Genomic DNA, 57,671 nt, shown 5'->3' with positions numbered 1-57,671 from the left:
CGAATTGGGTAGTCAACCAGGCGAAGTCGTTGATTCAGTTGTGCGCAGCGTGACGCGACTCCGGCACACCGTCATATCACTGCTGGTTAGGATAGCGCCGTGCAAGCTATAGCCGGCGTCGCCCTCGRTCACCAGGGAAAGATCGGTTCCCCGAACCTGCGGATTGACCACGAAAGGGATAACACTCACTCCCGCGCCGRCAGCCGACGATGGCGCATCGTGGCACTTTCTTGACACCGGGATGGCGGGAGGCTRCACTCAGTCCTCCTCGGCGACTTTCAGCATCTGCTCYGGAAACCCGGTGCGTTCCGCCACATGCTCGACGGAGTATCCCTGTCGTAGCAGGTCACGAGCCTGTTCCAGGGTCCAGCCCCGACCGGGGTCGACCCGACGGACAACTACCTCACTCGCCTGGCGCCGTTCCTGGGGCCAGCTGAGTCGTGCACGGCGTGCCAAGGGTCGACCTCCGAGATTTGAGAGGACTTTGGTGTTACGCCACCAAGGATAGGCCATATTGACGTCGGCCTGCCCGTTGAACTCCACGATAGCGGGTGCCGACCAGTTAATGCAGACCCGCGCCGGAAGACAGCGCATCACGCGAAGACTCTGGCCCGAACAGGCGGCACGCCAAGAGGTACGAGAGTCCTTGATCCTCGGCTGGCCGGATCCATCGGTGACCGGGAAGACCTTCCGCGAGAGCGGTTCAGCCGAGAACGGCACCGACGCATCTCACCGGGTGACTTCCCGCAAGGCATGGCTATGGATGGCCAACCGGGTCGTGGATGCATAGCGGCTCCGCTCCGATGCGACGGGTCACCTCGGTGAACGTATAACGGCGGATCCCGGCCCCGCGGTGGCCGGYAGCCGTGCCCGTTTATCGGCTCCGGGTGAGGCCACGACCCGCGGCTTCCGCCGGGGCCGAACGCGCGCCCGACGGCTGGACGGCGGGCGCGGACACTTCCGTGGTCCTGGTCGAGCGGCCGTGCTCACGCAGCATCGTCCGCCACTGCTGCGGGGAGTGACTCGCCGGCCGGGTGGTCGCCAGAAAATCCTCGAGAACCGCCCGGAAGCGTTCGGGGTCAGTGTGATGGGGGAAATGCCCGGCACCGGAAAAGATCTCCAGGCGGCTCCCCGGCATCGCCTCGTGCGCCATCCACGCGTGCTCAACCGGGATGACGGCATCCCGGTCACCCCAGACGATCAGCGAGGGCATCCCGGCGGCGAGGTAGCACCGGTCCAGCATCGTGATGGACTGCCCACGCCCGTCCACCGCCGACCGTAGCGTGCGCAGGAACGCCGCCCGCGCGGTGGGTACGCCCAGCGAGTCGAAGACGTTCAGGAGATCGTCGGCGTCCCGCCCGAGATCGGTGTGCAGCAGGCGCAGCGCGTGCATTCCGGCCCAGYCGGCGACCCGCACCGGCGGCATGCCGATCAGGGAAAGCACCGCCCCGGCTCCGGGCACGGCCGCCGCCCGCAGCGCGGGATGCAGGTGCGGCCCGACCCCGCCGGTGGCGACCAGCACCAACCGCTCGCAGCGCTCCGGGAACTGGTAGGCGAACTGCATGGCCACCCCGCCGCCCAGCGAGTGTCCGACGACCGTGGCGCGCTCGACTCCGAGGATGGTGAGCAGGTCACGCATGCCGCACGCGTAGCCGGCCACCGAGTAGTCACCGCGCGGTTTGTCCGACTCGCCGTGTCCCAGCAGGTCGGGAGCGATGACGGTGTGCCGGCGGGCCAACTTCGGGATGATCGAGGCCCAGGTGCGCGCGTTGTCCCCGATGCCGTGGATGAGCAGTAGAACCGGCCCGCGCCCGGCCCGCAGATAGCACCGCCGGTACCCGTGGACCGTGACGAAGCGGGAGGTCAGCGGGCCCACCCGGGGCACGCCATGGGCACGGCCGCCCCCGGTGCTCGTCGTCCCGTCTGCCGATGCCACGACCGAGGCTGGATTCTTCCTCACTCGCCACCACCCACCCGCGACTCGCCGCCACCCACCTGCCCCCGCTCGAAGCACACCATCCTACTTCCACGGCCTACCCCGGGAGCCGGCCCGGGACTCGTACCCGCCTCCCCGCGCCCGACCGCTTCTGACCTGGTGGTCAGAACCTGATGGTCAGAATTCGATGTTGCTCATCACATGCTTGATCCTGGTGTAGTCCTCCAGGCCGTAGACCGACAGATCCTTGCCGTACCCGCTCTTCTTGAACCCACCGTGCGGCATCTCCGCCACGAGCCGGATGTGCGTGTTGATCCATACGCAGCCGAAGTCCAGCCGGCGGGCGACCCGCAGGGCCCGGCCGTGATCGCGGGTCCAGACGCTGGAGGCCAGGCCGTATTCGACCCCGTTGGCCCAGGCAACCGCGGTGTCCTCCGAGTCAAACCGCTGCACCGTGATGATCGGGCCGAACACCTCGGACTGGATGARCTCGTCGTCCTGGCGCAGACCCGAGACGACCGTGGCCGGGTAGAAGTAGCCCGCCCGGTCCAGCGGAGCACCRCCGGCGAGCACCTCGGCATGTTCAGGTGCCCGCTCCACGAAACCGCTCACCCGGGCCAGTTGGCCCGCGTTGTTGAGGGGCCCGTAGTCGACGTCGGGCTCCTCCGGCGATCCAGTCGCGGTCTTCCCGGCCGCCTCGGCCAGGGCGGCTGCGAGCTCGTCGTGGACGCCCGGCGCGGCCAGCACCCTGGTCGCCGCCGTGCAGTCCTGGCCGGCGTTGAAGTACGCGGCCTCGGCRATCTGCCGCGCCACCACCGCCGGATCCACGTCGTCGAAGACGATGACCKGCGCCTTGCCCCCGAGTTCGAGGTGCACCCTCTTCAAGGAGTCCGCCGCGGCCCGGGCGATCTCCATCCCGGCCCGCACGCTGCCGGTCACCGAGACCATCGCCGGGCCCGGATGGGCCACCAGCGCGCGTCCGGTGTCACGATCACCACACACCACGTTGAGCACGCCGGGCGGGAGGAACTCCGCGGCGATCTCGGCAAGCAGCAGGCTGGACGCCGGGGTGGTGTCGGAGGGCTTGAGCACGACGGTGTTGCCCGCCGCGATCGCCGGCGCGACCTTCCAGACCGCCATCATCAGCGGGTAGTTCCAGGGCGTGACCTGGGCACAGACCCCGATGGGCTCGCGGCGGACATAACTGGTGTACCCCGCCAGGTACTCGCCGGCCGACCGGCCCTCGAGCAGCCGCGCGGCCCCGGCGAAGAACCGGATCTGGTCGGCGGACGGCCCGACCTCCTCGTCCACGGTGAGCCGCAGCGGTTTGCCGGTGTTCGCGCTCTCCACCGCCGCGACCTCGTCGGCCCGGTCCTCCAGCGCGTCGGCCACCCGCAGCAGTGCCCGGGACCGCTGCGCGGGCGTGGTGTCCCGCCAGCCCTCGAACGCCGCGCTCGCGGCCGCCACGGCCGCGTCGACGTCGGCCGGCCCCGACCGGGGTGCCTGCGCCAGCAGGTCCGCCGTCGACGGGTTCAGGATGGACATTGTCTCGCCATCGACGGCCGGGGTGGAGACGCCACCGATGAGATTGGCGAAGATCGCATCCATGTCTCTGTCCCTCCTGGGGGATCGGGCCGGCTCAGCCGACGAGGTCCCGGGCCATCTGGTCGAGGCTGTCGAGGTAGCGGTCGACATCGGCGTCGGTGTGCTGCACCGACAACGTCCACTCCTCCTCGCGCCCGGGCGCCATGAGGACGTTGCGGTTGGCGTTGTAGAGCCAGGCCAGTTCGGGCAACTCGGCGTTCTGGTGCGCCATGAACGAGGTGTAGTCACGGATCGGGGCGTCGGTGAAGTGCACGCATCCCTTCGAGCTGATGCCGACGGTGTAGCCGGGAATKCCGTGCCGGGTCAGGATCTCGTCGCAGCCGGYGGTCAACCGGCCACCCAGCCGATCGAGGTGGGTGTAGGCGTCGGGAGTGAGCACCTCGAACAGGCTCGCCCGGGCGGCGGCCATGGTCAGCGGGTTGCCGTTGTACGTGCCGACCTGTTTCACCCGGTCCGAGGCCACGGCCTCCATCAGTTCCGCCGTCGCRCCGATCGCCCCGGACGGCAGCCCGCCACCGAGCGCCTTGGYCAGGGTCACCAGGTCCGGGCGCACGCCGAACCTCTCGGTGGCCCCACCGGCCGCCACGCACAGCCCCGTCTTGACCTCGTCGAAGATCAGGATAACCCCGTACCGGGAGGTGATCTCCCGGACCGCCGCCAGGTAACCGGGCTCCGGCAGGACGACGCCGAGGTTCATCATCGCCGGCTCCATGATCACACAGGCGGGCAGGCGTCCCTCGGCGGCGAGCGCGGCGATCCRCCGCTCCATCGCCGGAGCGTCGTTGAAGGGGACCGGCACCGTGAGGTCGACGACCACCCGGGGGATCCCGGCACCGTAACCCAACGAGTTCATGTTCTCGGCCGGACCGATGTCGTCGTACGGGGTCCCGATCGACACCATCACGTAGTCGTGGTGCCCGTGGTACGAACCGAAGATCTTGACGATCGTGTCGCGGCCGGTGACGCCGCGGGCGATGCGGATCGCGTCCATCGTCGCCTCGGAGCCGGAGTTGACATAGCGCCACTGCGGCAGGCCGAAGCGGCGGGCCAACTCCTCGCTGACCACCACGCAGTCCTCGGTGGGCATCGCGAAGTGCGTACCGAGCGCCAYCCGCTCGGTCACGGCCCGCACGATCGCCGGGTGGGCGTGCCCCTGCACCATCGAACCGAACCCGTTGTGGAAGTCGGAGTACTCGTTGCCGTCGACGTCCCAGACCTTCGACCCGAGACCGCGGGTGAGGTAGATCGGCCAGGGATCACGCACCTGGTAGGACGACGGCACCCCGGAGGTCATCGACCGCACCGCCCGCGCATGCAGCGCCTCCGAGCCCCGGGTGCGGACGTCGAGGCGGGCGGACTCGCGCGCGGCCAGCTCCGCGACCCTGGCCCGCGCAACGACCCGGGTCACACCGCTCCCGGAGGCAGTCATATTCGACACTAGCCACGCATCCTTTCCACCGATCAGCCACTGAAAGCGTAGCCTGATCGGCAGCTTGACGATGGAATCCGTCGAAGATTGCGTGGATAAGGATCGCTTCCCAGTTCACTCATCGACGGCCATACGATGGCAGCAGGGGCAGGCCAGCGTGAACGGGCGTGGGGAACCGCCACGGAGGACCGAGGAGGACGCCGGGTGCAGTCGCGACGGTCGCCCGGCCAGCGACTTAGCTCCGATACCCTGCTGGACGATGTCAACAAGGCCATCATCGAGCAGCTGCAGCAGGACGGCCGGCGGTCCTACGCGGCCATGGCGGCGGCGGTCGGGCTCTCCGAGGCGGCCGTGCGCCAACGGGTGCAGCGTCTACTCGACGCCGGCATCATGCAGATCGTCGCCGTCACCGACCCGCTCCGGGTGGGCTTCCACCGGGAGGCGATGATCGGGGTGCGGGTCACCGGGGACACCCGCGTCGTCGCCGACACGATTGCCGCGCTGCCCGAGGTCGATTACGTCGTCCTGACGGCCGGATCCTTCGATCTCATCGTGGAGATCGTCGCCGAGAACGACGAGCACCTGCTCGAACTGATCAACGAGCAGATCCGCGCCCTGCCACAGGTCCTCGCCACCGAGACGTTCGTCTACCTGCGGCTGGTCAAGCAGACCTACACGTGGGGAGCACGCTGAAACGTCCGGACGCCGACAGCGCGGGCCGCCGGGCGCGGAGGGGAAGCCGGGCCGGGTCGAACATCGATAGGGCGCAGAACCTGCCGACGGGCCGACGGGCGCGGCGACGCGGGCGGGCATGCGGTTCGGGGGTGTCACCGTTTGTACCGCCGACGGGAACAACCAAGCGGCCACAACAAGAGTCCAACATATGCAACGAACGTCAAATATCTCGGCCCGGACACACGATGGGGTGAACATGGCGCTGGTCCACCATGACCCGCAGGACGGCATTATGGTTACCCGGATCGGGCAGGCGGAGATAACGGTACGTCCCGAGCCACCGGCGAGCGCCGGGAAGGCTCCGGTCATCCTGCTCCGGTTGGATGCGCCCATGCTCGACACCCTTGCCGCGGCCTACCTGGATCCGGACGAGGCCCGCCGGCTGGCCCAAGCGCTGATGCGGGCGGCCGAGGCGGTGCGTCCGGCAAGCCCGTGGCGAACCCCGGGAACCACCCCCCGCTGATCCCGGAACGGGCCCCGCCGCGGGAGAACCCGCCGCCGACGGCCGCCATGCCGGGGCGGCTCCCGGGCCACCACTGTGCGTCCCGGGCTCGGACGACCGCCAATCCGGGCCCCGCGCCGCCGGGCGTCGGCGCGCATCCCGGCCGGGCGCCCGGGTCGCCAACCGGCGGAAGGAGCGGACGGATTCCGATGAAAACGGCCCGTGATACGGCCCGTGATAATGATGCATGCCTGCCTAAATGCGAAAGTACCCTCGGAAAAACTTTCCGAGGGTACTTTCGACTGGTAGCGGGGACAGGATTTGAACCTGTGACCTCTGGGTTATGAGCCCAGCGAGCTACCGAGCTGCTCCACCCCGCGTCGGTGTGTCTTCACTATACAGGGCCGCCATCGGCGGCTGTCAAATCGATGGCGGCCCCAATTTCGGAACTTTCGGGACTAGCCGGGCGCCGGGGCGGCCCGGGCCCCCGGTGGACCGGGAGTGTCGCCGCCGGCCACGGTCGCCGAAGGAGACGGAGCCGGTGGTTTGGCTGCCGGTGACGCGGGGACCGGTGACGCGGGCACCGACGCACCGGCCCGTGTCGCCGTGGCAGCGGGCGGTGTCGCCGCCGGACTCGACAGAGTACGCAGGCGACCCAGCGCATCAGCCAGCTCGCTCTGGGCCTTCCCGTAGGCGGTGAAGTCCGGCGGGCTCTTGCGCAGAGCGTCCTGCCCCGCCTGGTAGGCGCGGTCGGCGTCGCCCACGGCGTCCTGCAGCGCGGTCTGCCCCGGCGGCGGGACGCYGGCCCCGCCCTGCCCGGATCTGGGAGCCGGCGTGCCGTCCTGACCGGCGTCCGTGGTCGTGGCCCCGATGCCGGCCCCGGCCGCCGCGGCACCGGCACCGGCACCGAAGACCTTGTCCAGGGCCTCACCCAGCGAGGCACCGAAACCGATGCGGTCGCCGAAGGCCGTGGCGACCCCCTGCAGGGTCGGGTAGCCGGTGCTCCCTCTGGCCTGGACGTAGTAGGGCTCGACGTAGAGCAGGCCGCCGGCCAGGGGCAGGGTCAGCAGGTTGCCCTCGATCGTGGTCGCTCCCCCGCTGCGCCATAGCGACAGCTGTTTGGCCACGTCGCCGTTGCCCTCGATGGCGTTCTGCACCTGGACCGGACCGTTGATCGTGTTCCCCGCCGGYAGTTTGAGCAGGGTGAACCGGCCGTAGTTGGCGGGGTCACTGGACACCGCCATGTACGCCGCGAGCTTCGAGGACCGGGCGGAGATCAACGGTGAGGTGAGGTTGTAGGACGGGTCTTTGCGCCCGGGAAGCTGGCTGTAGACGTAGAACGGCGGCTGGGGTTGCCCGCTTCCATCCGGCGAGTCGGACACATCCCAGAAGTCCTCCTGGGAGTAGAAGTCCCGCGGGTTGGAGATGTGGTACTGCCCGATCAGATCGCGCTGGACCTTGAACAGGTCCTCCGGATAACGCAAGTGTGCTCGGAGGGACGGCGGGATGTCACTCTTCGGCTTCACCGTGTCCGGGAACGCCTTCATCCAGGTCCGTAGCACCGGGTCGGACTCGTCCCAGGCGTAGAGGGTGACGGTGCCGTTGTAGGCGTCCACCGTCGCCTTCACCGAGTTACGGATGTAGTTGACCTGGTTCGAGGCCTGCCGGGTGCGGTTGCCACTCTGGGTGGTCACCGAGTCGGCGGTCACGTCACCCAGGGTGCGCCGGGCGGAGTAAGGATAGCCGTCGGAGGTTGTGTAACCATCGAGAATCCAGGTCACCCGGCCATTGACGATCGCCGGGTACGGGTCTCCGTCGAGGGTGAGCCAGGGCGCTGCCTTRCTCACCCGGTCCCGCGGGTTTCGCTCGTCCAGGATCCGGGAGTTCTTCGTGATGTCACCGGAGAGCAGGATGTTCTTCTCCCCGAACCGCAGCGCGAACAGCGCCCGACGGAAGGTCGAGCCGATCGAGACCCCACCGTCGCCCTGGTAGGTCGTGGTGACCTGGGTTTCTCCCGGCCCCGGCCCATCGATCTCCATCTGCCTGGTGCCGACGATGGAATACGACGGCGACATCTCCCCGAAGTAGACCCGGTTCTCCTTGATACCGAAGGTACCGTCCTGCGGGAAACCGCTCACGCCGTGATCGAAGTCGGGGCGCCCCACGTCGACGGTGTTCGACGGCGCCGCGACAAATCCCTTGCCGTGGGTATAGGTCAGGTGCTCGTTGATCCAGTTGCGCTGCTGCGTTCCCAGCCCGGCCTGGTTCAGCTCCCGCACCGATACCACGTAGTCCTGGGTCGTCGACTTCTTGTCCGCCCCTGTGACGGTGTACCGGTCGACGTCGAGCGTCGGCGGGAAACCATAGTAGCCGCGGAACTGCTGGAGCTGCTGGAACGTCCGGGAGAGTTTGCTGGGGTCGAGTAGACGGATGTTGGGGACCGTGCCGGTGTCGGCGGCGACCTGCTGGGCGGTGACGTCGGTGCTGGCGGCATAGTCCTGCGGCTCGACGTCCTGGATGCCGTAGGCGGCCCGGGTCGCCGCGATGTTGCGCGCGATGTAGGGCTCCTCGCGGGTCGCCTCGTTCGGCCGGACCTGGAACTGCTGGACGATCGCCGGGTAGATCCCGCCGATCACCACCGAGGACAGGACAAGGATGCCCGCGCCGAGCAGCGGCAGCGTCCAGCCCCGCTGGAAGATGTTGTAGATGAACAGCACCGCGCAGGCCAGCGAGATGAACAGCAGGATCAGCTTCGCCGGCAGCACGGCGTGCACATCGGTGTAGGACGCACCGGTCCCCACCCCGCGCGAGGAGAACACCGAGCCGAACCGGTCGAGGTAGTACGCCCACGCCTTAAGCAGGGCGAGCAGCCCGAGTAGCACCGAGATGTGCGCCTTCGCCGCCGGGGTCACCCGTTCCCCCGTGGTCTGCATCCGGATTCCGCCGAACRGGTAGTGGGTCAGCAGGGTGACGAGCAACGACAGCAGCACCGCGGTCAGCAGGAAGCCGAGCAGGAACCGCTGGAAGGGATAGCTGAACGCGTAATAGCTGATATCCCGGTGAAACTGCAGATCAGGGGTCCCGAAAGACTCGCCGTTCACCCACAGCAGCCACGTCCGCCACTGGCCGGCGGCGGAYAGGCCCGCGGCCAGGCCGAACAGCGTCGTGACCGCGAGCAGGATCAGCAGCATATACGGCTCGATCACCGACCGGTAGCGTTCCAGGTTCTGCTGCTCGGTCGACAACGGCCGAAGCGGCGGCCGTAGCCGGTACGCAAGTACGATGTTGGTCCCGACGATGATCGCCATTACCACGCCGAAGAGGACGAACAGCAAAATCCGGGTGTAGAGGACAGTGGTGAACACCCTGCTGAAGTCGATCGAGCGGTAGAACAGCAGGTCAGTGTATAGCCGGGTGAAGATGGCGATGATCGTAATCGCGAGGACGATGACAAGCAGCACCGGCACGAGCACCTTGGTGCGGGTYAGCACCGGGCGGCGACTGGTGGTTGCCACAGGTTCCTCCGTGCGTCGGTGATTCGGTGATTCGGGGCGCGTACCGSCCTAGTACGGCAACCTACGCCAGGGGCTCTGGGGGAGATCGGAGAGGATGGGTCGGTGAACAGCCCGAACATCACGGAGTTGACCTCCGTCGTACTCGAGGTCGAGCGGCACGTCGCCGATTCCGGGTGGGATCAGCCCAGCCAGGTCTACGCGCTGGCCGACACCGCCGACCTGCTGGCGCGAGAACCCGCGCTGGCCCCCCACATCGGAGACTCCCCGCCTGGGTCGCTGACCCCGGTCGAGCAGGAACCGCTGCCGGTGGGGCGGCTCGACGAGGTGCTGGCGGGGATCGGATGGCCGCCGGAGGTGCTCGGATGCGTGCTGGTCACCGAGCTTGTCGTCCTGCCGCCCAGCGCGGAGGAGGAGGCTCCGTACTCCGATCACGAGATCGAGTACTGGGCGGCGAACCATCCCGAACGCCAGGACGTCCGCCTCGCCGTCGGGGTCACCCGCAGCGGGCTGCACGCGTCCTGCCTGCGAGTCCGCGGGGACGACGAACTCGTCATCGATCCGGATCTGGCCGACAACCTCGTCGACGGACTGCTCGCGACCTTCCAGTGAGTCGACCCGGCGGGCGGCGGCGCACGGCAGCCGCCCGCCCTCTTCCGGCGCCACCGGGCACAACGGCGCCACCGGGCACGCGGATGGCGCATGGCACGCGGATGGGGCGCGCTCAGCAGGAGGGCACCGCCGCGGCCGGATTCGTCCGGAGGGCGTCGACGGCCTTCAGCGCGCCCGCCAGCGATTCCACCTTCACCAGGCGCGGACCGCCGGAGTCGATCGCGCGGGCGTCACCGCAGTTCCCCGCGGGGACCAGGAAGATCGATGCCCCGGACGCCCTGGCCCCGAGGATCTTCTGCTGGATACCGCCGATCGGTCCCACCTCACCGGCGGAGGTGATCGTCCCGGTGCCAGCAATGATCTTTCCTCCGGTCAACGCGCCGGGGGTGAGAAGGTCCACGATGCCCATCGCGAACATCAGCCCGGCACTCGGCCCGCCGACATCGGAGATGCGGATACGAACCGTGAACGGGTAGGTCCGCTTCTCCGTCGTGGTGACACCGATCATGGCACGAGCGGGGTCGTCGGTGGCGGCCCGGGTCGTGACGGTGGCCRTGGCCGTCTTTCCGTCGCGCCGATAGGTGACCGTCACAGGATGGCCCGGAGCCACCTTCCCGATCTGCCGGCGCAGCTCCTCCTGGTTGGCCACGGCCATCCCACCGACCTGCACGATCACATCGCCCGGCATCAGCTTGCCGGTGGCCGGGGAGCCCGTGGGGACCCCGGCGACCGCGACCGAACGGCCGGTGGGCGCGATACCGAGCTGCGCGAGCGCTGCCGCGGTCGCCTGGTCCTGTGAGTCGAGCATCGCCTGCGCGTTCTCCTGCTGGATCTGCTCCTGGCTCGAACCGGGCGGCCTGATCAGCTCGCTGGGGACCACCGCCCGGTCGGAGTCGGACCAGTCCCGCAGCGCGGTGACGAGGTTGAGCCGGGGCGTCTCCTCGACCGTGGTCAGTTCGAGCTTGCCGGCGGTCGGATAGGTCCGCCGGCCGTCCACGGTGATCAAGGACGTCCCGTCAACGCTGCCGAGGGTGTCGGTGACCGGCCCGGGGGCCAAGGTGACGAACGGTACCGGCATCCACAGCCCCGCGACCACGAGAACCAAGGCCAGTACCGACGCGACCACGAGGGTCTGGGTGCGCCGGACCATGCTCGCAGTCTATGTATCAGGGCTCACGACCCTCGTCCCGGCGTCCGGGAACCGAGGTTCGCCACGACGGTCCGGGGTTGCGATGATCGACACCGAAAGGCATTCGGTGGCCCGAAAGGCGCGGCGGAAGGCCGTGGCAGAGTCCGGAAGGCCGCGCGGCGGGCCGGGAGGTGGGGAGTAAAGAACGAGATCGAAAGCACGGCCGAGGGACTCGAAGGACCACTCGGTCCTGAACCGCCGTCCGGCGGCCGGTGAGACGCCCCGGCCGCCGGACGGAAACGGTCAGATGGACTCGGGCGGCGGCGCCGTGTGTCTCGCGGACAACGGCGCCCCGGCCGAGGCGGACCGCCCGGGATGACCGGGATGACCGGGTTCGTCAAGGGCGGTAACGGTACGAACCTCGTGCTGGGCGGGGATCGGTCGGGCCAGCGCGGCCATACTGCGCCGATAGCCCTCAATCGTGATCATGGCTTCGGAGGTGCGGTCGGGACGGCTGCGTAGGGTGACCCACGCAAGAGTTATGAGCACGGCGACGGGGGGGATCAACAGGAACCACATGGGAGCCTCGACGTCGAGACGGGCAAGAAGATGACTTATTTCTATCGTAGGGTGCCCCGATCAGCAGGCGCCTACCCATTCCGCCGCGCCATCCGCAAAAATCTGGTGTTTCCAAATGGGAACCTGCTCCTTGATGTCATCGATCAGACGACGACAGGCGGCAAAAGCCTCCGCCCGGTGGGCCGCGCCGACCGCCACGATCACGGCGGTGTCCCCGACGGCGAGGTGACCGGTACGGTGGACCACCGCGACGGCCAGCACCGGTGCGGTCGCGGCGACGTCGCCGGCGACCCGGGCGATCTCCGTGCCGGCCCGGGGATGCGCCTGATACGTCAGGTCGGTCACCCCGCGGCCCTGGTCATGGCCCCGGACAGTGCCCACAAACAGGGCAATCCCCCCCACGCCAGGGGACCGCACAGCGGCCATGCACTCGTCCACCGACAGGACGCCGTCCCGGATCTCCGCGAGCGTCACCCGCGCGACCGGGTCCGGGTCCGGCACGGACGGCACGGACGGCACGGACGGCACGGACGGCACGGACGGCACGGACGGCACGGACGGCACGGACGACGGAGGTGGCGCGGGCGGGGCGGGCGCGATCGGCGGGGCCCCCGCCGGAGAACACGTCGGTTCCACAGCTACGACCGTAACGGTCGGGGCCAGCGCCGTTTCGCCCGTCGGGCAGAAAACGCATTACCGTGGGTTCATGTGCCAACCGTGCGTGCGACTGCCCGCCTCCCGAGGAGGCTACGGCCGATGAGTGGCAACTTCCCGTTCGGCTTCACGCCCGCTGGCGGCGGCGACGAGCCCCGGCCCCCCTTCGGTGGCGGCGCCCCGTTCTTTGCCGAGCTCGAACGGCTGCTGTCCTGGCATGGCGGTCCGGTCAACTGGGAGCTGGCCCGCCAGGTGGCCGTCAGGTCCCTCGGCGACACCGACTCCGCGGTGTCCACGGCCCAGCGGGAGCCGGTGAGCGAGGCGATACGGATCGCCGACGTCTGGCTCGACGCGGTGACCTCGCTGCCGGCCGGAGCCACGGCGGCGCAGGCCTGGTCGCGGCAGGAGTGGATCGAGAAGACCCTGCCGGTCTGGCAGACCCTCTGCGACCCGATCGCCACGAAGGTCGCCGAGGCGATGCGCACTGGGATCTCCAGCGGGCTGAACCACCTCGGTGGTGGCGGGATCGAGCTGCCGAGTGAGCTGCGCGGCGCGCTGCCCCCGGGACTCGACCTCAGCGGGCTGATGGCCACCGGCGGCCCGATCATGCAGATGATGGACCGGGTCGGCGGGATGCTGTTCGGCGCCCAGGTGGGGCAGGCGATCGGCACCCTGGCCGCCGAGGTCGTCTCCTCCACTGAGGTCGGGCTGCCACTCGGACCGGTCGGGACCGCCGCCCTGATCCCGGCGGGTGTCGTCGCCTTCGGTCAGGGCCTGGAGATCCCCGAGGACGAGGTCCGCATCTACCTGGCGCTGCGGGAGGCCGCGTCCAGCCGGCTGTTCGCGCACGTCCCCTGGCTACGCGCCCACGTCCTGGGCGCGGTGGAGGAGTACGCCCGCGGCATCGCGGTGGATACCGAGGCCGTCGGACGGGTGATGCGGATGGTCGACCCGACGGCGTTGATGAACCCTGAACGGCTGTCGGAGGCGCTCGGCGAGGACGTGTTCAGCGACGCCACCACCCCCGAGCAGAAGGCCRCGCTCGCCCGTCTCGAACTGATCCTCGCGCTGATCGAGGGCTGGGTCGATCATGTGACGGACGCCGCGGCCACCGGTCATCTGCCGGCCGCGGGCAAACTGCGCGAGATGGTGCGGCGCCGTCGCGCCGAAGGCGGTCCGGGCGAGCAGACCTTCGCCACGCTGGTCGGTCTCTCCCTGCGGCCACGCAAGCTGCGGGAGGCCGCCGCCCTGTGGGAGGCGGTACGGGAGGCCCGGGGTCACGAGGGTCGCGACGCGCTGTGGGCGCATCCCGATCTGCTGCCCACCGCGGCAGATCTCGCCGCCCCGGAGGCGTTCGTGTCCGGCGCGTCGTCGAGCGCGCTCGACGACCCGATCGGTGAAATCGAGAAACTCCGCGGCGCCCCACCCGCCGATGGCGGATCCGACGGGCCGGACAACCCGGACAGGTAACCCGGACGGACCAGTGATGATCCACAGTTTCGTCCACAGCACGTCCACAGCGATCCACGGGTGTTCATCCTTCGCCGGTCGGACGTGCCACGCTGAGGATCCGCCGGTCGCCGTGACCGGCCCGTCCTGGTCCGATTCCCCGGCCTCAACCGGCCGGCGGGAACACCCGGAGGATCCATGCGCCCGATCCTCAAGCCGGGCCTGCGCCGGCTCTGGCACAACAGCTCCACCCTGCAGCTCGGTATCGACACCGCACGCGCCGTCATCCTCGCCGACCTGGCCCCGTCGGACGCCGCCCTGCTCGACGCCCTCGACGGCAGCCGCACGCTGGAGCAGCTGCGTCTCGATGGCACTCCCGCCGGCCGGGTCCTGCTCGACCTGCTCGCCGAGGCCGGTCTGCTGGACGACGCCACGGCGCCTCCCGGTGCGGCACCGCTGCCCGCGGTCGAGCATGACCGTCTGTCGCCCGACCTGGCGGCGCTGTCCCTGGTGTCGGAGGATCCGGCCGGTGCCCGCCGGGTCCTCGCCACCCGCCGGGCGATGCGGGTCCTCGTGCGCGGCGCCGGTCGCGTCGGTGCTCAGGTCGCGGCCCTGCTCGCCGCGGCCGGGATCGGTCGGGTCGTCATCGACGATCCCGAGGTGACGACCGCCGCCGACGTCTCCCCGGGCGGCCTGCGCCTCGACGACGTGGGGCGTCCCCGGTCCCTGGCCACCGGCGCGGCGGTGACCCGGGCCAGCCGGCAGGGCGCCGGGCACCGTCGGCCCGACGAGGACCGGTTCGCCGCGGATCTGATCGTGCTGGCTCCGGTCGGTCTGCCGATGATCCACCCTGGGGAGTGCCTCGATCTGGAAGGCCGAGGCACCGCCCATCTCGTGGCCGGAGTGCGGGAGACCACGGGGATCGTCGGTCCGCTCGTCGTGCCGACCGTGACCGCGTGCCTGCACTGCCAGCACCTCCACCGGTACTCCCGGAACCCGGTCTGGCCGGTGCTCGCCATGCAGATGGTCCACCGCCCGGCCACCGGGCCGGACGCCTGCGAGATCACCCTGGCGGGTCTTGTCGCCGCGCTCACCGCCATGCAGGCCCTGGCCTTTCTGGACCTCGCCGCCTCGCCTCCACCCGACCTATCCGCCCTATCTGCCCTATCTGCCCTATCTGCCCCACCCGACCTGTCCGGCGTCACGGGACCCGCCCCGGTCCAACATCCCGATAACTCGGACCATCTGCCACCGACAGCAAGCAGCCATAATGAGACCTTCATTACATTGACTTCCCCGCGCACGGTCCTACCGGTGACCGCGGTCCTACCGGTGACCGCCGACGGCACGCTGGAGTTCACCGTTCCCGGCTGGCGGATTCGCCGACGCACCTGGCCGGTCCACCCCAACTGTCCCTGCCGCACCGCCCGATCGGCGGCCGCGTCGGCGGAGGCCTCTGCGCCGGTGGCACCCGCGTGACCGTTCCACCCCGCGGGCGGTCGCCGCGCCGGCGTCCTGGAGTCATTTGGCGTCCTGGAGTCATTACGCCTGGCCGGCACCCGTGACGACGCGGAACAGGGCACGATGGAGCAGTGTCCGAGATCCCACGGCGGGCCGTCGTCCGCACCGCCAAGCTGGCCACGCTTCCCATCGGAATAGCCGGCCGAGCCACCCTCGGCGTCGGCAAACGCATCGGTGGTCGCCCCGCCGAGGCCGTCGCCTCCGAGCTCCAGCAGCGCACCGCCGCGCAGATCTTCCGGGTGCTCGGGGAGCTCAAGGGTGGCGCCATGAAACTGGGCCAGGCGCTGTCCGTCTTCGAGGCGGTGCTTCCCGACGACGTCGCCGGGCCATACCGGGCGGCGCTGACCAGGCTGCAGGAGGCGGCGCCCCCGCTGCCGGCGGCAGTGGTGCACCGCGTGCTCGCCGAGGAGCYCGGAGCGGACTGGCGCTCGCTGTTCACGAGCTTCGACRACGTTCCGGCGGCGGCGGCCAGCATCGGCCAGGTGCATCGGGCGGTCTGGGCTGACGGCCGAGCCGTCGCGGTGAAGGTGCAGTATCCGGGAGCGGGTCCCGCTCTGCTCGCCGATCTCACCCAGCTCGGCCGGGCCGCTCGGCTGTTCGGCGCGGTCACTCCCGGATTGGACATCAAGCCGCTGGTCGAGGAGCTCAAGGCCCGAATCGCCGAGGAGCTCGACTATCGGTTGGAGGCCGCCTGGCAGGGGGCCTTCGCCGAGGCGTAYGCGGACGAGCCGGACGTCGTCATCCCCCGGCCGCTGGCCGGTTCTGGCCGGGTGCTCGTGAGCGAGTGGATCGAGGGAATACCCCTGTCCGTCATCATCGCGGATGGTACCCCGCAGCAGCGCGACACCGCCGGCCTGCTGCTCGTGCGGTTTCTCTATTCCTGCCCGGGTCGCGCCGGTCTGCTGCACGCTGATCCGCATCCCGGCAACTTCCGCCTGCTGTCCGACGGGCGGCTCGGCGTCCTGGACTTCGGCGCCGTGAACCGCCTGCCGGACGGCCTGCCGGCGCCGATCGGCCGGCTGGCTCGACAGACCCTGGCCGGGGACGCCGACGCCGTCGAGCAGGGACTGCGCCGCGAGGGCTTCATCCCGCCGTCGGCCGAAATCCGAGCCGAGGACCTGCTGGATTATCTGGCCCCGATGCTGGAGCCGATCGCGGTGGAGGAGTTCACCTTCTCCCGAGGCTGGCTGCGCAAGGAGGCCGCCAGGCTCGGAGACTGGCGGTCGGCGGCGGCACAGCTCGGTCGCCAGCTCAATCTGCCGCCGTCGTACCTGCTCATCCACCGGGTGACACTCGGCGCGATCGGCATCCTGTGCCAGCTGGGCAGCACCGGCCGCTTCCGGGACGAGATGGAGCGCTGGCAACCCGGGTTCGCCGAACCGGGGACGGCGACCGCCCGCGYGGCCGAGGACGCCAACCGGCCCGGTCGTCCCCTGCCCGCTCTCCCCGTCCAGGACGAGGCCGGAATCGTCCGGCCGCTGGACGGCCCGGTCGTTCTGGCCGGCGGGTTGCCCGGCCCGCGCAAACCCCGCAGACCAGGACGGACCGGCAGGACGACCAAGGCCCGCAAGGCCGGGAGGTCGGCGGCCGACACCGCTCCGGCGACTGCCGACGACCTGGCCACCGCCCCCGCGGCGCTGCCCCTACAGGCCGAGCCGGCCGAACCGAGCCGGCCCTCTACCCCGGCGAACCGCTCCGCCGCGGCTCGACCCGGGTCGGGCCGCAAGGCCGCCCCGCGCCGGGCACCGGACGAGGAGTCGTTCTCCGACCCCGCAACCGTGACCGACGCTTATTGACGGGCTGGCCCGGCGGGTCAACCCCCCGGCTGCTCGACGATGTCAACGATGTCGACGCCGAGGTACAGGAAGCCGTATCCCTCGTCCCGGAAACGCACCCCGGCGGCGCGCAGCGCAGCCCCCCAGTCGCCCTGGCAGGTGGGATCCGCCGCCTCCGAGCCGTGGTCGGCGGTCAGCAGGATCGCGGTCTCGGCCAGCAGATCCCGCTCGGCGAGCAGGTCGAGGAAGGCGCACAACCGGGCGTCCGCGTCCCGCAGCGCGGCGCGGGCCTGCTCGGAGTACGGGCCGCCCCCGTGATGCCCGGTGTCGGTGATGGTGGTGTTCCACCACATCAGGTCCGGGGGCACCGCGTCCGCCGCCCAGAGCTGCTGGACCTGCGCGAGGCCGAGCGCGTCCACCCGGGTGGACCAGGCATAGTCGGCGTTCTCCCCTACCCAGCGGGCGGTGGCGTGCGGGTCGCCGTCGGCCGCAGGCAGGTAGTCCCCCATATCGCCGGCCCCGCCGTGGTTACCGGCGGCCCGCACGAGCCCGAAGGTCGAGTAGTCCGCACCCCGGTCGACCGGTTCGTTCACGCAGGCGCTGGTCGCCCCGGGTCGGTCGCGCGCGAGGGCCTCGAACAGCGTCTCCACCCCGTCCCGAAGCTGATCRCACGCGGAATGCCAGGTCCGCACGTCGTTGACGATGACCTGCTCGCCGGTCGCCCGGTCGAAGTACACGTTGTGCAGGATGCCGTGCCGGCCCGGCCCGACTCCGGTGAGCGCGGAGGTGTGGTTGGTCAACGTGACGCTGGGGAACTCGGCGATCGCGCCGCCGGTCAGGGCCGTCCCGGTGGCAAGCAGACGCGCGACCCCCGGCAGCTCGCCGGCGTGCGCGAGGTGCAGGACGTCGTTGCTGTTGGCCCCGTCCCAGAGCAGGCCGACGACGTGCCGGGCCCCTGGCCCCACCAGATCGGTGAGCGGCGTCCCCTCCACATCCGCCATGGTCACGCCGGCGAGGGCCGCGAGGGTGGGTCCGATGTCGATGACCCGCGCCGGACAGGATCAGCGGAGCCCGGGACTGGCCGGCATCCAACGATCCGTGCTCACCCAGGTGGCCGCCGCGGTCGGGCCAGTAGTGCCGGGGGGTGTGTACGACGATCAGATCGGGTGAACGGCTGGGATCGGCGAAGGCGGACAGCAGTCGCCGTCCGGCGAACGGGTAGGAGTTGCGCTCGTTCGGTGGTGACGGGTCGGCGAGCGCCGCCGCGAGCGGCACGCCGTGCATCGGATCCTCCGACCCGAGCGGATCACGCCCGAAGCGAAGTTCCCGGGGACCGTCCGGATCGGCCACCGGCAACCGCGACGAACCGATCGCGTTCGCCACGTAGAGCCAGCCGGAATCGACCCAGGCCACGAGATCCACGATCGCGGCCAGCTCGGGACCGGTGAGGATGGCAACGGCCAGAGAAAGATCGTCGGATGCGGCCAGTCCCGGCGCTCCGGCCGGACCCGCACCTGTGGACACCGGGTAGACACGCTCGCTGCTGGGCACGCCGGAACAGTACCGGGGCCGCAGGCACCAGCGGAAGAAAAGCGCGGCAACACCGGTGGGCGGAACACCGACGATCCGGTGTCCCGCCCGTGCTGGTGCGGCGATGCCACCGCCGCCCCCGTGTGATCAACGGGTGGCACGGGGGCTCAGGCGGCGACCTCTTCTTCCTTGCGCTCCTTGCGCGGACGGCCGCGGGGCCGCTTACGCGGGACGACGCTGCCGGTCACCAGCAGTTCGCCGCCCCACACTCCCCAGGGCTCGGCACGGTCCAGCGCGGCGGACAGGCACGCCGCCCGGATGGGACAGGTCCGGCAGACGGCCTTGGCGGTCTCCACGTCCGCCGGGGACTCAGCGAAGAACATGTCAGGATCTACGTCCCAGCAGGGCAGGACGAGACGATCCCGCTCGATCCGGGAAACGACCGAGGGGTCGAACACCGATGTCACCTCCGAGACAGGTTGGTCTTCGGGTGGGATGAAGGAAGCGAAACGACAAAGGCCGCAGTCCCCATCGGGATCCGCGGCCTCGGATTCGGCTCCAGTCGGCGCTAGTCCAGGAGCGGATCGTGGGCGGATCCCCGGAAGGTGAAGTGACGGTGTGCATAGCCGGACGCCAGCGCCACGCCCCCCGCCGGGTTCGGGAACGCGGACTCCTGGGCCGACAGATCATCGGCTTGGACCGTGGGGACGGCGGCGGACGTGCCACGGCCTGCGGACGCACCGACGACGGCACCGATGGCGGCACTCATCAATGCCGCGCCGTGCCGGTTCTCCCACGGACGGGTGATCTCGGCGACAGCTCTGTCCATCACGATGCTGAACACGACGAAATCACCTCCTTCTCTGTGGGCTCGGGAGTCCGTGGGCTCGGGAGTCCGTGGGACCCGGAGTCCGTGGGACCCGGACGGGTGTCACTCCACATGCCCGCTTCAGGCGTCCTCGGTAACGGTAGAAGCTCGCCGCGCGAACCACAACATATTTTCTGTGTTGCGCCGCGAACACTTCCAGTTACGAAGCGTCGGGCGGCGTGTCGGACCCCAGTGACTCCACCACCGGCGGCGACCCGACCGGCGGCGTGCGCCCCGCGACGAGGGCGAGTACCTCCTCCCCGTAACGGTCGAGTTTGGCCTGTCCGATGCCGGGCAGCCGCACGAGCTCGGCCACCGTGCCCGGCCGGCTCTCGGCGATCGCCTGCAGCGTGGCGTCGGTGAAGACGACGAAGGCCGGTGCCCCCTGTTCCTTCGCCCGCGCCGAACGCCACACCCGCAGGCGCTCGAACAGCGCGGCGTCGACGTCGCCGGGGCAGCCCTCGCAGCGCCCGACCCGCGCGTGCACACCCGTCAACGACCGGCCGCACGTCCGGCACCGCACCGCCGACCTGCTCCGGGACCGACCCGGGCCGGTCTCCTCCGCCCCGGCCACGGGCCTCGTGCCCTCGCCTCGCCCCCCGTGGCGGACGCCGGCCGCGGACTCCCGGCGCATCGGACGCAGATCGTCGAGGAAGCGAGACGGCCGCCTCGACCGCCGGCCGCCCTCCGCCCGGGACAGCGCCCAGGACAGGACGAGGTGCCTACGGGCCCTGGTCACCCCGACGTAGAGCAGGCGACGTTCCTCGGCGATCTGCTCGGCGGTCCTGGCATGGACGAGGGGAAGCGTGCCCTCGGTCAGCCCGACGAGGAACACCGCATCCCATTCCAGGCCCTTGGCGGTGTGCAGGGTCGACAGGGTCACCCCCTGCACCGTCGGCTGATGCTCGTGGGTCGCGCGGTCGCCGAGCTCGGCGACGAAGGCCTCGAGGTCGGCCTCGGGCGAACGGGCGGCGAGATCGCCGGCCAGCCGGTGYAGCGCGGCGAGGTTCTCCCACTGTTCCCGCTCGGCGCCCGAGCCCACCGTCGGCTGGTCCGCCCGCCAGCCGAGCGCCGCGAGGATGTCGGCGACAGCGGCCGTGAGTCCCTCCGGGCGGTCGGTGTCGGCGGAGCGCACCGCGGCCCGCAGCAACCTCATGGCCGCGACGACCTCGGTCCGCTCGAAGAACTTCTCCCCGCCCCGGAGCAGGTAGGCGATACCGGCCCCGCCGATCGCCGCCTCATACGCCTCGGACTGGGCATTCGTGCGGTACAGCACGGCGATCTCACTCGCCGGCACGCCCTGGTCGAGCAGCCGGCGGATCCGGGACGCCACCGCGGCGGCTTCCGCCGGCTCGCTGTCGCACTCCAGCCACACCGGGGCGGGACCGTCCGGGCGAGCGGCGACGAGGCGGGCCGCCGGGGCCGCCCGCATCAGGGTGTTCGCGAGTCCGACCACCTGGGGGGTGGACCGGTAGTCTCGGATCAGACGCACCACGGCCGCGTCCGGGAACCGGCGCGGGAATCCGAGCAGGTGCTCGGGCGACGCCCCGGTGAACGAATAGATCGTCTGATGGGGGTCCCCGACGACACAGAGGCTGTCGCGCTCCCCCAGCCAGGCGTCGAGGACACGCTGTTGCAGGTCGTTGACATCCTGATACTCGTCAACGACGAAATGGCGGTATCTGGCCCTCACCTCGGCCGCGACCCAGCTGTGCTCCTCGATCATCGCCGCGGTCAGCAGCAGCAGATCCTCCATGTCGATCACACCGGCGTCGCGCTTGACCTCCTCGTACGCGGCGTAGAGCCGGGCGACCGTCTCGGGGGGAGCGGCGGTCTCCCGCCCGCTCGCCGCCGCCATCCGGGCGTAGTCCGCCGGGGTCACAAGCGTCGTCTTCGCCCACTCGACCTCCGAGGTGAGGTCGCGCAGCTCGGCCCGGTCCGGCCGCAGGTGCAGGCGGGCGGCCGCCCGCACCACGTACGGGATCTTGCTCTTCTCCACCTTGGGCAGCGCGACCCCGGCGACCGACGGCCAGAAGTACAACAGTTGCTTGAGAGCCGCGGAATGGAACGTCCTGGCCTGCACTCCATCGACACCCATGGCCCGCAACCGGCCGCGCAGCTCTCCCGCAGCCCTGGCCGTGAAGGTCACCGCCAGGATCTGGCCCGGCCCGACCCCCCCCTGCGCGACCATGTGCGCGACTCGATGGGTGATGGTGCGTGTCTTACCTGTACCGGCGCCGGCGAGGATGCAGACCGGTCCGAGCGGGGCTCCGGCCGCGGCCCGCTGTTCGGGATCGAGCGCGGCGAGCAGATCGTTGCCCGATCGCACACGGGCGGYCTGGGCGGCGAGGGCAGGCGGTCCGGACATCATCCGATACGGTAGTCCCCGCCKCGCGGCGGGAACCGACGGCGCCGCGGTGGGGTTACATGAACCGTTGTGTCACCAGCGGCTTGGAGGCCCTTTCGTGCTCACGATCTACACGACTTCCTGGTGTGGCTACTGTGTTCGGCTGAAGCGCCAACTCGACCATGCCGGCATCGAGTACACGACCGTTGATATCGAGCAGGACCCGACAGCAGAGCAACGTGTCCGCGATGCGAACAACGGGAACGCGACCGTGCCGACCGTGCTCTTTCCCGATGGCACTGTGATGACGAACCCGAGCCTTCGCCAAGTCACAGAGAAGGCCACTTCTGCCGCATAACGGATACGTAGAGCAACGACATCTCGGGAGTTCTTACCTTCCCACTGCACACGCGGCCGGCTCGTGGGACGGTGTCCGTTACTGCCCGTGAAGTTTGTGGGAGAGTTCGGCCTGTGTCGTCAGCACCTTCAGAACAGGCGTGGAGCACCGTCGATGCCGCGYTGCGGGCCGCCAGTGCCCTTCACCGGATGGAGACGGCCTGTTTCGTCGTGGTATCGACGAYGACCGCGAGCTATCTCCGGGTAACAGGTCCCTCCCCTGGTCTCGACGAGGGAACGCACTATCCCCGGGGGGACAGCCTGGTCGCCCGCGTGCTCGACGGCACGCCCGCCACGGCGTCCGGTCTTGACCCGACGCACGCCGGATCCGACACGGCCGAATACCGCCAGCTCGGGATACGCAGCCATGTCACGATGCCGGTGGTCCGCACGGACGGTCGGCTGGTGGGCCTCCTCGTCGGCCTGGACCGTAGCAAGGTGATCGTATCGGCCGACATCCTGGCCCTGCTGCGCGGGGTAGCCGATGCACTCGCGGTCACCGGGGACGTTCCCGCGCCGAGCCCGCCGACGGTCTCCGCGAACGGTCCCCGCCCGCCCGGCGGCCCGCCCCCGCCGGGCCCACCGGCGACCCCGCGCCCACCGGGGCGGATACCCACCCCGCAGACCATCGCGCGGGCGGCCCGGCCCGGACCGCCGGGCCGGGCCGGGCCGGACCGGCCCGGACCGCCGTCCGCGGCGGGCGGAACCGGGGCGGGAACCGGCCCCCGCCGGACCCCCTCGGACATGCGCCTTCGACGTACTCCCGCCGGGTGGGTCGTGGAGGGCCCCGGAGCCGAGATCCGGCCGGTCGGCGACCTCCTCTCGGCAATGGTGCTCGCCGATCTGCTGGCCGAGGATCTCGCCCCGCCCGGCCGACCCCGCCGCCCCGATCGTGACCTGAGCGAGGTCGAGCAGCTCCGGCTGTCCGTCGTCCAGCTGGAACACGCGCTGGCCTCCCGCGTAATCGTGGAACAGGCCATCGGGGTCCTCGCCGAACGTAACCACATCCGCCCGCGGGAGGCCTTCGAGCGGCTGCGGCGCACCGCTCGCGGAATGGGACGCAGGGTGCACGATCTGGCTCGGCAGGTGGTCGATTCGGTTGGCGACCCACGCGCCGTGCTACCGGGCGAGCTCGGTGGGCGGGGCGGCAATCCACCGGGCGGTGGACCACCGGCACCGGGCCCCGGCGGCGGCGCGCCCCGCCCCGCGCCCCCGCGTCCCACCTCCACCAGGCGCTGAGCACGCCCCCGCCGGGAGCGGGACCCCCGGGAGCGGGACCCCCGGGAGCGGGACGGGCCCGGTGCTCAGGTCGCGACGATGCCCAGTGCCCCCACGGTCGCGGAAATCCTGGCCGCGTCCCCGACGAGCACCGTGATCAGCTTTGCCGGGGCAAGCAGGTCCGCGGACACCGCCTGGATGTCGCCCACGCCGACCTCGGCGRGGGCGCGCGGGTGATCACGCAGGTACTCGACCCCGATCCCGGCCCCGGCCAGCGCCGACAGCGTCGAGGCGAGACCGGCGGCGGTCGCGCTGCCCAGTGCCAACGTGCCAACGGCGTATTGGCGGGCGGCGTCGAGCTCCTCCTCGCTGGGCGGTAGAACCGCMATCCGCCCGAGCTCGTAGAAGATCTCCAGCAACGCGGGCCCGGTCACCTCGGTGGCGACGTCCGCTGCGACGGTGAACCGTGACCCTGCCTGGTAGTGATCGATCGAGCTGCGCGGGGAGTAGGTGTAGCCCTTGTCCTCGCGGATGTTGTTGACCAGCYGGGAACTGAAGTAACCACCGAAGATGGTGCTCGCCAGCCGCTGCGCCGGGTATCCGGCCGCGGAACGGCCCAGGGCCGGTCCGCCCAGCCTGATGTTGGTCTGCACGGCACCCGGACGGTCGACGATGACGATCGGGCCGGTGGTGAGGGCTGGGACCGGCGGGACGGTCCGCGCGGGCCCGCCCGTCCAACCGCCGAGCGCGGCGGAGACCGCCGCGAGAGCACGCGGCGCCGGCACGTCCCCGACCAGGGTGAGGATCGCGCCGGCCGGGGAGATCAGTTCGGCGTGCAGGGCCCGTACGTCCTCGGGGCCGACCTGTCCGACGGTCTCCGGCTCGGCGATGCCGGTGGCGTAGGGGTGGTCACCGAAGAGCCGGCCGAGCAGCGCCTCCCGGGCGATGACCGCGGGCTGGCTACAGGCGATCGCCGTGTCCTCGACGATCCGGTCGCGTTCGCCGGTGACCTCGTCGTCCGGGTAGGTGGCGCTGAGGAGCACCTCGGCCATGATTCCCAACAAGGGTTCGAGGYTCACCGCAAGGGCGGAACCGACGATGGCCAGCCGGTCGGCGTCAACCCCCGTCGACAACGATCCGCCCAGGCGCTGGACCTCGGTGGCCAGGCCCACCCGGTCGAAGCGGTGTGATCCGGTGAACAGCGTCTCCGCGAGCACCTCGGCCCGGGCCTGGTGCACGGCRCCGACGCCGGCGAAGGGGATCCGCAGCCGCACCTCGACCAGGGGCACACTGGCCCGCTCCACCACCAGCACCCGCAGACCGTTGTCGAGAGTGTGGTCGGTGACGGCCGGCAACTCCGCCGGGACGGTCGGGCGCACGGCCGGGATGACCGCCGCCCGGGTGGTCGTCGAGCTCAGCGCGCTGCCGCTCATGAGGCGGCGCCGGCACGCAGCTCCAGGACCGAGCGGCCCTGGTCGAGAAGCGTCCGGGCGGCCGCGGCGACGGCCTGCCCGGTCACCGCGGACAGTTCCGCGGGCAGTTCGTTCACCAACTCGGGACGTCCCCGTTGCAGCTCATGCACGGCCATGGCGAGTGCCCGTCCCAGCGCGTCGTCGGACTCACGCAGCAGCGAGGACGCCACCCGCGCCTGCACCCGCTCCAGCTCRCCGTCCGCCAGGCCCTCGCCCGCCAGCCGCGCCAGTTCCTCGTCGACGGCGGCGAGGACGGCGTCCGCGCTCGCGTCCTCGGACTGGCGGGCCTCCAGGGTCAGCAGCAGCGGGTCACGCTGCTCGAACGGATCCCCGAAGGTGCCAAGGTAGGTGCTCACACCGATGACCGAGCGATCCTTCTGCACCAGGCGGCGTTCGAGCCGGCTGGCGTCGCCGTCGCTGAGGATCTCGGTGAGCAGGTAGTAGGACAGGTAGGTGGACAGGTCTCCGATCGGGTCGGGCACCCGGTAGCCGACCGCCAGGGCGGCGCGCGGCGCGAGCGGGTCGGTCAGCACCGCCCGGCGCTCGGTACTCGGCACCGGCTCGGCGAAACTCACCCGCGTCGGCACCGAGCGGGCGGGGATGTCACCRAAGTACCGGTGGACGAAGGTGAGCGTCTCCTCCGGGTCGATGTCGCCGACGATGGTCAGCACGGCGTTGCCCGGTGCGTAGTACTTGTCGAAGAAGTCCTCGGCGTCGTCCAAGCTCGCGGCCTCGARCTCGGAGAAATCCCCGTAGCCGTTGTGGGCGTTCGGAAAGGTGTCGAACGYGACCGGCGGCAGCTTGATCCAGGGAAATCCCCCGTAGGGGCGGTTCAGGACGTTGACCCGGATCTCCTCCTGCACCACGGCGATCTGGTTGTCCAGGTTCTGGCGGGTGATCTTCGGCGCCCGCATCCGGTCCKCCTCCAGGAACAGGGCCAGTTCGAGCGCCCCGGCCGGGAGCAGCTCGAAATAGTCCGTGTAGTCCGGGTGCGTCGATCCGTTGAAGATTCCGCCGGCGGCCTGGACGTGCTTCGGATGCTCGGCCTTACCGACGTTCTCGCTGCCCTGGAACATCAGGTGCTCGAACAGGTGAGCGAATCCGGTACGGCCCTCGGGCTCGGATCGAAACCCGACGTCGTAGTGCACCGAGACGGCCACCACCGGCGCGGTGTGGTCGGGGGCGAGCAGCACGCGCAGGCCGTTACCGAGCCGGGTCCGCTCGATCGGATAGGAGGATGCCGGCAGGGCCGACTTCACCGCGGTGGACGCGGCCGGGCCGGGTTCTCTAGGCGGGGACACAGTTGCCAACGCTACTGCCCGGCGGGCCGCGCCGGTGGCGAAGAGGACGCCCATCCCAAGTCATGGCCACGGGAGGCCGTGCCCCGACCCGCCCGGGACCGATTCCGCCGGCCGTCGGCGACGACCACGGGCGGCCCCGCCCAGACGACGAGGTGCGGGAGATTGCGACGGTCGGGCGGCAAACTGTCCTCATGGGACAGTTTCCAGCCGGGCTGAGCGAGATCCTCGCTGCCGAGTTCGACGCTCTGGGTGAAGAGATTATCGCCGCGATCGCCCGGGAGGTTCCCGCCTACGCGCGCCCGCTGGAGGGCAAGTTCGGCCATGGGGTGCGCCGCGGAGTCGACGAGGCGTTGTTCCGCTTCCTCAGCCTGGTCGAGGCCGGTCCCCACTGCACTGTCGACCTCGCCGCCAGCCGGGAGGTTTATGTCCGTCTCGGCCGCGGCGAGGTGTACGCGGGACGGTCGTTGGACAACCTGCTGAGCGCCTACCGGGTGGGCGCCCGCGTCTCCTGGCGGCGCCTCGGGGAGGCGGCGGCCCGCCGCGGCGGGCTGGACGGCCCGGCGCTGGTGTCCCTCGCCGAGATGATGTTCGCCTACATCGACGGCATCTCCGCGGCCTCCGCCGAGGGCTACGCCTCCGAGCAGTACACCGCGGCCGGTGAACTGGAGCGGCTGTGGGACCGGCTGGGCGAGATGCTGCTGTCCGGCGCGGCCGGCGGGGCGATCGCGCAGGTCGCCCGTTCCGGCAACGTGCGGCTGCCCGGCCGGCTGGCCGCCGTGCTCGTCCCCGCCCCGACCGGCTCCGCGGCCACCCACCCGGCTGACGGCGAAGCCGACCACGAGGCCGACCACGAGGCCGACCACGAGGCCGACCCCTGGGCAGGCTCGCTCCCCTCCCGGTTGCCCTCGGGCTGCCCCCGCGCCGTGCAGGGGGCAGACATCTGGGTGTTCGTCGGCTCAACCGAGCGGGCGGCCACCCGGGCGGCACTGGCGAAACAGCTCGCCGGGCTCGCCGCGGTGGTGGGACCGGCCGTGCCGTGGGGTCAGGCGGCGGCRAGCGCGGCGCGGGCGAGGTTCGCCTGCGATGCCCGCAGCGCCGGGCGGCTTCGCGGTATCGCCGCGGCCGACCCCCTGTTCACCGACGAACATCTCAGCGCCCTGCTGCTGGCCAGCGACCCCGGGCTCATCACCGACCTCGCGTCCCGCCGGCTCGCCCCCCTTGACGGGCTGCCCGACCGGACCAGGGAACGGCTGGCCGAGACCCTCCTGCACTGGCTGACCCTGCGGGGGCAGCGCGGGCTGATCGCCGAGCGGTTGCACATCCATCCGCAGACCGTCCGCTACCGGGTCAACCAGCTTCGCGAGCTGTTCGGACCATGTCTGGAGGACCCTGACACCCGCTTCGATCTCGAACTGGTGCTGCGCGCCGGGGGCGCCGAGGACGTGGCCACCGACCCGGTGAGCGCCGCGGTCCGCGAGGACACGGACGAGGGCCGKGGCCCGGGCTCCCGCCGTCCCGCGGCGGTGCGGGGTCGGCCACTCGGGYCGTGACGGACCCCGCATCCGATACGGTCCAGGCGTGCGGCTGGGCTCCTTCAACATCATGCACGGCCTGTCGCTCACGGATGGGACGGTCGAGCCCGCCCGCTTCGCCGCGGCCGTCTCCGCTCTCGGCGTGGACGTCCTCGGGCTCCAGGAGGTCGATCTCGACCAGCCACGATCGGGTGGGCTGGACCTCGCCGCGGAGGCGGCGGCGATGATCGGAGCCGGCGACGACGACTGGCGGTTCGTCCCCACCGTCTTCGGCACGCCCGGCGTGGGCTGGCGGCCGGCTGACGGGCAGCGCCRGGACGACGAGCCGGCGTACGGCATCGCTCTGATCAGCCGGCTGCCCGTCCGTGAGTGGCGAGTGATCGACCTCGGCCGGGCGCCGGTGCGGTCCCCGATCGCGATACCGGGGGGTCCGGACAGGCGGGGACGTCTGATCATGCTCGACGACGAGCCGCGGGCCGCGATCGCCGCGCGGGTGGAGTCGGCCGGGGGCCCGCTGACGGTGGTCAACACCCATCTGTCGTTCGTGCCGGGGTGGAACGCCGTGCAGCTGCGCCGGCTGGCCCGCCGGCTCGCGGACGTCCCGGGGCCGCTGGTCCTGCTGGGCGATCTGAACCTGCCCGGCCGGCTACCGGCCGCGCTCACCCGCTGGCGCCGGTTGGCGGTGACGCCCACCTACCCCGCGCACTCCCCGCGGGTGCAGCTCGACCATGTGCTGGCCCGCGGGCCGGTAGGCAGGATCATCGCCGTGCAGGCCCGCCGCGTGCCCATCTCGGATCACCTGGCGCTGTCCGTCGACCTCGCCGACCCGCGGGCCTGACCCGCGGCGGGCCCGGTGCTCGGACTCGCGAGCAGGTCGGCGAGCTCCTCCTCGGACAACGTCGGGGGCCGGACAACGGCGCCGGTACGCACGTACAGGAAGGCGGCGTCGACCGCACTCGGGTCGACGCCCCGCAGGCGGGCCCAGGCCAGCCGGTAGATCCCGAGCTGAAGATCGTCGGCATCGGACCGGCCGGTCTTCCAATCGACCACCTCCCATCGACCGCCGCCGAGGTCGTAGACAGCGTCGATGCGACCGCGCACGATCCGCCCGGCGAGGCGGAGCTCGAAGGGTGCCTCGATCGCGAATGGCCGCCGGGCACCGTACGCGGTACRCAGAAACGCCTGCTGCAGCGAGCGCAGATCGTCGTCGGTGAGCTCCGCGTCGGCCGCGCCGGGCAGATCCTCGGTGTCGATCAGTGCACGGTAGTCGAAAATCTCCTCAACCCAGGCGTGGAACCGGGTGCCGCGACGGGCCGCGGCCACTGGACGGCGCGGCAGCGGCCGGACCAGCTCACGGGCGAACGCCTCCGGGTCCGCGCGCAGCCGGACGATCTGGGACGCGGTGAGGCTCGCCGGCAGGGCGACATCGGTCCGCGCGAGGCGTGCCGCGCGTTCCTCGGCGAGCAGCAGCCGGGCCTCCCGGTCGAGCTCGGCGAGCAGGACGCGCTCGGCCGCCGTCATCCCGGCCGGACCGTCGACGAACGGTTCCCCGGCCGGTTCCGCCGACGCCCCCGGTACGCTCAACGCGGCCAGCCGCGCCATGACCCCCTCGGCCGCGGCGAGGCGCCGGGCGTACGGCTCCGGCTCGTAGGGGATCGGCCAGGCGAACCGTTCCGGCGTCGCCAGCGCCGGGTTGGTACGCTCCGCCGGCTCCGGCGCCCAGACGTCGACCAGCCCACCGCCGGTGCGGGCGTGCTCGGCGAGCTCGTCGAGGAACACCGAGGCACCGCGTGGGGTCTTCTGGGTGGGCCCCCACCAGTGCCCGCTCGCGAACAGCAGCGACTTCGCCCGGGTGACCGCAACGTAGGCGAGCCGGCGTTCCTCCCGCTCGGCGTACTGACGGGCATCGGCCCGGAAGGCGTCCAGGGCKGCCTTCTCGGCGCAGACCGTGAACGCCGGCAGATCGTCGGCATCGCCGCGCAGCGGGATCGGCAGCACGCCCGGCGAGGTGGTCCACTGGTCGCGCACGGTCAGGTCAGGGAACACCTTGCTGGTCAGGTTCGGGACGGCGACGACCTCCCATTCCAGGCCCTTGGAGCGATGCATCGTCATCAGGGCGATCGCGTCGGCCCCGGACGGGCCGGCGACGTCGAGACCCCGCTCGTGCTCCCGCGCCGCCCGGAGGAATCCGAGGAACGCGGGCAGGGAGTTCGTGCCGTCGGGATCGGTGAAGCCCGCGGCCACATCCAGGAAGGCCGCGACGTTCTCCTGGCGCCGGGCCCGCACCGCCACCTCGGTCGCCGTGAGCTCCACGTCCAGCCCGATCGTCGCGACCACCCGGTGCAGCAGGTCGAGCAGGCCCTCGCCGACGTGCCCACGCAGCGCGGCGATCTCGGCGGCAAGCCGACGCACCCGGGCGCGCCCCGGCGCGGACATCTGCGGCCCGGGGTCGTCGAGGACGTCCGACAGGGCGACGACGTCGGCGGGGTCGACGTCGGCGACCGCCTCGGCAAGTGGATCGGACCGTCCCGGCAGGTCCGGATCGCCGACCGGGTCCGGGACCCGCGCCGCCTCACGCGCGTGGCGGCCGAGCGCGGCGAGATCCCGGGGGCCGAGCCGCACCCGCGGCCCCGTGAGCAGCCGGACGAGCGCGGCGTTCGCCGTCGGCGAGTCGAGCACCTCCAGCATGGCCACGATCTCGGCGACCTCCGGGACGATGAGCAGCCCGGTCAGCCCGACGACCTCGACGGGCAGCCCGGCCGCCTGCATCGCGGTAAACAGCGCGGGGATGTCGCCACGGGCCCGGACCAGCACGGCGATGTCGCCGGGAGCGGTGCCGGCGTCGACCACCCGGCGGAGCTGGCCGGCGATCCAGGCCACCTCGTCGGCCCAGCTGACGTGCAACGCGACCACCGCCTCGCCCTGGTCAGCCACGTCGGGCCGCGGGCGGAGCTCGACGACGCGGTGACGGGCCCGCAGCTGTGCGGCGACGGTGTTGGCGAGGCGGAGCAGCCGGCCGCCGCTGCGCTGGTTCACCGACAGTTCGTAGACGGCCGCGGGCGTGCCGTCGGCCCCGGGGAAGTGCGTGGGGAAGTGGTCGAGGTTCGCCACCGACGCCCCGCGCCAGCCGTAGATCGCCTGGCAGGGGTCGCCGACGGCGGTGACCGGATGCCCGCCGCCGAACAGGCCGGTGAGCATCCGCCGCTGGGCCACCGAGGTGTCCTGGTACTCGTCGAGCAGGACGACAGCGGCCCGCGCCCGCTCGGCCCGACCGACCTCCGGCATGGTCTCGGCGAGCCTCGCGGCACAGGTGACCTGGTCACCAAAGTCCAGGACATCGCGTTCCCGCCGGGCCGCCCGGTACTCCGCCACCAGGGCGGCCAGCTCCCGGCGCCCCCGGGCGGCGGCCGCGCACCGGCGTAGCTCCCGGCGGACGCCCCGGGTGCCCCGCCGCTGCTCGGCACGCCGCAGCGCCGCGTCGATCTCGGCGAGCAGCGCGCCGTCGAACGCGACGAGGTCCGCCGGATCGACCAGGTGCTCGCTCATCTCGGCGTCCAGCGCGACGAGCTCGCCGACGAGCGCGCCCAGCGAACGTGTCAGCGCCTCCACCTTCCCGCCGTGGGAGCGGGCGACCCGGGCGGCGAGCTGGTAGCGGGCCGCGCCGGAGATCAGCTGGAGGTCCGGCTCCAGCCCCAGCCGCAGGGCGTTGTCGACGACCAGCCGCCCGGCGAAGGCATGGTAGGTGGCGACGGTCGGCTCCCCGTCCACCTCGCCGTCCGCGGCCGGTCCACCCGGGCCCGCCCCAGCCGACGCCTTGCGCAACGCCAGCCGCACCCGGCCGGACAGCTCCGCCGCCGCCTTCGTCGTAAAGGTCAGTCCGAGCACCTGGTCGGGCCGCACCTGCCCGGTGGCGACGAGCCAGACCACCCGCGCGGCCATCACCGAGGTCTTGCCGGATCCCGCACCCGCGATGATGACCCCCGGTTCGAGCGGAGCGGTGGCCGCGGCGATCTGCTCGTCGGTATACGGGACCTCCAGCAGGTCGCGCAGGTCGTCCGGGTCGAGCCGGGGACCGGCGACGCCGCCCGCCGGGTCACCGTCGACGTCGCCGTCGAAACCGGGCAGGAACGGCTGGCGGGGAATCGTCACGTGGACGCCCGCGCCCGGCTGCTCCACCCGCGGGTTCACTCGACCACCTGACGTCCCTCGGGCCGCGCGGGGCAGCTCGTCTGGAAGGTGCACAGCGTGCAGTGGTCGCCGGGCGTCGGCCGGAACGCCTCGGCGTCGATGGTGCGCACCGCCGCGTCGAGCACCTCGTCCATCCAGGTCGCGCCGTGGGGAGGCAGCGCGCTCTGGGCCTGGACCTCCGGCGGGCCAGGCCGCTCCCCCGGCAGCCGCGGACCGGCCGCCGCAGCGCCGGCATCCCGCCGGAGCTGCACGAGCTCCGCCCCGCCGGGCACCGCCCGGGGCTGATCCGCCCCGGGCTGATCCGGCGCCGCGGCCGCGAGCACATCGTCGAGCGCGCCGGCCCGCACGGCGAGCTGATAGCTGCCCAACTGGGGGTGGGTGGCGAGCTCGGCGGGAGCGACCGCGGTCCGACCGGTCTTGAAGTCTATGACGTGGACCCGGCCGGCCTCGTCCAGTTCGAGCCGGTCGATGAATCCGCGCAGCTGGACGTCCCGCCCGGCGACCCGTAGGTCGCAGGAGAACCTGACCTCCGYGTCGATCACGCGCCGACCGCGCTCGGCGGCGTGCCAGTCCAGGAAGCGGGCGAGCGCCTCGCGGGCGGCCGCGCGCTCCTGATCGGAGCGCCAGCGGGCGTCGAAGTCCAACTGCCGCCACACCGTGTCCAGCCGGGCGTCGAGCGCGGCGAGGTCGGCCGGGGTCCRCCCGGTCGTGACCTCGTCCGCCAGGGCGTGCACCACCTTGCCGAATCCCTGCGCGGTCGAGRCCGGGGTGACCGCGTACGCCTCGTGCTCTAGGAACCACCGCAGGGAACAGGCGCCGATGCTCGACAGCGACGAGCCGGACAGCCGGATCGGCCCGGCCACCGGGACAACAGGAACATCCGACGTGGTGGGGTCGAGCAGCCCCCACCAGGTGTCCGGGTGCGCGGCCGGCACCAGGGGCCGGCCCGCCTGGTCCCGTGCGGCGGCGAGCGCGGCGAGGCGGGCCTGCGCGGCGGAGCGCATCACCGGGCTTGAGTCCGGTTCCGTCGCCAGCCGGCGCAGGGTCGCGACCAGGCCGACCAGGGTGAGCGGCCGGGCTGGGCGACCGGGCACGTGCTCCACCGCTACACCCAGTTCCTCAAGGAAGCGGCTCGGCAGGCTGCCGTCGTCCTCGGGGCTGTTCACCGCGGTGACGACCAGCCGGCGCCGCGCCCTGGTCAGGGCGACGTAGAACAGCCGACGTTCATCGGCGAGCAGGTCCTGGCGGGTCAGCGGCGGGCGCAACCCGCCCCGGGACGGCGCGTCGAGCTGCTCCGCACCGAGCAGCGAATGCCGCTCCCGCAGGTCGGGCCAGGTGCCGTCCTGCACTCCGCAGACGACGACGACCTCCCATTCGAGCCCCTTGGCGCGATGGGCGGTCAGCAGCCGCACCCCGCGGCGGCGCACGGACTCCCCGGCCGGCTTGAGGACGTCCCCGGCGATCTGCTGGCGGGTGAGCTCCGCGACCAGGGACGCGACGCCACCGCCCGGCCCACGCCGCTGGCCCAGCCGGGTGACGGCATCGAAGAGCGCCACGACGGCGTCGAGGTCACGGTCGGCCGCGCGCCCGGCGGCGCCCCCGGCCGCCGAGGCATGTCGCAGCCGCGCCGGCCACTCGCTCGCCGACCACAGCGCCCACAGCGCGTCCTGCGGGGCGCCCGAGGAGTCCCGCAACGCCTGACCGGCCGTCCGCAGCAGACCGCCGACCCGCCGGACCGGACCGGCCAGGTCGTCGGGGATCGTCGCCAGCCAGTGGTCGGGCTCGGCGACCGCCGCCCGCAACAGCTCCGCCGACGGCGCCGGATGCTCGGACCCCGCGTCGCGCTCGAAGGTGCGCAGAGCCCGGCCCAGCGCCCGCAGCCCGGCCGGGTCCGCTCCACCGAGCGGCGAGGTGAGCAGGGTGCGCGCCGCGTCGACGGTGAGCGCCCCGGCCGGATCCTCCGCGCAGCGCAGCGCCAGCAGGAGCAGGGCGGCGGCCGGCTCCTGGGCGACCGGCAGGTCGTCACCGTCGGCGCTGACCGGAACGCCGGCGGCGGCCAGCACGCGGCGCAACCGGCCGATCCGCTCGGCCGTGCGGACCAGGACCGCCATCGCGTCCCAGGCGACGCCGTTCTCCAGATGTTCGCGACGGAGCAGGTCGGCCACCGACTCGGCCTCCGCGCCGGTGCCCGGAAACGTGCGGGCCTGCACCTGGCCTGCCCCGGCGTCGGCGCGCCCGACGAGGTCGCGGTGTGCCCGGATCGCGGCCACCGGAAGCCCGGCGGCCGGGATCCGCCGGGCCACGTGCCGGCTCGCCGCCAGCGGGGCCGGGGCCATCCGCCGACAGCGCCGCAGCGCGACGATCGGCGCCGGCTCGCCGTCGAGGCGGGGGAACCGGGCCGGGAAGCCCAGCAGGCCGGCGACCTCGGCCCCCCGGAAGGCATAGATCGACTGGTCCGGGTCGCCCAGCACGACGAGGTTGCCACCACCACCGGCCACCGCCTCCAGCAGGCGTTCCTGAGCCGGATCGGTGTCCTGGTACTCGTCAACGAAGACGTGCCGGTAGCGCCCACGCAGCCAGGCGCCCCCCTCGGCACTCTCGGCGACGACCAYGGCCCGGTGGACGAGATCGGTGTAGTCGACCGCCCCCTCGAATCCGAACACGTCGAGGTACATCTCGTAGAACTCGGCGAGGGCGGCCCAGTCCGGGCGGCCGGTACGCCGAGCGAGCTGCGCCAGCGCGACCGGTTCGAGCCCGACCTCGCGGGCCCGGGCCAGCAGCGCCCGCACCTCCTCGGTGAAACCGCGGGTGCGCAGGCAACCCACAAGCGGCTCGGGCCAGACCGGCCGGCCGTCCTCGCGGGAACCCTCGATGAGATCGCGCAGCCGACTGTCCTGCTCCGGGCCGGACAGCAGCCGGAGCCCGCCCGGCGGGGCCGGCCGCTCGTGCGCGCGCAGCAGCGCCAGGCACCAGGCGTGGAACGTCCACGCCCCGGGACCTCCGCCGGCCCCGCCCTCGGCACCGAGCCGTGCGGTGATCCGCTCCCGCAGCTCTCCGGCGGCTCGCCGGCTGAAGGTGAGGACCAGGATCGACCGCGGATCCGTCCCGGCTTCGATCCGCGCGGCGACCGCCTCGACGAGCGTGGCCGTCTTCCCGGTGCCGGGCCCGGCGAGCACCAGCAGCGGCCCGACGCCGTGCTCGACCACCGCGCGCTGCGCCGCATCCAGGACGAGCGGACGCGGCGGCGCGACCGGGGCGGCGATCAGCCGGTAGCCGGGGCGCGGGGCGGTGGGGGCGGGGGCAGGAAGGACGACCACGGGCAAAGCACATCACGTGGGTCCGACAACCCAGCCAACCCGCCGGCTCCGCGGCGGGTCGGCGTCCGTAGCGCGGCAGCGTCCGTAGCGCGGCAGCGATGGGACCGCGGTGTGGCGACGACCGGGACACTCGACGACCGGGACACTCGGGGGGCCTCTCACGCGTGCGCGTCAGGACGTGGCAGTGTCCTTAGTCATGACCGAGTGCAGCGACAAGGTCGCGCTCCTGACCGGAGCGGGATCCGGCATCGGTGCCGCCTGCGCCCGCCGACTGGCGAGGGCGGGCGCCCGGGTCGTCGCCACCGACCTCGACGCGCACACTGTCAAGGAGGTGGTGGCGACGATCGAGGACGGTGGCGGGGAGGCGCTCGCTCTGGAGGCGGACGTCACCGATCCCGATTCGCTCGAACGCGCCGTCCAGGTCACCGTCGGCACCTTCGGACGGCTGGACCTGGCGGTGAACAACGCGGGAGTGAGCGCGGGGCGCGAGCCGGTGGAGACCACCCCGGCGCAGGACTGGCAGCGGGTGCTGGACGTCAACCTCTCCGGCGTCTTCTACAGCATGCGGGCCGAGATCACGGCGATGCTGCGCGGCGACGGAGGCTCGATCGTCAACATGGCCTCGGTGCTCGGGGTGGTCGGGTTCGCCGGGTCGGCGCCCTACGTCGCCGCGAAGCACGGGGTCATCGGGCTGACCAAGACGGCCGCCCTGGACTACGCCACCCGCGGCATCCGAGTGAACGCGGTGGCGCCGGGCTTCGTGGACACCCCGCTGCTGCATGTCGACGGCCGGCCGCGGCGCGGAGCCGCGCTGTTCTCGCCGATCAACCGGCTGGGCACGGTCGACGAGGTGGCCGAGGTCGTCGTCTTCCTGCTGTCCGACCGGGCCTCCCTGGTCACGGGCAGCGTCTATCTGGCCGACGGCGGCATGGCCGCCCGCTGACCGGGCCCGCGGCGGTCAGGCCGGAGAACCGTCCCACCGGGCCGCGGCGAGATCGACCTGGTCGCCTCCGGGGCGCAGCGGCGTCCGGTCGGCGACGAGCCGGCGCAGGGCCTCGACCGGTGCGGCCGGGTTCGGTTCCCCGGTCGCCCGGATCACCCGGTGCCAGGGCACCTCGTCGCCGAATCGGGACAGCACGGCTCCAACCGTGCGCCCCGACCCGGCGCCGACGTACTCGGCCACGTCGCCATAGGTCATCACCCTGCCCGGCGGGATGCGCGCCACCGCATCCAGCACCTCAAGGGCGTGCGGACCCGGCGCGCCGCCGAGCGAGATCCGGGTACCGAGCCCGGCGGAGACGCTCGCCGGCGGCGCATCACGCCGGGCCCGCGGCCTGGGGCTCATCCAGGCTCCGTGGGAGTCGTCCGGGCTCCGTGGCTCATCCGGGCTCAGTAGACCGGCAGCGACTTGTCGACCTGGATCGCCCACGCGGTCACGCCACCCTGGACGTGCACGGCAGAGGAGAAGCCGGCGCCCTTCAGCGTGGCGAGCGCGTCGGCCGAGCGCACCCCGGACTTGCAGTAGACGACCACCCGACGGTGCTGCGGCAGTTCGGAGAGATGCGCGGGCAGGTCCCCCTTGGGGATCAGGCGCGCGCCGGGGATCCGGACGATCTCCCACTCGGCCGGCTCACGGACGTCGACGAGCTCGATCGGCTCGCCGGCATCCAGCCAGCTCTTGAGCTCGCCCGCGGTGATCGTCGAGCCGGCGGCGGCCAACTGCGCCTCCTCCGAGACCGCCCCGCAGAACGCCTCGTAGTCGATCAGCTCGGTGATCGTCGGGTTCTTCCCGCACAACGGGCACTCCGGGTCCTTGCGGACCTTGATCGACCGATAGGTCATCTCCAGGGCGTCATACACCATCAGCCGACCGACCAGCGGATCACCGACCCCGGTCAGCACCTTGATGGCCTCGGTGGTCTGGATGGAGGCGATGGAGGCGCACAGCACACCCAGCACCCCGCCCTCGGCGCAGGAGGGGACCATGCCGGGAGGAGGCGGCTCCGGGTAGAGGCAGCGGTAGCACGGTCCGTGCYCGGCCCAGAAGACGCTGGCCTGACCGTCGAAGCGGTAGATCGAACCCCAGACGTAGGGCTTGCCGAGCAGCACCGCGGCGTCGTTGACCAGGTAACGGGTGGCGAAGTTGTCCGTGCCGTCGACGATGAGGTCGTACCCGCTGAAGATCTCCATGACGTTGGAGGCGTCCAGCCGGGTCTCGTGCAGGACGACGTTCACGTACGGGTTGATGTTGCGAACCGAGTCACGGGCCGACTCCGCCTTCGAGCGGCCGACGTCGGACTGGCCGTGGATGATCTGACGCTGCAGGTTCGACTCGTCAACGGTGTCGAACTCGACGATGCCTAGCGTCCCGACGCCGGCGGCGGCCAGGTACATCAGCGTCGGCGAGCCGAGGCCACCGGCACCGACCGCCAGCACCCTGGCGTTCTTCAGCCGCTTCTGGCCGTCCATGGCGACATCCGGAATGATCAGATGCCGAGAGTACCGGCGGATCTCGTCGACGGTCAGCCCCTCGGCGGGGTCGACCAGGGGCGGAAGGGACACGCTTGCTCCTCGCGTTCGGTGTCGTCCTTCGACGATGCCACAGCGCGACGCGGCGTCGCCGGATTTGGGCCATCCGCCGGGAGGTCCCTCATCACGGGTACACGTCGGACATCGCGACGGCCGGCCCTCTGGTGCAGCGCACGGCGCCCCCGGAGTGTTCCCGCGGCTGCCACGGGTAGACCTCTTCCTACCCACCGCACATACAGTGAGGAGTGAGTGCAGTGTCCTTCACTGACAAGGTCAGGAACAAGATGCAGGAGCTCCGCGGGCGGACCAAGGAACAGGCCGGCAAGGCCACCGAGAACCGGGACCTGCAGGCGGAGGGCCGGGGAGAACGCGGCGTCGCCGACCTCAAGAACGCCGGGGAGAAGGCGAAGGAGGCCTTCCGTCACTGACCGCCCCTGTCGTTGACCGCCTTCCGTCACTGACCGCCCGGTATCCACCGGCCCCCGCCACCACCTGCCCCCGGCTCCCGCGCCGGGACCGCTCCTCAGGTCGGTCGTGGGGAACCGCTCCTCWGGCGGATCGCCGCGTCGGGGGCGTCTTCGAGGTCGGCGTCCTCGGGGCCGTCTTCGGGGCCGTCCTCGAGGAGGTGGCCTTGGCCGCGGAGGTCTTGGYCGCGGAGGCCTTGGCCGCGGAGGTCTTCGCGGGCGGCGTCTTCGTGGCGGCGTTCGTCTTCGCGGTGCTCCTCGTCGAGGACGGCGTCTTCCGGGYGGTCGACCGCGTACCCGGGGCCGACGAGGCACCCTTGACCGAGGAGGTACGGCCGCCCCGCCGTCCGTCGGACGCCTTGTCGTCGGACGCCTTGTCGTCGGACGCCTTGTCGTCGGGCCCCTCGTCGGTGACCCCGGCCGCCGCGGGCCCCGCGTCACCATCTGCCACAGCCGCACCACCTGCCACAGCCGCACCACCTGCCACAGCCGCTTCGCCGGGCCGTCCAGCGCGGGCGGCGGCTATGCTCGCGCGCAGCGCCGCCATGAGGTCGCCGACCGCCTCGCTGGCCGGCCCGCCCGGCGAAGCCACAACCTCGCGGCCGGCGACCTTCGCATCGATCACGGCCTGCAGGGCCTCACGGTAGTTGTCGGTGTACCTGGTGGGGTCGAAGTCGGCTGCCAGGGTGTGGATGAGCGAGGCAGCCACCGACAGCTCCTGCGGGCGTACCGCGACGTCCTCCTCAAGGAACGGAAAGTCCGGTTGCCGCACCTCGTCCGGCCAGACCATGGTCTCCAGGACGAAGACGCCGCCGCGCACCCGGAGCGTCGCGAGCTGCTCGCGTTGCYGCAGGGCTATCTTCACCAACGCGACACGGCCCGATGCGGCCAGCGCGTCGCGAAGGAGAACGTAGGGTTTGGCRCCGGTGCGGTCGGGCTCGACGTAGTAGCTCTTCGCGAAGTAGATCGGGTCGACCTGCTCCAACGGGACGAACTCCAGCACGTCGATCGCCCGGGAGGTGGACAGCGGGAGATTCGYGAAGTCCTCGTCGGTGAGTACGACGGTCTCCCCATCCGGCAGCTCGTAGCCYTTGGCAATGTCGGCGTAGTTGACCTCGTCCCCGTCGGCCTCCGCCACTCTCCGGTATCGGATAYGGGACCCATCCGACCGTCTAACCTGGTGAAACGCGACATCCCGTTCCTGGGTCGCCGAGTAGAGCCTCACCGGGATGGACACCAGGCCGAAGGAGATCACGCCCTTCCAGGTCGCACGCATGTTCGCCCCTCACGTCACGTACCCCTATGGTGTCCCACCGGAAGCCCACGAGTAAGCMAGACAGGCGAAAAGCTTGAACCTATCAACAGGTGAAGATCTCCAGGACGCCAGCCGCCCTGGAGACACACCGGAGAACGCCGACGACCGGCGGGGGATATATGTGCAGGAGGGCGGAACGTACCCAGGACGGGAAGCCTGGTGCGAGCGGGACACGGAGCCGGGAACGGCGCGGGAGCGGGGGGTGGGATGAGTGACGGACGCCACCGCCACGTCCGTGACGAGGCCGGCCCGGCCGATGGCGCGTGAGGGCCACCCGTTCCGGGCACATCGCGATCCGGACCCCGGACAGGTTCGGATCGTCCATTTCCGGCGCCCGCCCCAGCGGGTCGCCATAACGATGAGCGCAGGAGGACGTCCCCATGGGAGCACCCACCGACCTTCCGGCATCCGATCTTCCGATCGAGGCGCCCGACGCCGACGCCGTCGAGCAGGCCCGGGAGATACGTCCGGCCGGCCCGGCGCCGCGCTGGCTACCTTCGGCGCCACCCGTCGAGGCCGACGAGTACGACGTCGTCGAGCAGAGCATCGTGGTCGAGACCGACGAGGACGACGACTACCGCTGACCCGACCACCAGCGACCCGACTACCAACGACCCGACCACCAGCGACCCGACCACCAACGACCCGACCACCAGCGACCCAGCGCCACCCCGCGCGAGCGACGAGCAGGCCGGCTGGTTTCGTTTCGACGAACGCCGGCCGGTCGGACCCCGCGGGTACTGTTGACCGCATCAACCAGGAGGTGCGCCATCAGCCAGGAGGTGCGCCGGTGACCGCCGAGCCAGCCCCGCCCGACGCACGACCGGGCAGGGCTCCCCGGCTCCCCCGCACCGCGCGCCGCTTCCAGCTTCTGGGAGCCGCCCGCGAGGTCTTCGTCGCCCAGGGCTACCACGCAGCGGCGATGGACGAGATCGCCGAGCGGGCCGGCGTCAGCAAACCGGTGCTGTACCAGCACTTCCCCGGCAAGCTCGAGCTCTATCTCGCGCTGCTCGACGAGCACGCCACCCAGCTGGTGACGAGCGTCCAGGACGCGCTCGCCTCCACCTCGGACAACCACGCGCGCATCGCCCGGTCCATCCGAGCGTACTTCGACTTCGTCAACGACCCCTCTGGGGCACACCAGCTCGTGCTGGAGTCGGACCTGCGCAACGAGCCCGCGGTCCGCCAGCGCATCGAGACCGCCTTCGCCCAGTGCGTGCGGGCCATCGCCGCGACGATCGTCGCCGACACCGGGCTGCCCCAGGACGAGGCCGACCTGCTCGCGGTCGGGCTGGTTGGGCTGGCCGAGACGGCGTCGCGCTGGTGGCTGGTCCGCGGTGCCACCGTGGAAAAGGAACGGGCCATCGAGTCGATGGTGGAGCTGGCCTGGCGCGGCATCGGCGGCTACCCCCGCCAGGAGCACCGGGATGCCGCGCGCACGAACACGGAGCCGCACGAGGAGGTCCCCCCCGCCGGCTGACGTCGTCCGGCACATCGGGTGTAACGGGCGCGCCGGGTGTAACGGGTGTAACGGGTGTAACGGGCGCATCGGGCAAGCGTTTGCCGGGTGAGCGGATGTGYCCGGAGCGAACACGCCGCCCCTGCCGCGGTGGAGAAGTCCCGGAAGCCATAGTGTGGGCGGTGATCCAAGATCGGCGGCGCTCGTCCGCCGACGGTAGGTCCGACGAAGGCGGAGGTCATCGGGTGGAGGTCAAGATCGGCGTCCGGCAGGTCAGTCGGGAGCTGGTGCTGGAGAGCAGCCAGTCCCCGGAGGCTGTCGCCGCGCTGGTGAATGAGGCGGTCAAGGCCGACAACGGGGTGCTGACCCTCGTCGACGACAAGGGCCGGCAGGTGATAATGCCGATCGCGTCGCTGGCCTATGTGGAGATCGCCGCGACCACGACTCGACGGGTGGGCTTCGGCGCCGTCTAGGTCCCGGCCGACCACCGGCAGCGGTCCGCCGGCCGGCCCGCCGGGGAGCCGACCGGCGTCGCCGCGCCGGTCGGCGGGCCCGGATCAGGCGGACAGGCCCAGTGCCGCCATCCGCCGGCCATGCGCCGCCATGATGCGGTTGAAGATCGCCGCCAGCGCCTCCAGGTCGCCAACCCCGACCAACAGCCCGGTGAGCGCGTCGCGATCGACCCCGACCCGCTGGGCCTGCGTGAGCGCCTCACCGACGAGCCGACGGGCCCACAGCGCCAGCCGCCCGGCCACCGTCGGGTTGGCGCTGATCGCCGCGCGCACCCGCTCGACCGCGAAGGCTGCGTGCCCGGTGTCGTCGAGCACCTTCAGAACCAGTTCGCGTGACGGTGACGGAAGCCGCGCCGCGATCTCGCGATAGAAGTCCGCCGCGATGTTGTCCCCCACGTAGGCCTTCACGAGGCTCTCCAGCCAGTCGGCCGGGGCGGTCGAGTTGTGGAAGGCGGTCAGTGGCGCGATGAACGGGGCCATCGCGAGCTCCCGGTCGACGCCGAGCCGGTCCAGCTCGTCGCTGATGGCCTGGAAATGGGCGAACTCGGCGGCGGCCATCTTCGCCAGGGCGATCTTGTCGGCAACGGTCGGTGACATCCGCGCGTCGGTGGCCATGCGCTCGAAGGCGGTCAGCTCGCCGTAGGCGAGCAGGCCCAGCAGATCCACGGTCGCCTGGTCCACGGTCGCCTGGTCCACGGTCGGTGCGGGTCCGGCATCCGGGGACGGGGGCACCCGATTGTCAGAGTCACCTACCTGACCGGGGGCGGTGATGGCGATGGGTGTCGCCGGGCCGGTCGGGGTCCGTGTCGTCTGTGCCACAGGCGCGATTCTGACACCCGCCGCAGTCGCTGTCGGCAAACACTCCTGCCAAGGAGCCCCCACCCGGGGTTACACCGGCTATGCTGGGGGCAGCCAGGGGTCGTTATGTCACCTCGGCCGCCGTGTAGCAGGCGTCGCCTCGTCACCTGTGCACCCAGAGTTGCCATCGAGGGCACCGGGGCACATGGATTTTCGGGTCGCGGGCGCCGCGCGGCTCACCGCGAGCGGGTTCAGCGTAGACACCGCTCAGAGAAGACCAGGAGCGTCCCGCTGTCCGTCACAGCTGAAGTACCCACAGATGATCTGACTCCCTACGAGCCACAAACCACCCCCTCCACCCCCGGGTCCCCGGCGGCACCGACCTTCGCGGAGCTCGGCGTGCGCGCCGAGACCGTCTCGGCGCTGACCGAAGCGGGCATCGTGCACGCTTTCCCCATCCAGGAGTTGACGCTTCCACTCGCCCTGGCCCGCAACGACATCATCGGGCAGGCCCGCACCGGCACCGGCAAGACCCTCGCGTTCGGCGTCCCGGTGGTGCAGACGGTGCTGGCGGCCAAGGAGGGTGCCGACGGCCGTCCGCAGGCCCTCGTCGTGGTGCCCACCCGTGAGCTGTGCGTCCAGGTGACCGCGGACGTCACCCGCGCCGGCGCCCGCCGTGGCCTGCGGGTGCTGTCCGTCTACGGCGGGCGTGCCTACGAGCCGCAGCTGTCCGCGCTGCGCGCCGGGGTCGACATCGTCGTCGGCACGCCCGGCCGCCTGCTGGATCTCGCCCGCCAGCACGTGCTCGACCTGGCCGGCGTCGGCACCCTGGTGCTCGACGAGGCCGACGAGATGCTCGACCTCGGCTTCCTGCCGGACGTCGAGCGCATCATGTCGCAGCTGCCGACCGAGCGGCAGACGATGCTGTTCTCCGCGACCATGCCCGGCCCGGTCATCTCCCTGGCCCGGCGGTTCATGAAACGGCCCGTGCACGTCCGCGCGGAACAGCCGGATGAGGGGCGCACGGTCCCGACCACCCGTCAGCACGTCTTCCGCGCCCACGCGCTGGACAAGATGGAGGTGCTGGCCCGGGTCCTGCAGGCCGGCGGCCGGGGGCTCGCCATGGTGTTCGTGCGGACCAGGCGCACCGCGGACAAGGTCGCCGAGGACCTCGCCAAGCGCGGCTTCGCGGCCGCGGCGGTGCACGGCGACCTGGGCCAGGGCCAGCGCGAGCAGGCGCTGCGCGCCTTCCGCTCCGGCAAGGTCGACGTCCTGGTCGCCACCGACGTGGCCGCCCGGGGCATCGACATCAACGGTGTCACCCACGTGGTCAACTACCAGTGCCCCGAAGACGAGAACGTCTATCTGCACCGCATCGGCCGCACCGGTCGGGCGGGCGAGAGCGGGGTGGCCATCACCTTCGTCGACTGGGACGACCTGCCGCGGTGGACGCTCGTCAACAAGGCGCTCGCCCTGCCGTTCGATGGCCCGGTGGAAACCTATTCCACCTCCCCCCACCTGTACGAGGCGCTCGGCATCCCGGCGGGCGCGAAGGGCACCCTGCCGCACGCGGCGCGGACCCGCGCCGGGCTCGCGGCCGAGGACATCGAGGATCTCGGGCAGTCCGGTCGCGGCGGGCGCCGCGGCTCGCGGACCGGGCGTGACCAGGACCGTTCCGAGCCGGCGGCGGTGCCGACCCGGACTCGCGCCCGTCGGCGCACCCGCGGCGGTGGTGCGGCGGCCGCGGGTGCGGGGCTGGCCATCGCCGCGGACCCGGCGGACCCGGCGGACCCGGCGGACCCGGTCGACGAGGACGGCCGGAAGGCCGGCGCACCCGTGGTGGACGGTGCCGGGCAGACCGGGCTGGTCGAGTTCACCTTCACCGGGACCGCCCCGCTCACCGACACGGACACCGACACCGCCCGCGTCGTCTCCGCCCTGGCCTCGGAGACGGGCGTCGAGGCCGAGGAGTCGCCGCGCCGCCGGCGCCGGCGGCGCGGCAACCGTGGCCGCGGCACGGGCACGATGCGGGAGGCCGGCGACGGCACCGAGGCCGACGCCGACGCGCCACCCCGAGCCGAGTCGGCCTGACACCCCGGCCCCCGGCCCCGCATACCCGCGGGGGTCGCCGGTCCGCGGGGGTCGTCAGCCCGCGGGCCGAAAATGCAGGCCCAGCCGGACCCAGCTCAGCCGCCGGCACGAGGGACAGCGCACCAAGGAGGGATGCCGGAGCCGGACCAGCGGTAGATGGACGCTCGGCGTCAGGACGCGCAGCGCGTGCCAGGYGCCGAGGGAGCTGGTCTGCCCGCATCGGGAGCAGTTGACGGTCAGGCTGGTGTTCGGCGGTGTCACGGGGCGGACGCCGCTGTACAACGCACGCTTTCCATGCGCGTCGCGACCCACCGTTGATCTCGCGCGAACCGGAGTGACCAGGGGAGACCGGGCGCCACGCGGACGCAGCCGGTCGAACCCGGCCGTCGCCCGGTCCTGCGCCTGCCTCCCGCCCGGCACCCGGCCGGGTGTCCGCCCGAGCTCGTTCACCGTCGGCTCACACCCGCACCTCTCCGGTGCAGGTCGGTTCGCCGACCTGCACCGGAGGGCGGGAATGGTCCCGCATGCCCGCGGGTTGGCCGTCCCCCTCCCGAGGGCGTTGCCGCCGACCGGGCGAGGTGGCCCCCGGGCCGTCAACGGTTTCGGCGGCCTGTCCAACCGCGGTTCCGGCAGGGTCAGCGATGCCAGCGATGCCAGCGATGCCGGCAGCCGTGCCCACCCCCGCAACCCCGGCGATGGCACGGGCATGCGACCGGTAGGCCTCGGCCCCCTTGGAGCGCCGTGCGGTCGTCAGGATGGACCGCCCCGTTCCCGGCGCCTCGGCGAAGCGCACCGAGCGGGCTACCGGCGGCGCCAGCACCGCGATGTCGTACCGGGCGGAGACGTCGGCGAGCACCGCCCGGCAGTGCGCCGTGCGACCGTCGAACAAGGTCGGCAGCAYGCCGCGGACCCGCAGGCCGGGATTGGTCAGCCGCTGCACGTCGTGCACCGTGTCCAACAGCTGGCCGACGCCGCGGTGGGACAACGTCTCGCACTGCAGCGGCACGATGACCTCGTCCGCCGCCGTCAACCCGTTGATGGTGAGCACGCCCAGGGAGGGCGGGCAGTCGATGAGGATGAAGTCGTACTCGTCGACKATCTCGGCGAGGGCGAGCCGCAGCGCGTGCTCCCGCCCGGTGCGTGACAGCAGTACCGCCTCGCAACCCGCCAGCTCGATGGTCGCGGGCAGCAGATCGGTGCCGTCCGGTGTCCTGGTGATGATGATGCCGGCGGACAACCGTCCCAACAGGACGTCGTGCACCGACAGTTMGAGGGCATCCGGATCCAGCCCGAGCGAAAAGGTCAGACATGCCTGTGGGTCGAGATCGACCAGCAGGACCCGACGGTCCAGCTCGCACAGCGCGGCACCGAGACTCGACACGGAGGTCGTCTTGGCAACGCCGCCCTTCTGATTCGCAACAGCGAGTACTCGGGCCACACCGATCAGTGTGGGGGCGTGACCGATCCGTCACAACACTTGACGAGCGAAAATCTCGACGCGCCCCCGAGGCCACTCCGCAATCACCCTAAGTCGGACACCGACCAGCCATCCGCAACCCCGGTGGATCCCGGGGTACCACTCGTCTCATCCGGTGTGCGCCGCCGGGCGCGGGTCAGTTCGAGGCGGGGGCGGCGGTCTGCACCACCTCGAACGACCACAGCGTGGCCGCGGTGGCCGCGGGGGCACCCTGCCCCCCCGCCGGGGCCCCGTGGCCCGCCGGAGCGCCCTGACCGGCCGCGGTCTGCTCCGCGGCCTGCCGGTGGCCCTCACCGAACGCCTGCGAGGACTGCCACTTCTGGAAGTCCTCCTCGCTACGCCAACGGGTGTAGACGAGGTAGGTGTCCGTGCCCTCGATCGGGCGCAGCAGCTCGAACCATTCAAACCCGTCGGCCTGCTCCACCATCCCGGCGCGGCCGGCGAACCGCTTCTCCAGGGTGTCTCGCAGCTCTGCGGGCACGGTCAACACGTTGATCTTGACAACGCTCATGTCTTCAACCGTAGTGCGCGGGATCCATCACCGCACCGCTAGAGTCCCCCGACGTGCCAGGTCTTCCCCGTGTCGCCGTCCTCGGTCTCGATGCCGCCGGAGCCGCCGCGACAATCACACTCGCCGACGGTGGGCTGACCGTCACCGCGTTCTCCGAGGGCCCCGCGCCGCCGCCGTCCCTCGCCGAACTCGCCACGCACGATCTGACTGATCGTGTCGTCGCCGTGACTCCCGCTACGTTGCGCCTGGTCGGAGCCGCCGCGCTCGGTCCGCCTTTTGAGGTGCATGGCGCTCCCCAGCCGGATGGCGAAGCCCACCCGCTCGGCGTTTTCGAGGCCGTGGTGCTCACCGGCCCGGCGGCGCGGCTAGGTCCGGCCGGGACGGGCTCGGCCCGTTTCGGCGAGGTCTTCGATCTCGAGGTTCCCTGGCTGTTCCATGTCGCGGGTCCCGCGCGGCTCGCGGCCGCCCAGGCCCGGTGGATCGGGGAATACCTGCGCGGGCGGTACGCGCCGCCGTCGCCCGATGAGATGGCCGCTCGCCCGCGACTGGCCGGCCGATCGCTGCGCGGCGGGACACACGGTCAGCTGACAGCGCTGGACCGGGAGCTGCACGCGGGGCATACCCGGGCGGCCGAAGCCGGCTACCCGATGCCCCAGCCGCCTGGGACAGGCCTCAACCCGGGGTAGCCGGGGTAGCCGCCGGGGTGAGACGGGCAAGCCGCCGCGCCGCGGCCTCCAGGGTCGTGAGCTTCTTGGGGAAGCCGAACCGGATGATGTGGCGGCCGTCCGCCGGGTCCGCGAAGAACGACGAGCCGGGAACGGTGGCGACCCCGATCCCGGTGGCCAGCCGGCGAGCGAAGGCCACGTCGTCACCGGCCGGGTCGAGCGCGCGGGTGTCGCACATCACGTAGTACGCCCCGTCCGGTTCCCGGAAGGTGAAGCCGGTCCGGGCGAGGGCCGCGCAGAGCAGGTCCCGCCGTTCCCGGTACTGCCGGGCGAGATCGACGTAGTACGTCTGCGGCAGGTTCATCGCCGCCACCCCGCCGGCCTGCAACGGTGCCGCCGCCCCGACGGTGAGGAAGTCGTGCACCTTGCGGATCGCCGAGGTGTAGGCGGCGGGCGCGATCGTCCAGCCGACCCGCCAGCCGGTCACCGCGTAGGTCTTGGACAGCGCATTGATGGTGACGGTGCGGTCCTCCAACCCGGGAACGGTGGCCGGCGGGATGTGGCCGCCCGGGCCCAGGTAATGGATGTGCTCGTAGATCTCGTCGGTGAACACGAGCGCGTCGTGGCGCTGGCAGAGCTCGGCGACGAGGTCCAATTCGGCGCGGCGCAGCACCTTGCCGGTCGGGTTGTGCGGGGTGTTCAGCACGATGGCGCGGGTGCGGTCGGAGAACGCCGCACGCAGCTCCGCCTCGTCGATCGTCCAGTCCGGGGCATGCAGGCGGACGAGCTTCGGCCGGGCGCCGGAGAGGATCGCGTCCGGGCCGTAGTTCTCGTAGAACGGCTCGAACATGATCACTTCGTCGCCGGGGTCGACCAGCGCAAGCATCGCCGCGATCATCGCCTCGGTGGAGCCGCAGGTCACACAGATCTCGGTGTCGGGGTCGACCGACCAGCCCGGGTAGGTTCCGGCCACCTTCGCGGCAACGGCGGCGCGGAACTCCGCGGCTCCCCACGTGATGGCGTACTGGTTCACGTCCGCGTCGATGGCGGCCTTGGCCGCCTCCTTGAGCTGCGGCGGGCAGGCGAAGTCGGGGAAGCCCTGCGCGAGGTTCACGGCGTCGTGCGCGAGAGCGAGCCGGGTCATCTCCCGGATCACCGATTCGGTGAAGGTCGCGGCCTTCGCGGAGACCCGCGGCCGGGCGGGCGTGGCGGTCTGGTCGGGCACCGTCTCATGATGACGCCTCTCCCGGCCCGGTGTCCGGCGCCCCGGTGTCCGGCGCCCCGGTGTCCGGGCCGACCCGGTGTCCGGGCCGACCCGGTGTCCGGGCCGACCCGCCGGTCGCCGGCGCCCTGGTACGCCGATGCCTCAGTCCTCGTCGCCCTCGTCGCCGAGGGCGTCCCAGGGCTGGCGTTCGGGGCCGGCCGCCTGCCCCTCGGGGCAGTGGCTGCGGAAATCGCACCACGAGCACAGGGGGCCGGGGCTCGGCGGAAACGCCCGTTGCGGATCCTCACCCGCCCGCAGGGCCTCCGTCGCGCGCACGGCGTCCGCCGCGACCGACTCCGCCCGCCGCACGTGCCGGGCGATGCTCGCCTCGGTGTGCTCGGCGGCCGCGACCCGCCCACTGGGCACGTGGTGCAGCTCGACCCGCCGGCATGGTTGGCGCAGCATCCGCCCGGCGGCCAGGGCGTAGAGCGCGAGCGCCGGGGACGATCGCGCATCGTCGTCGGTGACCGGCCGGCGTCCGGTCTTGTAGTCGACGACGACCAGCTCCCCGTCCCGGTCGTCGAGACGGTCCACCCGTCCGGAGAAGGCCAGCGCCTCGGTACGGGCCGCGACCGAACGCTCGACCCCGCGCGGCTCGGCCGCCGGATCGAGGTGCGCGACATAGTCATGCGCCATCCGCGCGCCGCGCTCGCGCCACCGGTACGACTGCTCACCGTCCCGGAAACCCTCGTCGACCCACAGCAACCGCAACAGCGCCGCGGCCCGCTGTGGGACCCGTTGCTCGATCGGCCCCTCCCACCAGCGTCGCAGCGCGTTGTGCACGCTGACGCCGAAGGAGGTGTGCGCCCAGGGCGGCCCCTTGGGCGGCCGCGGCCGGTCCAGATACGTCATCCGGTACCGGCGGGGGCAGTCCTCGAAGGCCGCCAGCCGCGACGGCGTGCAGGAAAAAAGCCGGCGGGGCAGGCCGGTGAGCTCCAGTTGCGCCATCACTCACTCTATAGTCTCTACCGGCCTCAGTCTCTACCGGCCTCGCCTCGGTTACCGGACGCCCGCTCGGGCGGCGCCGCCCGAGTCAAGGCGAGGGGTTAATCAAGGCGAGGGATTAGTCGGGGTGGGGGTTACCCAAGAGCCAGGGTGGAGGGTACCCAAGAGATCAGGCTCCTGGACGAATCGGCGCGCGGCTGGCATGCTCTTGCCATGCAGTGCAGTCGACTCACGTGYCGCCGACTCGCATGTCACGGCACGTCGCTACGGCTGTTTTATGGGGACCGGGCACGGTCCCCGCTCCGCCGCTGATCTCACGCGGCACAAGCGCCAGACCCAGGCCCGGTCCGCCTCCGGGTTGTCTCGGCCTGGGGTGCGCCGGGCCTCCGACCGAAAGGCCCACTTGTGGAGAACGTCGTCGACGCCCCCAGCACCGCGCCGGCCATCGCCTCGATCGACGAGGGACGACAGCTCATCGATGACATCGATGCTCAGCTGCGTGATCTCGTCGCGACCCGGCGGGATCTGTCCCAGCAGATCCAAGCGCTGCGCTCGGCCGAGGGCGGGCCTCGCATCCAGCACGCCCGGGAGAACGAGATCATCGCGATCTGGGCGGACAAGCTGGGGCCTCGTGGGGTCGAGATCGCGATGGCGGTGCTGACGCTCTGCCGCGGTACCGTGCGGTAGGCACCCGGGTATCCGCCGGTGCGGCGCGCGGCCGCCGTTCGCACCAGCCCGCCGCACCGGCCCGATCATCACGGCGGACGTAACGAACGCTCRCCCCCCCGCCGCCGTCGGCGTTCCCGGTCGCGGTCCTTCGCCCGGTCACCGTCCGGCCCCTCCAGCTCCGCGAGCAACCCCCGCAGCTCCGAACGCAGAAAGTCCCGGGTGGCGAGCTCGCCGATCGTGATGCGCATCGCGGCCAGTTCGCGGGCGAGGTATTCGGTGTCCTCGCGGTTACGGATGGTCTGCTCGCGGTCCTGGGCGAGGTTCGCGCGGTCCCGGTCATCCTGGCGGTTCTGCGCCAACAGGATGAGCGGTGCCGCGTACGCGGCCTGCAGCGACAGGACCAACGTCAGAAAGATGAACGGGAAATTGTCGAACCGGACGGACTGCGGGGCGATGATGTTGTAAGCGACCCACAGCACAATCACGACGCTCTGCGCAACGAGGTACCGGGCCGTGCCGATGAAACGCGCCACCCGCTCCGCGATCCGCCCGAAGGCGTCCGGCTCGTAGGCGGAGCGCAGGGCGGACCGCCGGGACAGCCGCGGCTGATCGAGGCGGGCGCCTCGCGGCCGGCGGTGTCCCAGACCTCCCAGACCTCCCAGACGTCTCATGAGGCGGCCGGGGAGCTGCCCGCCTCACCGCGGGAGCCTGGTTCCACGTCGCCCGCGGCGGGCGGAGTCAGTGCCCCGGGGGTCGCCCGCGCATCCACGTCCGCGTCGAGCTGTCGCTCCCGCCAGTTCGCGGGAAGCAGGTGGTCGAGCACGTCGTCGACGGTGACGACGCCGACGAGCCGGCCGGCGCGGTCGAGAACCGGTGCCGCCACCAGGTTGTAGGACGCCAGATGACGGGTGACCTCGGCCAGCGGGGTCTCCGGCCGCAGCGAGGCGATGTCGACGTCGATCACGCCACCGACCAGGGTCGCCGGCGGCTCACGCAGCAGCCGCTGGAAGTGGGCGAGACCGAGGTAGCGGCCGGTGGGCGTCTCGTAGGGCGGACGCACCACGTAGACCTGCGCGGCGAGCGCCGGGGAAAGCTCGGGTTCGCGGATGCGGGCCAGCGCCTCGGCGACCGTCGCGTTCGGGGCGAGCACGACCGGCTCGCTGGTCATCATGCCGCCGGCCGTGTCGTCGGCGTAGAGCAGCAGACGGCGCACGCCGGCGGCCTCGTCGGGCTCCATCAGCCGCAGGAGACGCTCCGCGTCGTCGGCGGGCAGCTCGCCCAGCAGGTCCGCCGCGTCGTCGGGGCCCATCGCCTCCAGCACGTCGGCGGCCCGCTCGTCGGCGAGTCCCCCGAGCAGCTCGACCTGCTCGTCCTCCGGCAGCTCCTCGAGGACGTCGGCAAGCCGCTCGTCGTCAAGGGCGGCGGCGACCTCCGCGCGCCGTTTCTCGGACAGGTCATGCAGCAGCGACGCGAGGTCGGCGGGCCGCAGCTTCTCGAACGCAGCGAGCAGGTTCGCGGCCCCCTGCCCCTCCTCGGGCAGCGAGAAGCCGGTGACCTCGTCCCAGGCAACCGTCTTCACCTCGCCGCGCCGGCCCCGGCCGACCCGCACCGCCACCTGGTCGAGCACCCAGTCGCCGCCGCGGACCAGTTCGATCGCGGCGTCGACGACGGTCACCTCGACACCGGACGAGATGAGCGTCACCCGCCGGTCGAGCAGCTCGCCGAGCACCCGGGTCTCGTTCGGGCGCTGTTGGAAACGCCRCCAGCTCAGCCGGGCCGAGGACAGCACCACCGCGCCCGACTCCACCCCGGTGACCCGGCTCATCGGCACGAAGATCGGTCGGCGTTGGACCTCGACGGCCAGGCCCAGGACGCGGGGCGGCTCATGCCCGAGTCGCAGCGTCGCGATCACATCGCGCACCCTGCCGACCTRGTCGCCGTTCGGGTCCAGGACGAGCAGGCCCGCCAGCCGGCGGCAGTAGACGCGGGACGGGGCCGGGCGGGAGACCATGCCCATCACCGGGCGATGCCTGCGAAGTGCAACACACCGGCCCACGACGGCGCTGCAGACCTGTTCACGGCCGGAGGTTACCCGGCCCGGGACATCCCACAACCCGGAGAGGTCGGCCGGATCAACACCGTCGCGCGGGCCGCCGGCAAACCGCCCGGCGTTCCGGGGCCGGGGATCGGCCTACAGGTACTGCCTACAGATCCTGCCTACAGGTACTGCCTACCGGCACTGCCTACCGGCACTGCCTACAGGTACTGCCTCGACGGATTGACCATGGCGCGGACGGTCTTGCCGTCATGGAACTCCCCGATCGCCGTCATCGACCAGGTGGGAGCCCCGCGATCGCGCTGYACCCGGCACATCACCAGTCCGGTGGACGGCTTGGAGTCGGACAGGTCGAACCGGACAAGCTCCTGCCCGRTGAGATCGTCATACAACCGGCAGTAGGCGTTACGCACCTCGACGAAGGTCTGTCCCTGGAAACTGTTCACCGTGAAGATCAGGGTGACGACGTTCCCCGGCAGGGCACCGAGATCGACCAAGATTGTCTCGTCGTCCCCTTCGCCATGGCCGGTCAGGTTGTCCCCGGAGTGGCGCACGGCTCCCCGGGCGCCTTTCTTGGACATGAACCAGACCTTGTCGACGTCCTTGCCGCGCTCGTCGAACAGGATGCAGGACGCGTCGAGGTCGATCGACTTCCCGTGCTGGGCCGGATCCCACCCAAGGCCCATCCGGACCCGGGTGAGCGGCGGCGCGCCGGTCTTCACCAGCGAGACGCTCTGCCCCTTGGCGAGCGATACCCGCCCCTTGTCCAGGTTCACCCGGCCACCCTGCTGACCGGGCGCTCCCGGCGCGGGAGGCGGCGGACCCCACTGCTGACCACCCGGCTGCGACCCCCACTGCGGGCCCCCCGCCGGGGTCGGCGCGGGCGGCGGACCCCACTGCGGCTGAGCGGGCGGGGGCGGCGGCGGACCCCACTGCTGACCGGGCGGGGGCTGCGGTGTCCCCCACTGCGGCTGACCGGGCGCTCCCGGCGCGGGAGGCGGCGGACCCCACTGCTGACCGCCCGGCTGCGACCCCCACCGCGGGCCCCCCGCCGGGGTCGGCGCGGGAGGCGGCGGACCCCACTGCCGACCGCCCGGGGGCGTGCCGTACGATGCCGGGGCTGCCTGCGGGTGGGGCGGGGCCACGGGTGGCTGCACGACCTGCGTCGCGGCCTCGGAGGTGCCGGGGTCGTCGACGGTGATGCCGAAGTCAGTCGCGATGCCGGCCAGCCCCGAGGCGTAGCCTTGGCCGACCGCCCGCACCTTCCAGGTCCCGGCGCGCCGGTAGAGCTCGACGAGAATCAGCGCCGTCTCGCTGCTCAGCCCGGACGGATCGAAGCGGACGAGCTCGGCGCCGCCACGCGCGTCCCGCACCACGATGCTCAGGCCGCGCAGGGCGGCGAAGGTGGCCGGCCCGCTGCCGTCGAGACTCCCGGTGACGACCACCTTGTCCATCTCCGGCGGGACCGCGGCCAACGTGCACTCCAGCGCGGACGGCGGTACGAGACGCACCCCGGGACCCGTCGGCTGGTTGAAAAAGACGAAGTCGTCGTCGGTGCGCACCTTGCCGTGGATGGTCACCAGGATCGCCGCGATGTCCAGCGGACTCGACGAGGCGATCTCGACCCGGACGTCGGTAGTGGGCAACGCGGCGTTGCCGCCCTTGGTCAGCATCTGTGCCAYGAACCCCTCCAACGTCGCACCACGATAACTCCCGCACCGGCCACGACGGTTCCCGGGATCACTGCCGACCATACGATCGCAGGTATGGAACAACGTGGCGGGGCATCGGCCTGGTGAGCGACAGCGCGATCCTGCGATCGGTCGAGGAGCATGCGGCGGCGCTCTTCGGACCGGACACCGGTCGGGCCGCGGTCACGTTCCTCGGCACCGACCAGATCGAGGTGCTGCGGTTCGGCCCGGACCAGGCGGGCGTCATCCGCTATCTCACCCTGGGTATGTCCCGGGAGCCGATGACGGCGGCGACGACGACCGTGCGCGACCCCGCCGGCCCGCGGGCCGAACTCGTGCTGTCCCTGCGCGGGCGGCGCGACAGCGTGCTGCGGCGGTTGGCCGTGCTGGCCGCCGTCCCGACGGTCGAGGGCCGTCCGGTGGCTCCCGGGTCCGGCCTGGATCTCGGGGAACCGCTCTGGSACGGCGCACCGTTCACCGCGGTGCTCGTCGGCGAGCCCGGCGGGCTCATCCCCGATCTCGCCACCGGGCTCGCAMCTGTCCGCTTTCTCCCCCTGCTTCCGATGACCCCCAACGAGTCCGCCTACAAGCGGGTGCAYGGCCCGGACGCGCTGCACCAGCGGTGGCTGGCGGCCGGGACGGATCTGCGCGACCCCGGCCGCCGGGAGGTCCATCTCGGCTGACCCCCGGCGTGGGGGTGATCCGCTGTGAACGGGCCGCGAGTTCATCCGTTTCCACTACTCTCATCCAGTTGTGACCCGTGACGCCGCGGCCGGCTCTCCGCGTTCCCGCCGATTCCCGCGGGCGCCCTCGCCGTCAGCCGCCACCGGCTCGCCGTCAGCCGCCACCGGTCAGACTGGTCGACCGGCCGGCACCGATCCGTCGGCACGCGCCGATCCGGGCACCGGTCCTCGCGCCGCCGCCCGGTCCGGCCACGGGACGAACCCGGGGGCCGATCCACGTCGCCGTGCCGTCCTGCTCGGCGGCCTCGGGCTGGCGGGCGCCGCGCTGGGCGGGGCGAGCCTGGCGGCCTGCGGCGGCTCCGGCGGTTCGATCCCGGCCCCCGCGCCGACCCTGCGGGCACCCACCCCGATCGCGGGCGTCACCGACGGGGTCTTCGGGCTCGGGGTCGCCAGCGGCGACCCGTTGCCGGACGGCGTCATCCTCTGGACCCGGCTCGCGCCGAGGCCGACCGAGGGCGGCGGCATGCCCACGCGGGACATTGAGGTCGACTGGCAGATCGCGACGGACGAGGGTTTCCGCGATGTGGTGCGCGCCGGCACGCAGACCGCGCAGACGGCGTTCGCGCATTCCGTCCACGTCGACGTCCGCGGACTCGCGCCGGAGCGTGACTACTTCTACCGGTTCCGTGCCGGCACCGTGCTCAGTCCAGTCGGCCGGACCCGGACGGCCGCGGCACCTGGGAGGGGACCGGAATCGACCGGCGGTGCCCTGACCTTCGCGCTGGCCTCGTGCCAGGACTTCCAGAACGGGTACTGGCCGGCCCTCGACGGCATCGCCACCGACGCGCCGGACCTCGTCGTCCACGTCGGCGACTACATCTACGAGTACGACCCGAAAAGCAACTACCCGGACCGGCGGCACACCACCCCGCAGCGGCCCGGTCTGGACCAACTCCAGACGCTGGCGGACTACCGCAACCGGTACGGCCAGTACAAGTCCGATCCTGCCCTGCAGGCCGCTCATCACGTGGCCCCCTGGGTCGTCACCTGGGACGATCACGAGGTCGAGAACAACTACGCCGGACTGATCGACGAGGCCGGCGACGCCGGGGAGCAACGGCAGGACCCTGCGGTGTTCGCCCGCCAGCGTGCCGCCGCCTACCAGGCGTACTACGAACACATGCCGATCCGCGCGGAGCTGAATCCGGGATCGCCCGACATGCGGATCTACCGGCGGTTCGTGTTCGGGAACCTGGTGACGTTCAACGTCATGGRCACCCGGCAGTACCGGACCCGGCAGCCCGGCGACTCCCCGCAGGGCATCGGGCTCGCATCCCTGGGCCGGGACAACACGGCCGGCACGATGGCCGGCGCCGCCCAGGAACGCTGGTTGCGCGACGGCCTGACCACGTCGCGGACCCGCTGGAACRTCCTCGCCCAGCAGACGATGATGGCCCAGCTGAACGGGCAGCTACCCCTCGGCGAGGGACCACGGCTGGCCAACCTGGATCAGAACGACGGGTACGGCCCCTACCGGACCCGGCTGCTGTCGGAGATCCGCGACAGCGGCGTGCGCAACCCGGTGGTGCTCTCCGGTGACATCCACTGCGCCTGGGTAAACGACCTCCGGGTCGATTTCGACCGGCCCGAGACGCCGGTCGTCGCGACGGAGTTCGTCTGCACCTCGATCAGCTCGGCCTTCTTCCTCGTCAGCGAGGACTTCATCCGGCAGAACAATGCCCGACTCAACCCGCATGTCCGGTATTTTCGCGGTGACCGGCGAGGTTACACGCGCGTTCGCGTCACCCCGGACGAATGGCGCGCGGACATGCGGGTCGTCGCCGACATCGCCCATCGCCACTCGCCCACGTCCACGGATGCCACCTGGGTGGTCGAGAACGGGCGGCCCGGCGCGCGGCCGGCCTGAGAGCGAGCGTGCGGCGGCACGCTCCGGCCCTGCCGGCCCGCACTGCCGGCCCGCGCCCTGCCGGCCGATTTCCACCCGATTCATCGGAAAAGGCGCGGGAATTCGACCACCGGGTGGCCTCACTGGCCTGCGCATCGCGAATAAATCCGAAGAAACTCGACGGTTCTACGGCCAGGACACCGGTCGCCACGTTAGCCTTTCCCCGGCCCGTCCGCCGCTTTCCACACGCCTTCTGGCGCCGCGCGGACGACGAACATCGGGAGCCGAACGTGACGATTCTACACCAACCGAGAGAACCGGGCGGAGCGGCGGATACCGGGACGCAGCCAGCGGATATCGTCGCCGCGCACACCAGGCCACGTACCCCTTTGCTCGGCTATCTGCGGACGACGTCCCACAAGGACATCGCCATCCTGTACGCCGTCACGTCGTTCGGGTTCTTCCTCTTCGCCGGTGTCCTGGCCATCATGATGCGGGCGGAACTCGCCCGCCCGGGGCTGCAGTACTTCTCCAACGAGCAGTACAACCAGTTTTTCACGATGCACGGCACGCTGATGCTRCTCATGTTCGCGACCCCGMTSGCGTTCGCGTTCGCGAACTTCCTCGTGCCGCTGCAGATCGGCGCGCCGGACGTGGCGTTCCCGCGGCTGAACGCGCTGTCCTACTGGTTCTTCCTGTTCGGCAGCCTGACGGTGATCYTYGGGTTCCTGACCCCGAACGGCGCCGCGTCCTTCGGCTGGTTCGCCTACTCGCCGCTGAAYARCRAGGTGTACTCGCCGGGGGCCGGGTCGGACCTKTGGATCGTGGGWCTSRCGGTSTCCRGTSTSGGTACCATCCTCGGCGCCGTCAACATGATCACGACGATCCTGACGATGCGGGCCCCGGGCATGACGATGTTCCGGCTGCCGATCTTCTGCTGGAMCTTCCTGGYGACCTCGATCCTCGTGCTGRTYGCCTTCCCCGTGCTCGCCGCGGCGCTGCTCGCCCTGGAGGCCGACCGGCGCTTCGGCGCGCACGTGTTCGACGCCGCCAACGGCGGCGCGCTGCTCTGGCAGCACCTGTTCTGGT

The 57,671-nt window shown here is 71.7% G+C and carries 47 protein-coding genes, 1 tRNA gene and 1 pseudogene; 22 read left to right on the top strand and 27 right to left on the bottom strand.

What is annotated here, in order from left to right; genetic code table 11:
* Positions 1-874: 874 nt before the first annotated feature.
* The 3 genes from Manayef4_RS11600 to Manayef4_RS11590 form a co-directional block, all read right to left on the bottom strand.
* Positions 875-1,876 (bottom strand): alpha/beta fold hydrolase, encoded by a 1,002-nt coding sequence (locus Manayef4_RS11600; protein ID WP_349257440.1) that lies wholly within the window; start codon positions 1,874-1,876, stop codon positions 875-877.
* 237 nt (positions 1,877-2,113) lie between these two features.
* On the bottom strand, positions 2,114-3,544 hold the full coding sequence (locus tag Manayef4_RS11595; RefSeq protein ID WP_070131583.1) for a gamma-aminobutyraldehyde dehydrogenase: 1,431 nt from the start codon (positions 3,542-3,544) through the stop codon (positions 2,114-2,116).
* 31 nt (positions 3,545-3,575) lie between these two features.
* On the bottom strand, positions 3,576-4,970 hold the full coding sequence (locus Manayef4_RS11590) for an aspartate aminotransferase family protein (RefSeq protein WP_175443368.1): 1,395 nt from the start codon (positions 4,968-4,970) through the stop codon (positions 3,576-3,578).
* A gap of 204 nt (positions 4,971-5,174) precedes the next feature.
* On the opposite strand from Manayef4_RS11590, the gene Manayef4_RS11585 reads away from it, so the two are divergent.
* Positions 5,175-5,663, top strand: a complete 489-nt coding sequence (locus Manayef4_RS11585) for an Lrp/AsnC family transcriptional regulator (protein ID WP_011438154.1) — start codon at positions 5,175-5,177, stop codon at positions 5,661-5,663.
* A gap of 238 nt (positions 5,664-5,901) precedes the next feature.
* Positions 5,902-6,168 carry a hypothetical protein gene (locus Manayef4_RS11580; protein ID WP_011438155.1) on the top strand — a complete coding sequence of 89 codons (267 nt, stop codon included), beginning with the start codon at positions 5,902-5,904 and terminating at the stop codon, positions 6,166-6,168.
* A gap of 282 nt (positions 6,169-6,450) precedes the next feature.
* Here the strand turns inward: Manayef4_RS11580 and Manayef4_RS11575 are convergent.
* Positions 6,451-6,527, bottom strand: a tRNA-Met gene (locus Manayef4_RS11575).
* A gap of 78 nt (positions 6,528-6,605) precedes the next feature.
* Positions 6,606-9,662 carry a UPF0182 family protein gene (locus tag Manayef4_RS11570; RefSeq protein WP_070131581.1) on the bottom strand — a complete coding sequence of 1,019 codons (3,057 nt, stop codon included), beginning with the start codon at positions 9,660-9,662 and terminating at the stop codon, positions 6,606-6,608.
* 102 nt (positions 9,663-9,764) lie between these two features.
* Between Manayef4_RS11570 and Manayef4_RS11565 the strand changes: the two genes are divergently transcribed.
* Positions 9,765-10,271 carry a PPA1309 family protein gene (locus Manayef4_RS11565; RefSeq protein ID WP_011438157.1) on the top strand — a complete coding sequence of 169 codons (507 nt, stop codon included), beginning with the start codon at positions 9,765-9,767 and terminating at the stop codon, positions 10,269-10,271.
* A gap of 112 nt (positions 10,272-10,383) precedes the next feature.
* Here Manayef4_RS11565 and Manayef4_RS11560 read toward each other — a convergent pair whose 3' ends face one another.
* The 3 genes from Manayef4_RS11560 to Manayef4_RS11550 all read right to left on the bottom strand — a co-directional run bounded on the left by Manayef4_RS11560 (position 10,384) and on the right by Manayef4_RS11550 (position 12,480).
* Positions 10,384-11,421, bottom strand: coding sequence for a PDZ domain-containing protein (locus Manayef4_RS11560; protein ID WP_070131580.1), 1,038 nt, complete (start codon positions 11,419-11,421; stop codon positions 10,384-10,386).
* Positions 11,422-11,703: 282 nt separating this feature from the next.
* Positions 11,704-11,979 (bottom strand): hypothetical protein, encoded by a 276-nt coding sequence (locus Manayef4_RS11555; protein ID WP_011438159.1) that lies wholly within the window; start codon positions 11,977-11,979, stop codon positions 11,704-11,706.
* A 60-nt stretch (positions 11,980-12,039) separates the two neighbouring features.
* Entirely contained in the window at positions 12,040-12,480 is a 441-nt protein-coding gene (locus tag Manayef4_RS11550) for a molybdenum cofactor biosynthesis protein MoaE (RefSeq protein WP_035729938.1), read from the bottom strand.
* Positions 12,481-12,735: 255 nt separating this feature from the next.
* Between Manayef4_RS11550 and Manayef4_RS11545 the strand changes: the two genes are divergently transcribed.
* The 3 genes from Manayef4_RS11545 (at position 12,736) to Manayef4_RS11535 (ending at position 17,399) form a co-directional block, all read left to right on the top strand.
* Positions 12,736-14,103, top strand: coding sequence for a zinc-dependent metalloprotease (locus Manayef4_RS11545; protein WP_070131579.1), 1,368 nt, complete (start codon positions 12,736-12,738; stop codon positions 14,101-14,103).
* Between the two features lie 177 nt (positions 14,104-14,280).
* A complete protein-coding gene (locus Manayef4_RS11540) occupies positions 14,281-15,561 on the top strand; it encodes a ThiF family adenylyltransferase (protein ID WP_070131578.1) in 1,281 nt (426 codons plus the stop codon).
* A gap of 113 nt (positions 15,562-15,674) precedes the next feature.
* Positions 15,675-17,399 carry an AarF/ABC1/UbiB kinase family protein gene (locus Manayef4_RS11535; protein ID WP_070131577.1) on the top strand — a complete coding sequence of 575 codons (1,725 nt, stop codon included), beginning with the start codon at positions 15,675-15,677 and terminating at the stop codon, positions 17,397-17,399.
* A 17-nt stretch (positions 17,400-17,416) separates the two neighbouring features.
* On the opposite strand, the gene Manayef4_RS26660 is transcribed toward Manayef4_RS11535, so the two are convergent.
* Positions 17,417-18,370: an alkaline phosphatase family protein gene (locus tag Manayef4_RS26660; RefSeq protein WP_308726832.1), complete on the bottom strand. Its 954-nt coding sequence runs from the start codon at positions 18,368-18,370 to the stop codon at positions 17,417-17,419.
* Between the two features lie 43 nt (positions 18,371-18,413).
* Between Manayef4_RS26660 and Manayef4_RS26655 the strand changes: the two genes are divergently transcribed.
* A complete protein-coding gene (locus Manayef4_RS26655) occupies positions 18,414-18,548 on the top strand; it encodes a hypothetical protein (RefSeq protein WP_023841362.1) in 135 nt (44 codons plus the stop codon).
* A 527-nt stretch (positions 18,549-19,075) separates the two neighbouring features.
* On the opposite strand, the gene Manayef4_RS11525 is transcribed toward Manayef4_RS26655, so the two are convergent.
* The 3 genes from Manayef4_RS11525 to Manayef4_RS11515 all read right to left on the bottom strand — a co-directional run bounded on the left by Manayef4_RS11525 (position 19,076) and on the right by Manayef4_RS11515 (position 22,147).
* Positions 19,076-19,366, bottom strand: coding sequence for a WhiB family transcriptional regulator (locus tag Manayef4_RS11525; protein WP_011438164.1), 291 nt, complete (start codon positions 19,364-19,366; stop codon positions 19,076-19,078).
* 110 nt (positions 19,367-19,476) lie between these two features.
* Positions 19,477-19,752: a hypothetical protein gene (locus Manayef4_RS11520; protein WP_011438165.1), complete on the bottom strand. Its 276-nt coding sequence runs from the start codon at positions 19,750-19,752 to the stop codon at positions 19,477-19,479.
* Positions 19,753-19,936: 184 nt separating this feature from the next.
* Entirely contained in the window at positions 19,937-22,147 is a 2,211-nt protein-coding gene (locus tag Manayef4_RS11515; RefSeq protein ID WP_070131576.1) for an ATP-dependent DNA helicase UvrD2, read from the bottom strand.
* A gap of 94 nt (positions 22,148-22,241) precedes the next feature.
* On the opposite strand from Manayef4_RS11515, the gene Manayef4_RS11510 reads away from it, so the two are divergent.
* The gene (locus Manayef4_RS11510) at positions 22,242-22,481 is read left to right on the top strand and encodes a mycoredoxin (RefSeq protein WP_011438167.1); all 240 of its coding nucleotides are present in this window, start codon (positions 22,242-22,244) and stop codon (positions 22,479-22,481) included.
* Positions 22,482-22,594: 113 nt separating this feature from the next.
* On the top strand, positions 22,595-23,758 hold the full coding sequence (locus tag Manayef4_RS11505) for a GAF and ANTAR domain-containing protein (protein ID WP_070131575.1): 1,164 nt from the start codon (positions 22,595-22,597) through the stop codon (positions 23,756-23,758).
* 65 nt (positions 23,759-23,823) lie between these two features.
* Here Manayef4_RS11505 and Manayef4_RS11500 read toward each other — a convergent pair whose 3' ends face one another.
* Both Manayef4_RS11500 and Manayef4_RS11495 read right to left on the bottom strand, forming a co-directional pair.
* Positions 23,824-25,170 (bottom strand): pitrilysin family protein, encoded by a 1,347-nt coding sequence (locus tag Manayef4_RS11500; protein WP_070131574.1) that lies wholly within the window; start codon positions 25,168-25,170, stop codon positions 23,824-23,826.
* Positions 25,167-26,468, bottom strand: coding sequence for a pitrilysin family protein (locus tag Manayef4_RS11495; RefSeq protein ID WP_070131573.1), 1,302 nt, complete (start codon positions 26,466-26,468; stop codon positions 25,167-25,169). The genes Manayef4_RS11500 and Manayef4_RS11495 overlap by 4 nt, the downstream gene beginning before the upstream one ends.
* A gap of 233 nt (positions 26,469-26,701) precedes the next feature.
* On the opposite strand from Manayef4_RS11495, the gene Manayef4_RS11490 reads away from it, so the two are divergent.
* Together Manayef4_RS11490 and Manayef4_RS11485 are read left to right on the top strand one after the other, a co-directional pair.
* Positions 26,702-28,060: a helix-turn-helix domain-containing protein gene (locus Manayef4_RS11490; protein WP_254665595.1), complete on the top strand. Its 1,359-nt coding sequence runs from the start codon at positions 26,702-26,704 to the stop codon at positions 28,058-28,060.
* Positions 28,061-28,088: 28 nt separating this feature from the next.
* Positions 28,089-28,880: an endonuclease/exonuclease/phosphatase family protein gene (locus Manayef4_RS11485; protein ID WP_070131571.1), complete on the top strand. Its 792-nt coding sequence runs from the start codon at positions 28,089-28,091 to the stop codon at positions 28,878-28,880.
* Here Manayef4_RS11485 and Manayef4_RS11480 read toward each other — a convergent pair.
* Together Manayef4_RS11480 and Manayef4_RS11475 are read right to left on the bottom strand one after the other, a co-directional pair.
* Entirely contained in the window at positions 28,838-32,230 is a 3,393-nt protein-coding gene (locus Manayef4_RS11480) for an ATP-dependent DNA helicase (RefSeq protein WP_070131570.1), read from the bottom strand. The two genes, Manayef4_RS11485 and Manayef4_RS11480, sit on opposite strands and share 43 nt — an antisense overlap.
* Positions 32,227-35,547, bottom strand: a complete 3,321-nt coding sequence (locus Manayef4_RS11475) for an ATP-dependent DNA helicase (RefSeq protein WP_070131569.1) — start codon at positions 35,545-35,547, stop codon at positions 32,227-32,229. The genes Manayef4_RS11480 and Manayef4_RS11475 overlap by 4 nt, the downstream gene beginning before the upstream one ends.
* A 196-nt stretch (positions 35,548-35,743) precedes the next feature.
* Here Manayef4_RS11475 and Manayef4_RS11470 point away from each other — a divergent pair, with 196 nt between their 5' ends.
* Positions 35,744-36,490: an SDR family oxidoreductase gene (locus Manayef4_RS11470; protein ID WP_035729824.1), complete on the top strand. Its 747-nt coding sequence runs from the start codon at positions 35,744-35,746 to the stop codon at positions 36,488-36,490.
* Between the two features lie 15 nt (positions 36,491-36,505).
* Here Manayef4_RS11470 and Manayef4_RS11465 read toward each other — a convergent pair whose 3' ends face one another.
* Positions 36,506-36,892 (bottom strand): MGMT family protein, encoded by a 387-nt coding sequence (locus Manayef4_RS11465; RefSeq protein WP_011438176.1) that lies wholly within the window; start codon positions 36,890-36,892, stop codon positions 36,506-36,508.
* Between the two features lie 44 nt (positions 36,893-36,936).
* A complete protein-coding gene (moeZ, locus tag Manayef4_RS11460; protein WP_070131568.1) occupies positions 36,937-38,109 on the bottom strand; it encodes an adenylyltransferase/sulfurtransferase MoeZ in 1,173 nt (390 codons plus the stop codon).
* Between the two features lie 221 nt (positions 38,110-38,330).
* On the opposite strand from moeZ, the gene Manayef4_RS11455 reads away from it, so the two are divergent.
* A complete protein-coding gene (locus Manayef4_RS11455; RefSeq protein ID WP_023841357.1) occupies positions 38,331-38,504 on the top strand; it encodes a CsbD family protein in 174 nt (57 codons plus the stop codon).
* Between the two features lie 211 nt (positions 38,505-38,715).
* On the opposite strand, the pseudogene Manayef4_RS11450 reads toward Manayef4_RS11455, so the two are convergent.
* Positions 38,716-39,816: pseudogene (locus Manayef4_RS11450) on the bottom strand (Ku protein); the annotation flags it as partial.
* Positions 39,817-40,235: 419 nt separating this feature from the next.
* Here Manayef4_RS11450 and Manayef4_RS11445 point away from each other — a divergent pair.
* From Manayef4_RS11445 to Manayef4_RS11435, 3 genes are all read left to right on the top strand, one after another.
* Positions 40,236-40,439, top strand: coding sequence for a hypothetical protein (locus Manayef4_RS11445; RefSeq protein WP_023841356.1), 204 nt, complete (start codon positions 40,236-40,238; stop codon positions 40,437-40,439).
* Positions 40,440-40,645: 206 nt separating this feature from the next.
* The gene (locus Manayef4_RS11440) at positions 40,646-41,335 is read left to right on the top strand and encodes a TetR/AcrR family transcriptional regulator (RefSeq protein ID WP_023841355.1); all 690 of its coding nucleotides are present in this window, start codon (positions 40,646-40,648) and stop codon (positions 41,333-41,335) included.
* Positions 41,336-41,559: 224 nt separating this feature from the next.
* The gene (locus tag Manayef4_RS11435; RefSeq protein ID WP_011438181.1) at positions 41,560-41,787 is read left to right on the top strand and encodes a DUF3107 domain-containing protein; all 228 of its coding nucleotides are present in this window, start codon (positions 41,560-41,562) and stop codon (positions 41,785-41,787) included.
* An 84-nt stretch (positions 41,788-41,871) separates the two neighbouring features.
* Here Manayef4_RS11435 and Manayef4_RS11430 read toward each other — a convergent pair whose 3' ends face one another.
* Entirely contained in the window at positions 41,872-42,558 is a 687-nt protein-coding gene (locus Manayef4_RS11430) for a ferritin-like fold-containing protein (protein WP_035729943.1), read from the bottom strand.
* A 192-nt stretch (positions 42,559-42,750) separates the two neighbouring features.
* Here Manayef4_RS11430 and Manayef4_RS11425 point away from each other — a divergent pair, with 192 nt between their 5' ends.
* Positions 42,751-44,715: a DEAD/DEAH box helicase gene (locus Manayef4_RS11425; RefSeq protein WP_254665593.1), complete on the top strand. Its 1,965-nt coding sequence runs from the start codon at positions 42,751-42,753 to the stop codon at positions 44,713-44,715.
* Between the two features lie 457 nt (positions 44,716-45,172).
* Here Manayef4_RS11425 and Manayef4_RS11415 read toward each other — a convergent pair whose 3' ends face one another.
* Both Manayef4_RS11415 and Manayef4_RS11410 read right to left on the bottom strand, forming a co-directional pair.
* Complete coding sequence (locus Manayef4_RS11415; RefSeq protein WP_070131566.1) at positions 45,173-46,153, bottom strand: ParA family protein; 981 nt, start codon at positions 46,151-46,153, stop codon at positions 45,173-45,175.
* Positions 46,154-46,328: 175 nt separating this feature from the next.
* Positions 46,329-46,703, bottom strand: coding sequence for an antibiotic biosynthesis monooxygenase (locus Manayef4_RS11410; protein ID WP_011438185.1), 375 nt, complete (start codon positions 46,701-46,703; stop codon positions 46,329-46,331).
* 53 nt (positions 46,704-46,756) lie between these two features.
* Here Manayef4_RS11410 and Manayef4_RS11405 point away from each other — a divergent pair, with 53 nt between their 5' ends.
* Positions 46,757-47,389, top strand: coding sequence for a hypothetical protein (locus Manayef4_RS11405; protein WP_011438186.1), 633 nt, complete (start codon positions 46,757-46,759; stop codon positions 47,387-47,389).
* Here Manayef4_RS11405 and Manayef4_RS11400 read toward each other — a convergent pair.
* Positions 47,376-48,593, bottom strand: a complete 1,218-nt coding sequence (locus Manayef4_RS11400; protein WP_011438187.1) for an aminotransferase class I/II-fold pyridoxal phosphate-dependent enzyme — start codon at positions 48,591-48,593, stop codon at positions 47,376-47,378. The two genes, Manayef4_RS11405 and Manayef4_RS11400, sit on opposite strands and share 14 nt — an antisense overlap.
* Positions 48,594-48,734: 141 nt before the next feature.
* Complete coding sequence (locus Manayef4_RS11395; RefSeq protein WP_023841351.1) at positions 48,735-49,580, bottom strand: PD-(D/E)XK nuclease family protein; 846 nt, start codon at positions 49,578-49,580, stop codon at positions 48,735-48,737.
* Positions 49,581-49,982: 402 nt separating this feature from the next.
* On the opposite strand from Manayef4_RS11395, the gene Manayef4_RS11390 reads away from it, so the two are divergent.
* Positions 49,983-50,264, top strand: coding sequence for a chorismate mutase (locus tag Manayef4_RS11390; RefSeq protein WP_011438189.1), 282 nt, complete (start codon positions 49,983-49,985; stop codon positions 50,262-50,264).
* A gap of 68 nt (positions 50,265-50,332) precedes the next feature.
* On the opposite strand, the gene Manayef4_RS11385 is transcribed toward Manayef4_RS11390, so the two are convergent.
* The 3 genes from Manayef4_RS11385 to Manayef4_RS11375 form a co-directional block, all read right to left on the bottom strand.
* Positions 50,333-50,917: a DUF1003 domain-containing protein gene (locus tag Manayef4_RS11385; RefSeq protein WP_070131565.1), complete on the bottom strand. Its 585-nt coding sequence runs from the start codon at positions 50,915-50,917 to the stop codon at positions 50,333-50,335.
* A complete protein-coding gene (locus Manayef4_RS11380) occupies positions 50,914-52,257 on the bottom strand; it encodes a CBS domain-containing protein (protein ID WP_070131564.1) in 1,344 nt (447 codons plus the stop codon). The genes Manayef4_RS11385 and Manayef4_RS11380 overlap by 4 nt, the downstream gene beginning before the upstream one ends.
* 245 nt (positions 52,258-52,502) lie before the next feature.
* Positions 52,503-53,975, bottom strand: coding sequence for a TerD family protein (locus Manayef4_RS11375; protein WP_070131591.1), 1,473 nt, complete (start codon positions 53,973-53,975; stop codon positions 52,503-52,505).
* Between the two features lie 122 nt (positions 53,976-54,097).
* Here Manayef4_RS11375 and Manayef4_RS11370 point away from each other — a divergent pair, with 122 nt between their 5' ends.
* The 3 genes from Manayef4_RS11370 to Manayef4_RS11360 form a co-directional block, all read left to right on the top strand.
* Positions 54,098-54,676, top strand: a complete 579-nt coding sequence (locus Manayef4_RS11370) for a suppressor of fused domain protein (RefSeq protein ID WP_070131563.1) — start codon at positions 54,098-54,100, stop codon at positions 54,674-54,676.
* A gap of 292 nt (positions 54,677-54,968) precedes the next feature.
* On the top strand, positions 54,969-56,603 hold the full coding sequence (locus Manayef4_RS11365; RefSeq protein ID WP_254665599.1) for an alkaline phosphatase D family protein: 1,635 nt from the start codon (positions 54,969-54,971) through the stop codon (positions 56,601-56,603).
* 269 nt (positions 56,604-56,872) lie between these two features.
* The coding region (locus tag Manayef4_RS11360) for a cbb3-type cytochrome c oxidase subunit I (protein ID WP_175443367.1) at positions 56,873-57,671 on the top strand (799 nt) is incomplete at its 3' end.

Source organism: Frankia sp. CgMI4 (genome assembly GCF_001756285.1).
GTDB classification, from domain to species: Bacteria; Actinomycetota; Actinomycetes; order Frankiales; family Frankiaceae; genus Frankia; species Frankia casuarinae.
This window is presented reverse-complemented; position numbering and strand designations above follow the sequence as displayed.

Excerpts from the sequence above, each read along its gene's own strand:
- Manayef4_RS11580 (WP_011438155.1), top strand. The coding sequence starts at position 5,902 with ATGGCGCTGGTCCACCATGACCCGCAGGACGGCATTATGGTTACCCGG.
- Manayef4_RS11555 (WP_011438159.1), bottom strand. The coding sequence starts at position 11,979 with ATGTGGTTCCTGTTGATCCCCCCCGTCGCCGTGCTCATAACTCTTGCG.
- Manayef4_RS11540 (WP_070131578.1), top strand. The coding sequence starts at position 14,281 with ATGCGCCCGATCCTCAAGCCGGGCCTGCGCCGGCTCTGGCACAACAGC.
- Manayef4_RS26655 (WP_023841362.1), top strand. The coding sequence starts at position 18,414 with ATGTCGATGACCCGCGCCGGACAGGATCAGCGGAGCCCGGGACTGGCC.
- Manayef4_RS11470 (WP_035729824.1), top strand. The coding sequence starts at position 35,744 with ATGACCGAGTGCAGCGACAAGGTCGCGCTCCTGACCGGAGCGGGATCC.
- Manayef4_RS11465 (WP_011438176.1), bottom strand. The coding sequence starts at position 36,892 with ATGAGCCCCAGGCCGCGGGCCCGGCGTGATGCGCCGCCGGCGAGCGTC.
- Manayef4_RS11445 (WP_023841356.1), top strand. The coding sequence starts at position 40,236 with ATGGGAGCACCCACCGACCTTCCGGCATCCGATCTTCCGATCGAGGCG.
- Manayef4_RS11425 (WP_254665593.1), top strand. The coding sequence starts at position 42,751 with ATGTCACCTCGGCCGCCGTGTAGCAGGCGTCGCCTCGTCACCTGTGCA.
- Manayef4_RS11410 (WP_011438185.1), bottom strand. The coding sequence starts at position 46,703 with ATGAGCGTTGTCAAGATCAACGTGTTGACCGTGCCCGCAGAGCTGCGA.
- Manayef4_RS11395 (WP_023841351.1), bottom strand. The coding sequence starts at position 49,580 with ATGGCGCAACTGGAGCTCACCGGCCTGCCCCGCCGGCTTTTTTCCTGC.